56 protein-coding genes and 3 pseudogenes (2 of these 59 only partly in view) are annotated in these 57,671 nt (G+C 33.0%); 52 read left to right on the top strand and 7 right to left on the bottom strand.

Annotated elements, in window-relative coordinates:
- The 6 genes from CLMAG_RS18610 to CLMAG_RS18585 all read left to right on the top strand — a co-directional run.
- Positions 1 to 595, top strand: the final stretch of a protein-coding gene (locus CLMAG_RS18610; protein ID WP_066626125.1) for a methyl-accepting chemotaxis protein. The gene continues 1,586 nt to the left of window position 1, outside the view; 595 of the gene's 2,181 nt are visible here — the last part of the coding sequence; the start codon falls outside the window, past its left edge; its stop codon occupies positions 593 to 595.
- A gap of 266 nt (positions 596 to 861) precedes the next feature.
- Positions 862 to 1,962, top strand: a complete 1,101-nt coding sequence (gene chvE / locus CLMAG_RS18605) for a multiple monosaccharide ABC transporter substrate-binding protein (protein ID WP_066626293.1) — start codon at positions 862 to 864, stop codon at positions 1,960 to 1,962.
- Between the two features lie 85 nt (positions 1,963 to 2,047).
- Positions 2,048 to 3,586 carry a multiple monosaccharide ABC transporter ATP-binding protein gene (mmsA, locus tag CLMAG_RS18600; RefSeq protein ID WP_066626119.1) on the top strand — a complete coding sequence of 513 codons (1,539 nt, stop codon included), beginning with the start codon at positions 2,048 to 2,050 and terminating at the stop codon, positions 3,584 to 3,586.
- On the top strand, positions 3,586 to 4,749 hold the full coding sequence (gene mmsB / locus CLMAG_RS18595) for a multiple monosaccharide ABC transporter permease (protein ID WP_066626117.1): 1,164 nt from the start codon (positions 3,586 to 3,588) through the stop codon (positions 4,747 to 4,749). The genes mmsA and mmsB overlap by 1 nt, the downstream gene beginning before the upstream one ends.
- Positions 4,750 to 4,938: 189 nt before the next feature.
- Positions 4,939 to 5,949, top strand: a complete 1,011-nt coding sequence (locus tag CLMAG_RS18590; RefSeq protein ID WP_066626115.1) for an ABC transporter permease — start codon at positions 4,939 to 4,941, stop codon at positions 5,947 to 5,949.
- Positions 5,950 to 6,009: 60 nt separating this feature from the next.
- The gene (locus CLMAG_RS18585; RefSeq protein WP_201787662.1) at positions 6,010 to 7,035 is read left to right on the top strand and encodes a substrate-binding domain-containing protein; all 1,026 of its coding nucleotides are present in this window, start codon (positions 6,010 to 6,012) and stop codon (positions 7,033 to 7,035) included.
- Positions 7,036 to 7,254: 219 nt separating this feature from the next.
- Here CLMAG_RS18585 and CLMAG_RS18580 read toward each other — a convergent pair whose 3' ends face one another.
- Positions 7,255 to 7,878 (bottom strand): hypothetical protein, encoded by a 624-nt coding sequence (locus tag CLMAG_RS18580; RefSeq protein WP_066626113.1) that lies wholly within the window; start codon positions 7,876 to 7,878, stop codon positions 7,255 to 7,257.
- Positions 7,879 to 8,371: 493 nt separating this feature from the next.
- Here CLMAG_RS18580 and CLMAG_RS18575 point away from each other — a divergent pair, with 493 nt between their 5' ends.
- From CLMAG_RS18575 to queF, 5 genes are all read left to right on the top strand, one after another.
- Complete coding sequence (locus tag CLMAG_RS18575) at positions 8,372 to 9,538, top strand: galactokinase (protein ID WP_066626111.1); 1,167 nt, start codon at positions 8,372 to 8,374, stop codon at positions 9,536 to 9,538.
- A gap of 19 nt (positions 9,539 to 9,557) precedes the next feature.
- Positions 9,558 to 10,547, top strand: coding sequence for a UDP-glucose 4-epimerase GalE (gene galE, locus CLMAG_RS18570; protein WP_066626109.1), 990 nt, complete (start codon positions 9,558 to 9,560; stop codon positions 10,545 to 10,547).
- Between the two features lie 215 nt (positions 10,548 to 10,762).
- Complete coding sequence (gene galT / locus CLMAG_RS18565; RefSeq protein ID WP_066626103.1) at positions 10,763 to 12,280, top strand: UDP-glucose--hexose-1-phosphate uridylyltransferase; 1,518 nt, start codon at positions 10,763 to 10,765, stop codon at positions 12,278 to 12,280.
- A 2-nt stretch (positions 12,281 to 12,282) separates the two neighbouring features.
- Positions 12,283 to 13,284 carry a LacI family DNA-binding transcriptional regulator gene (locus CLMAG_RS18560; protein WP_066626100.1) on the top strand — a complete coding sequence of 334 codons (1,002 nt, stop codon included), beginning with the start codon at positions 12,283 to 12,285 and terminating at the stop codon, positions 13,282 to 13,284.
- 283 nt (positions 13,285 to 13,567) lie between these two features.
- Positions 13,568 to 14,065, top strand: coding sequence for a preQ(1) synthase (queF, locus tag CLMAG_RS18555; RefSeq protein WP_066626090.1), 498 nt, complete (start codon positions 13,568 to 13,570; stop codon positions 14,063 to 14,065).
- Between the two features lie 617 nt (positions 14,066 to 14,682).
- Here queF and CLMAG_RS18550 read toward each other — a convergent pair.
- Complete coding sequence (locus CLMAG_RS18550) at positions 14,683 to 15,957, bottom strand: IS110 family RNA-guided transposase (protein ID WP_066616512.1); 1,275 nt, start codon at positions 15,955 to 15,957, stop codon at positions 14,683 to 14,685.
- 451 nt (positions 15,958 to 16,408) lie between these two features.
- On the opposite strand from CLMAG_RS18550, the gene CLMAG_RS18545 reads away from it, so the two are divergent.
- From CLMAG_RS18545 to CLMAG_RS18500, 10 genes are all read left to right on the top strand, one after another.
- Entirely contained in the window at positions 16,409 to 17,251 is an 843-nt protein-coding gene (locus CLMAG_RS18545) for a transporter substrate-binding domain-containing protein (RefSeq protein WP_066626087.1), read from the top strand.
- Positions 17,252 to 17,369: 118 nt separating this feature from the next.
- Positions 17,370 to 18,032, top strand: a complete 663-nt coding sequence (locus tag CLMAG_RS18540) for an amino acid ABC transporter permease (RefSeq protein ID WP_066626086.1) — start codon at positions 17,370 to 17,372, stop codon at positions 18,030 to 18,032.
- Positions 18,019 to 18,741 (top strand): amino acid ABC transporter ATP-binding protein, encoded by a 723-nt coding sequence (locus CLMAG_RS18535; RefSeq protein ID WP_066626085.1) that lies wholly within the window; start codon positions 18,019 to 18,021, stop codon positions 18,739 to 18,741. Before CLMAG_RS18540 ends, CLMAG_RS18535 begins: the two co-directional genes overlap by 14 nt.
- Positions 18,742 to 18,758: 17 nt before the next feature.
- Positions 18,759 to 19,604, top strand: a complete 846-nt coding sequence (locus CLMAG_RS18530) for a fructoselysine 6-kinase (protein ID WP_082831999.1) — start codon at positions 18,759 to 18,761, stop codon at positions 19,602 to 19,604.
- 18 nt (positions 19,605 to 19,622) lie between these two features.
- Positions 19,623 to 20,453 (top strand): sugar phosphate isomerase/epimerase family protein, encoded by an 831-nt coding sequence (locus tag CLMAG_RS18525; RefSeq protein WP_066626084.1) that lies wholly within the window; start codon positions 19,623 to 19,625, stop codon positions 20,451 to 20,453.
- Between the two features lie 80 nt (positions 20,454 to 20,533).
- The gene (locus CLMAG_RS18520; protein ID WP_066626081.1) at positions 20,534 to 21,259 is read left to right on the top strand and encodes a GntR family transcriptional regulator; all 726 of its coding nucleotides are present in this window, start codon (positions 20,534 to 20,536) and stop codon (positions 21,257 to 21,259) included.
- A gap of 131 nt (positions 21,260 to 21,390) precedes the next feature.
- Positions 21,391 to 22,359 (top strand): SIS domain-containing protein, encoded by a 969-nt coding sequence (locus tag CLMAG_RS18515; protein WP_066626078.1) that lies wholly within the window; start codon positions 21,391 to 21,393, stop codon positions 22,357 to 22,359.
- Positions 22,360 to 22,463: 104 nt separating this feature from the next.
- Positions 22,464 to 23,279: a histidinol-phosphatase HisJ family protein gene (locus tag CLMAG_RS18510; protein WP_066626076.1), complete on the top strand. Its 816-nt coding sequence runs from the start codon at positions 22,464 to 22,466 to the stop codon at positions 23,277 to 23,279.
- A gap of 297 nt (positions 23,280 to 23,576) precedes the next feature.
- Positions 23,577 to 23,774: a cold-shock protein gene (locus CLMAG_RS18505; RefSeq protein WP_066626073.1), complete on the top strand. Its 198-nt coding sequence runs from the start codon at positions 23,577 to 23,579 to the stop codon at positions 23,772 to 23,774.
- Positions 23,775 to 23,960: 186 nt separating this feature from the next.
- Entirely contained in the window at positions 23,961 to 25,217 is a 1,257-nt protein-coding gene (locus CLMAG_RS18500; RefSeq protein ID WP_066626070.1) for a DEAD/DEAH box helicase, read from the top strand.
- A 63-nt stretch (positions 25,218 to 25,280) separates the two neighbouring features.
- Here CLMAG_RS18500 and CLMAG_RS18495 read toward each other — a convergent pair whose 3' ends face one another.
- Positions 25,281 to 25,475, bottom strand: a complete 195-nt coding sequence (locus CLMAG_RS18495) for a YwbE family protein (protein WP_066626068.1) — start codon at positions 25,473 to 25,475, stop codon at positions 25,281 to 25,283.
- 238 nt (positions 25,476 to 25,713) lie between these two features.
- Between CLMAG_RS18495 and CLMAG_RS18490 the strand changes: the two genes are divergently transcribed.
- The 13 genes from CLMAG_RS18490 to CLMAG_RS18440 all read left to right on the top strand — a co-directional run bounded on the left by CLMAG_RS18490 (position 25,714) and on the right by CLMAG_RS18440 (position 39,601).
- The gene (locus CLMAG_RS18490; RefSeq protein WP_201787661.1) at positions 25,714 to 26,700 is read left to right on the top strand and encodes a D-ribose ABC transporter substrate-binding protein; all 987 of its coding nucleotides are present in this window, start codon (positions 25,714 to 25,716) and stop codon (positions 26,698 to 26,700) included.
- Between the two features lie 311 nt (positions 26,701 to 27,011).
- A complete protein-coding gene (locus CLMAG_RS18485; protein WP_066626065.1) occupies positions 27,012 to 27,734 on the top strand; it encodes a DUF2291 family protein in 723 nt (240 codons plus the stop codon).
- On the top strand, positions 27,734 to 28,498 hold the full coding sequence (locus tag CLMAG_RS33845) for an ATP-binding cassette domain-containing protein (RefSeq protein ID WP_242873074.1): 765 nt from the start codon (positions 27,734 to 27,736) through the stop codon (positions 28,496 to 28,498). Before CLMAG_RS18485 ends, CLMAG_RS33845 begins: the two co-directional genes overlap by 1 nt.
- The gene (locus CLMAG_RS33840) at positions 28,485 to 29,327 is read left to right on the top strand and encodes an ATP-binding cassette domain-containing protein (protein WP_242873073.1); all 843 of its coding nucleotides are present in this window, start codon (positions 28,485 to 28,487) and stop codon (positions 29,325 to 29,327) included. The genes CLMAG_RS33845 and CLMAG_RS33840 overlap by 14 nt, the downstream gene beginning before the upstream one ends.
- Before the next feature lie 159 nt (positions 29,328 to 29,486).
- Positions 29,487 to 30,539 carry an ABC transporter permease gene (locus CLMAG_RS18475; RefSeq protein ID WP_066626062.1) on the top strand — a complete coding sequence of 351 codons (1,053 nt, stop codon included), beginning with the start codon at positions 29,487 to 29,489 and terminating at the stop codon, positions 30,537 to 30,539.
- A 50-nt stretch (positions 30,540 to 30,589) separates the two neighbouring features.
- Positions 30,590 to 30,973, top strand: coding sequence for a thiamine pyrophosphate-dependent enzyme (locus CLMAG_RS34775; protein WP_341420449.1), 384 nt, complete (start codon positions 30,590 to 30,592; stop codon positions 30,971 to 30,973).
- Entirely contained in the window at positions 30,970 to 31,173 is a 204-nt protein-coding gene (locus tag CLMAG_RS34770) for a thiamine pyrophosphate-dependent enzyme (RefSeq protein WP_341420448.1), read from the top strand. Before CLMAG_RS34775 ends, CLMAG_RS34770 begins: the two co-directional genes overlap by 4 nt.
- A 338-nt stretch (positions 31,174 to 31,511) precedes the next feature.
- On the top strand, positions 31,512 to 32,372 hold the full coding sequence (locus CLMAG_RS18465; RefSeq protein WP_066626060.1) for a transketolase family protein: 861 nt from the start codon (positions 31,512 to 31,514) through the stop codon (positions 32,370 to 32,372).
- A 46-nt stretch (positions 32,373 to 32,418) separates the two neighbouring features.
- Positions 32,419 to 33,909, top strand: coding sequence for a glycerol kinase GlpK (gene glpK / locus CLMAG_RS18460; RefSeq protein WP_073393382.1), 1,491 nt, complete (start codon positions 32,419 to 32,421; stop codon positions 33,907 to 33,909).
- Between the two features lie 37 nt (positions 33,910 to 33,946).
- Entirely contained in the window at positions 33,947 to 35,365 is a 1,419-nt protein-coding gene (locus tag CLMAG_RS18455; RefSeq protein WP_066626058.1) for an L-fucose/L-arabinose isomerase family protein, read from the top strand.
- 286 nt (positions 35,366 to 35,651) lie between these two features.
- Positions 35,652 to 36,830 (top strand): ROK family transcriptional regulator, encoded by a 1,179-nt coding sequence (locus CLMAG_RS18450; protein ID WP_066626056.1) that lies wholly within the window; start codon positions 35,652 to 35,654, stop codon positions 36,828 to 36,830.
- A gap of 162 nt (positions 36,831 to 36,992) precedes the next feature.
- A complete protein-coding gene (locus CLMAG_RS18445) occupies positions 36,993 to 38,051 on the top strand; it encodes an aldose epimerase family protein (protein WP_066626055.1) in 1,059 nt (352 codons plus the stop codon).
- Positions 38,052 to 38,371: 320 nt separating this feature from the next.
- Positions 38,372 to 39,601: a hypothetical protein gene (locus tag CLMAG_RS18440; protein WP_066626053.1), complete on the top strand. Its 1,230-nt coding sequence runs from the start codon at positions 38,372 to 38,374 to the stop codon at positions 39,599 to 39,601.
- A gap of 251 nt (positions 39,602 to 39,852) precedes the next feature.
- On the opposite strand, the gene CLMAG_RS18435 is transcribed toward CLMAG_RS18440, so the two are convergent.
- A complete protein-coding gene (locus CLMAG_RS18435) occupies positions 39,853 to 40,650 on the bottom strand; it encodes a (Fe-S)-binding protein (RefSeq protein WP_066626051.1) in 798 nt (265 codons plus the stop codon).
- 161 nt (positions 40,651 to 40,811) lie between these two features.
- Positions 40,812 to 41,574: pseudogene (locus CLMAG_RS18430) on the bottom strand (AraC family transcriptional regulator).
- 147 nt (positions 41,575 to 41,721) lie between these two features.
- Between CLMAG_RS18430 and CLMAG_RS18425 the strand changes: the two are divergent.
- The gene (locus CLMAG_RS18425; protein WP_066626049.1) at positions 41,722 to 42,933 is read left to right on the top strand and encodes a DUF5667 domain-containing protein; all 1,212 of its coding nucleotides are present in this window, start codon (positions 41,722 to 41,724) and stop codon (positions 42,931 to 42,933) included.
- 152 nt (positions 42,934 to 43,085) lie between these two features.
- Positions 43,086 to 44,333: a serine/threonine-protein kinase gene (locus CLMAG_RS18420; RefSeq protein ID WP_066626046.1), complete on the top strand. Its 1,248-nt coding sequence runs from the start codon at positions 43,086 to 43,088 to the stop codon at positions 44,331 to 44,333.
- 165 nt (positions 44,334 to 44,498) lie between these two features.
- On the opposite strand, the gene CLMAG_RS18415 is transcribed toward CLMAG_RS18420, so the two are convergent.
- Positions 44,499 to 45,086 carry a glycoside hydrolase family 36 N-terminal domain-containing protein gene (locus CLMAG_RS18415; protein WP_082831997.1) on the bottom strand — a complete coding sequence of 196 codons (588 nt, stop codon included), beginning with the start codon at positions 45,084 to 45,086 and terminating at the stop codon, positions 44,499 to 44,501.
- A gap of 79 nt (positions 45,087 to 45,165) precedes the next feature.
- On the opposite strand from CLMAG_RS18415, the gene CLMAG_RS35060 reads away from it, so the two are divergent.
- From CLMAG_RS35060 to serS, 6 genes are all read left to right on the top strand, one after another.
- On the top strand, positions 45,166 to 45,429 hold the full coding sequence (locus CLMAG_RS35060; protein ID WP_082831996.1) for an AraC family ligand binding domain-containing protein: 264 nt from the start codon (positions 45,166 to 45,168) through the stop codon (positions 45,427 to 45,429).
- The gene (locus tag CLMAG_RS34420) at positions 45,429 to 45,557 is read left to right on the top strand and encodes a hypothetical protein (protein ID WP_278331057.1); all 129 of its coding nucleotides are present in this window, start codon (positions 45,429 to 45,431) and stop codon (positions 45,555 to 45,557) included. The genes CLMAG_RS35060 and CLMAG_RS34420 overlap by 1 nt, the downstream gene beginning before the upstream one ends.
- A complete protein-coding gene (locus tag CLMAG_RS35055; RefSeq protein WP_082831995.1) occupies positions 45,548 to 45,859 on the top strand; it encodes a helix-turn-helix transcriptional regulator in 312 nt (103 codons plus the stop codon). The genes CLMAG_RS34420 and CLMAG_RS35055 overlap by 10 nt, the downstream gene beginning before the upstream one ends.
- The gene (locus CLMAG_RS18410; RefSeq protein ID WP_073393388.1) at positions 45,825 to 46,097 is read left to right on the top strand and encodes a DnaB-like helicase N-terminal domain-containing protein; all 273 of its coding nucleotides are present in this window, start codon (positions 45,825 to 45,827) and stop codon (positions 46,095 to 46,097) included. Before CLMAG_RS35055 ends, CLMAG_RS18410 begins: the two co-directional genes overlap by 35 nt.
- Before the next feature lie 143 nt (positions 46,098 to 46,240).
- On the top strand, positions 46,241 to 46,462 hold the full coding sequence (locus tag CLMAG_RS18405) for a YdbC family protein (RefSeq protein WP_066626038.1): 222 nt from the start codon (positions 46,241 to 46,243) through the stop codon (positions 46,460 to 46,462).
- Positions 46,463 to 46,685: 223 nt separating this feature from the next.
- Positions 46,686 to 47,963, top strand: a complete 1,278-nt coding sequence (serS, locus tag CLMAG_RS18400) for a serine--tRNA ligase (protein WP_066626035.1) — start codon at positions 46,686 to 46,688, stop codon at positions 47,961 to 47,963.
- 42 nt (positions 47,964 to 48,005) lie between these two features.
- Here the strand turns inward: serS and CLMAG_RS18395 are convergent, their stop codons facing one another.
- Positions 48,006 to 48,944, bottom strand: a complete 939-nt coding sequence (locus tag CLMAG_RS18395) for a GH25 family lysozyme (protein ID WP_066626026.1) — start codon at positions 48,942 to 48,944, stop codon at positions 48,006 to 48,008.
- A gap of 267 nt (positions 48,945 to 49,211) precedes the next feature.
- On the opposite strand from CLMAG_RS18395, the gene CLMAG_RS18390 reads away from it, so the two are divergent.
- From CLMAG_RS18390 to CLMAG_RS18360, 10 genes and pseudogenes are all read left to right on the top strand, one after another.
- The gene (locus CLMAG_RS18390) at positions 49,212 to 49,757 is read left to right on the top strand and encodes an NADH peroxidase (RefSeq protein WP_066626023.1); all 546 of its coding nucleotides are present in this window, start codon (positions 49,212 to 49,214) and stop codon (positions 49,755 to 49,757) included.
- A 122-nt stretch (positions 49,758 to 49,879) separates the two neighbouring features.
- Positions 49,880 to 50,226: pseudogene (locus CLMAG_RS35050) on the top strand (PrpR N-terminal domain-containing protein); the annotation flags it as partial.
- 6 nt (positions 50,227 to 50,232) lie between these two features.
- Entirely contained in the window at positions 50,233 to 50,571 is a 339-nt protein-coding gene (locus CLMAG_RS33830) for an aconitase family protein (protein WP_423231086.1), read from the top strand.
- Between the two features lie 77 nt (positions 50,572 to 50,648).
- A complete protein-coding gene (gene leuB, locus CLMAG_RS18380) occupies positions 50,649 to 51,725 on the top strand; it encodes a 3-isopropylmalate dehydrogenase (protein WP_066626019.1) in 1,077 nt (358 codons plus the stop codon).
- A gap of 18 nt (positions 51,726 to 51,743) precedes the next feature.
- A pseudogene (locus CLMAG_RS35045) lies at positions 51,744 to 52,904 on the top strand (aconitase family protein); the annotation flags it as partial.
- A complete protein-coding gene (locus tag CLMAG_RS35040; RefSeq protein WP_423231085.1) occupies positions 52,887 to 53,411 on the top strand; it encodes a hypothetical protein in 525 nt (174 codons plus the stop codon). The pseudogene CLMAG_RS35045 and the gene CLMAG_RS35040, both read left to right, overlap by 18 nt.
- A 325-nt stretch (positions 53,412 to 53,736) precedes the next feature.
- Entirely contained in the window at positions 53,737 to 54,219 is a 483-nt protein-coding gene (locus CLMAG_RS18370; RefSeq protein WP_066626017.1) for a MarR family transcriptional regulator, read from the top strand.
- A 144-nt stretch (positions 54,220 to 54,363) separates the two neighbouring features.
- Complete coding sequence (locus tag CLMAG_RS18365) at positions 54,364 to 55,593, top strand: MFS transporter (protein WP_066626287.1); 1,230 nt, start codon at positions 54,364 to 54,366, stop codon at positions 55,591 to 55,593.
- Positions 55,594 to 55,836: 243 nt separating this feature from the next.
- The gene (locus CLMAG_RS32555; RefSeq protein WP_161486998.1) at positions 55,837 to 56,013 is read left to right on the top strand and encodes a hypothetical protein; all 177 of its coding nucleotides are present in this window, start codon (positions 55,837 to 55,839) and stop codon (positions 56,011 to 56,013) included.
- Between the two features lie 560 nt (positions 56,014 to 56,573).
- A protein-coding gene (locus tag CLMAG_RS18360) for a CaiB/BaiF CoA transferase family protein (protein ID WP_066626014.1) crosses the window boundary here: on the top strand, positions 56,574 to 57,671 show its 5' portion. Its footprint extends 105 nt past the window's final position; the window shows 1,098 of its 1,203 coding nt (coding positions 1–1,098); the start codon lies at positions 56,574 to 56,576; its stop codon lies off the right edge, out of view.

Below are 57,671 nucleotides of genomic sequence, written 5' to 3'. Positions count from 1 at the left end.
AGATGTGAGCAATCTTGAAAAAAGTTCACAGTCTATAGGGAATATTGTAAAGATAATCCATGGTATATCAGATCAAACTAATCTTCTTGCACTTAATGCAGCAATTGAAGCTGCAAGGGCTGGAGGAGCTGGAGTGGGATTTGCTGTTGTTGCTAATGAGATAAAGAAGCTTGCAGAAGAAACAATGAAGGAAACTAGAGAAATAGATAAAATTATTAAAGAGATCCAAGAAAATACATCTATGACCGTTGAAAAAGTAAGAATCACAGATAATATAGTATTGTCTCAAAATCAAGCAGTAGCTTCAACCTTGAGTTTGTTTGAAAATATAGCAAATTCAATGAATACCTTAGTGAATTTTGTTTCAAGTATTATGTCAAATATAAGTGATATAGAGGCTGCAAAGAGTGATACGTCTAATACAATTAAAAATATATACAATATATCTGAGCAGACCGCCGCTTCAGTTCAAGAAGTAACTGTATCAACAGAAGAACAGCTAGCAAGCATCGAAAGGATATCTGCTTTTGCAGAAGAATTGAATTGTAATGTAAAGGTTCTCTTGGAAGCAATAAACAAGTTTAAGGTTAAGTAGAAATAGTATGAAATTCTAGTTATATGTTCTATTAAAAAAACTAAAAAAGTTTTATGAAAACAATTGCAAAGATATTACGGCTGTGATAGAATATGATTGTAAACGAAAGCAGTCAAAAATAATCGAACAAAAACAAAACTGTAAGCTTTCATAAAACGTTTACTGTCTTCACTAGAGTTTTCAATAAAGACGCAATTATAGTAAGTAAAAGTTTAGTGAATACAAATATAAAAAATTAAAATTATTAAGGGGGAACAGATATGAAAATGAAGAAAATCTTATCGCTTTTAATTGCAGGTACTATGGCATTTGGTTTAACAGCATGTGGATCATCAGCAAGTAAGTCAGAAGAAAGCAAAGCAACAAGTGGTGGTTCTGGCAAAACAATAGGTATTTCAATGCCTACAAAATCATCACAAAGATGGATCGATGATGGTAACAATGTTGTTAAAGGCTTTGAGAAATTAGGCTATAAGACTGATTTACAATATGGTGAGGACGTAGTAGAAAATCAGGTAGCTCAGATTGAAAACATGATTACAAAAGGGGTTAACCTACTAGTTATAGCTTCAATCGATGGTGAAGCATTAACAGACGTTTTACAAAAAGCTCATGATGCTAAAATTCCAGTAATATCATATGACCGTTTAATAAAGAAAAGTGCATATGTAGATTATTATATAACATTTGATAATTTCAAAGTAGGGGTTCTAGAAGGACAGTATATTGAAAAAGCACTAGGCTTAAAGGAAGGAAAGGGTCCATTCAATATTGAGTTATTTGGAGGATCACCAGACGATAACAATGCTAACTACTTCTTCGATGGAGCTATGTCAATATTAAAACCTTATATAGATTCTGGTAAATTAGTTGTAAAAAGTGGACAAACTGATTTCAAACAAGTTGCTACTTTAAGATGGGATGGTGCTACTGCACAGGCTAGAATGGATAACCTATTAAGCAAGAACTATTCAGGAGATAGAGTACATGCTGTGTTATCACCTTATGATGGTATCAGTATAGGTGTTATATCTTCATTAAAAGGTGTTGGATATGGAACTGCAAGCTTACCAATGCCAATTGTTACAGGACAAGATGCTGAGTTACCTTCGGTAAAATCAATTATAAAAGGTGAACAAACTCAAACTGTATTCAAAGATACAAGAGAATTAGCTAATAAGGTTGTAGCGGCAGGAGATGCAGTATTAACAGGTAAAAAAGTAGAAGTTAATGATGAAAAGACATATAACAATGGTGCTAAGGTAGTTCCTTCATACCTATGCCAACCGGTTTCAGTTGATAAGACAAATTATGAAAAAGAATTAATAGAAAGTGGATACTATACAAAGGATAAGCTTGGAAACTAGCATTTAAATTAATCATTAAAGTAATTTAGTGATGATAGTTTATCATCACTAAATTACTTAATATGTTAAAGGAGTTGAAGAACAGATGTCTGATATCATTCTAGAAATGAAAGGTATTACAAAAACATTTCCAGGTGTAAAAGCTCTTGATAATGTAAATTTAAAGGTTAAAGAGGGCGAAATTCATGCCTTGTGTGGAGAAAATGGAGCAGGAAAATCAACTCTTATGAAAGTTTTAAGTGGCGTATACCCTCATGGAACTTATACTGGAGACATTTTATTTAAAGGCAATGTGTGTGAATTTAAAAATATAAAACAAAGTGAAGAATTAGGTATAGTAATTGTTCATCAGGAGTTAGCTCTTATACCGTATTTATCTATAGCTGAAAATATTTTCTTGGGAAATGAACAAGCAAAAAAAGGTGTTATAGATTGGAATTTTACAACTATGAGTACTAGAGAGTTACTTAAAACTGTTGGTTTAAGTGAATCTCCGAGTATAGCCGTTAATACTCTAGGTGTTGGAAAACAGCAGCTAGTAGAAATTGCAAAAGCCTTATCAAAAAAAGTTAAACTATTAATTTTAGACGAACCTACTGCAGCATTAAATGAAGATGATAGTGAAAATTTATTAAACTTGATGCTGGAATTCAAACAAAGAGGAATCACTTCGATAATCATATCACACAAACTAAACGAAATTGCAAAGGTTGCAGATTCAATAACAATTCTACGTGATGGAGCTACCATAGAAACTTTAGATATGAAAAAAGATAATGTGACAGAAGATAGAATTATTAAAGGCATGGTAGGAAGAGATTTAGTAAATCGTTATCCTTCAAGAGATGTAAAAATTGGAGAAGTTTTATTTGATGTGAAAAATTGGACTGTTTATCATCCTACAAATGAAGATCGTAAAGTCGTTAATGATGTTAGCTTCAATGTACGTAAGGGTGAAGTTGTTGGTATAGCTGGTCTAATGGGAGCAGGAAGAACAGAACTGGCAATGAGTATTTTTGGAAAGTCCTATGGAAAAAGAATAAGTGGAAAAGTATATAAAAATGGTAAAGAAATCAACGTAAGTAATGTGAATAAAGCGATTGAAAACGGTATAGCTTATGTTACAGAAGATAGAAAAGAATACGGGTTAGTTTTAATCGATGATATAAAAAGAAATACAACTTTAGCTAATTTAAAAGGTATATCTAAAAACTTTGTGGTTGATGATAACAAAGAAATTGCTGAAACAGAAAATTTCCGCAAAAAAATGAATATTAAATGCTCAAGCATACAGCAGAAAACAGGAAATTTAAGTGGAGGAAATCAACAAAAAGTTGTATTAAGTAAATGGATTTTTACAGGGCCAGATCTATTAATATTAGATGAGCCTACTCGTGGAATTGACGTAGGTGCAAAGTATGAAATTTACACTATTATTAATCAATTGGCTGCAGAAGGTAAGGGAGTAGTTGTTATTTCCTCAGAGCTTCCTGAAATATTAGGGATGTGCGATAGAGTTTATGTTATGAACGAAGGCAAAATTATGGGACAGCTAAATGGCGCAGAAGCATCTCAAGAAAAAATTATGAAATTGGTTCTTAACAAAAAGAAGGAGGGACAATAATGGATAACTTCAAAAATTTAGTTAAACACAATGTTAAAGAATATAGTATGGTAATAGCATTAGTAGTTATTGCAGCATTTTTTCAAATTATAACAGATGGTACTTTGCTTAAACCATTGAATATTACAAACTTAATATTACAAAACAGTTATATTCTAATTTTAGCAATAGGTATGTTATTAGTTATAGTTGCATTCCATATTGACTTATCGGTAGGTTCAACAGCAGCACTTATAGGAGCTATATCTGCTATGTTGATGGTAAAGATGCATACTTCTGTATTTGTTGGTGTAGGAGTTTCCTTGCTAGTAGGAGCTTTAATAGGAGCCTTCCAAGGATTTTGGATTGCATATGTTAAAATTCCAGCATTCATTGTTACACTTGCAGGTATGTTGATATTCAGAGGGTTGACAATGGTTGGCTTAGGTGGAACATCACTTGCACCTTATCCAGTAGCTTTCCAAAAAATAAGTTCGGGTTTTATACCAGATTTCTTCCATGGAAAAGACATGCATATCACTACTCTTTTAATAGGAATAATTTTTTCAGTAATATATGTATTATTCGAACTACGTAAGAGAAACAATCAGAAAAAGCTTGGTCTTGAAGTTAGTTCTCAATACACATTTATAGCAAAAACAGCAGCTATTGTAATTGTAGCAAATTTGTTTACTTATAATCTTGCTAGCTATAAGGGTCTTCCAAATGTTTTAGTGTTACTAGCAGTTCTAATTGCTTTCTATACTTTTATAACTACAAAGACAGTTATAGGTAGACATATCTATGCATTAGGTGGAAATGAAAAAGCAGCAAAATTATCAGGGGTAAAAACACAGTCTTTAGTATTCTGGGTATTTGTAAATATGGGTGTAATGGCTGCTCTTTCAGGAATTGTTTTTGCAGCTAGATTAAATGCAGCAACACCAAAAGCTGGTACAGGATTTGAACTTGATGCTATAGCAGCTTGTTTCATAGGTGGAGCGTCAGCAAGTGGTGGAGTAGGTAAAGTTATGGGTGCAATCATCGGTGGTCTAGTAATGGGTATCATGAACAACGGTATGTCATTGATTGGACTAGGAATTGACTGGCAGCAAGCAATTAAAGGTGTGGTATTGTTATTAGCAGTAGCTTTTGATGTATATACAAAATCTAAGAGTTCATAAATCGTATTTACTTATAAGATGATGATTAAATGTAGATACATTATAAATAGGGCTTATCTAATTTGTTAGATGAGTCCTATTTATTTTATTTAATGGTTTACATAGAGAGAAATTAGCTGATATAATATAAGGTAATTTAGAGAAAAAATCGTCTAAATAAGTAACGAATTCAGGGAAGGAATTTTAAAAATGGATTCTAAATTGTCAGTAAATGGAGAAAATTCAAACATTGGTATAACTAGACTATGGAAAGTAATTACTTCATTCAGAGAAGCTACTATCGTTTTTATAATAATTATAATTAGTTTAATGCTGACCATACTCTCAACTCACTTTCTTACAAGGGATAACTTAATGTCTATAGCTTCCGGACTTGCTGGCGATGGTATTATTGCAGTTGGAATGACAATTGCCTTGGTTTCTGGGGGATTTGATTTCTCGGTAGGTTCAGTTGTAGCCCTTAGTGGTGTAATAGTTGGAGGTTTGTATTTTGTTGGAATAAACATATGGATAGCGTGTATAATTGCAATTTTAGTAGGGATGCTATGCGGATTTATAAATGGTTTTTTTATTGGAAAGGTGGGTATTAATCCTTTTGTGGCTACTTTAGCTGTTATGGGAATAGCGCGAGGTGTAGCGTATGTAGTAACTGAAGGAAATTCCATTTCTCTTTTTTCAGTTCCAGATTCTTTTGGTTTTATAGGACACGGAAAGCTATTTGGTATACCCTTTATAGTTATTGTATTTATATTAGTTGCTTTAGTTGGAGATTTTATGATGCGAAAATCTGAATTACTAAGGAAAGTTCTATATACAGGAAGTAACGAGAAGGCAGCTATTATGTCTGGAATAAACACTATAAAAGTTAAAATCTGGGTTTATATCTTGGTAGGTACTCTGGCAAGCATAACAGGCATACTAGTAGCAGCTAGATTTAATGTTGCTACACCTAATTTAGCATTAGGTGTTGATGTTAGTATAATTAGTATTTCAGCAGCCGTTATAGGCGGTGCAAGTCTTAGCGGAGGACAAGGAACAATTTTTGGAACAGTTCTTGGGCTGATTCTTTTAAATTTAATTAACAATGCAATAATTATTTTAAATATACCTGTATATTGGCAAGATTTTGTAAATGGTACTATTTTAATTGCTGCTGTTACTCTGGATTGTTTAAGTCGCAAGAATGTAATTAGGAGTTGAACAATCGGAGCAAGTTGTAAACTGTATATTTCATGAAAAATATGCAAGGAGGAGTTGAAAATGCCTAGAGTGAGAAAAACCTTTTTAATTATTTTTGTAGGCGTATTGATGCTATGTTCTGCTTTAATAGGGTGTTCTAATGCAAATAAAAATTTAGAAGATAAAAGCGTAAAAAGCCCTTTGATTGGTGAGGAAAATGAAGAGTACTATATGATAACTTTTCGTTCTGGTTTAGAGTATTGGAAAGGTTGTTATAAAGGCTTTGAGGATGCAGGAAAGATGTATGGAGTAAAAACAATTTATACAGGTGGACTCCAATATGATATTAATGAAGAAGTTGCTGCATTAGAACAAGTAATAGCTAAAAAGCCTGCTGGAATTGCGATAACTTGTATAAATCCAAATGCACTTGCAATTCCCATTAAAAAGGCAATAGAGTCAGGCATTCCTGTTGTTACTTTTGATGCTGATTCACCAGAAAGCGGCAGATATTCATTTCTTGGTACAGACAATGAATCCGCTGGAATTATTGCGGCGAAAGCGTTAAATGATCAAATAGATACCGAAGGCGGTGAAGTTGCAATAATTACTCTTCCTGGTCAAAAAAATCATGAAGAAAGAGCCGAGGGTTTTAGAAAGGCTTTAGAGGAAAAATACAAAAAATTAAAACTTGTTCAAGTAGCAAATGGGAAAAGTGATCAAGTGGAAAGTGCGAAGGTTATTGCAGAGGTTATACAGTCACATCCTAACATTAAAGGTATATTTTGTACTGATGCTACAGGTGGTGTTGGTGCAGCAGTTGCCGTTAAAGAAGCTGGTAAAGTAGGACAGGTAAAGATAGTAAGCTTTGATACGGATAAAGGCACTCTGGATGCAATTAAAGCAGAAGTTATATCAGCTTCAATATCTCAGGGAACATACAGTATGGGATATCAATCTATGAATTTTCTTTATCAAGTTAAACACGGATTAGTGAAACAAACAGGAGACTGGGAAAATAGGGACAAGAATCCTTTACCCTATTTAGTTAACACTGGTGTTAGCATAGTTACAAAGGAAAATGTTGATTCATTTTATATAAAATGAAGTGAAACTTGAATCAGATGGAGTTTGTCTACGACCACGGGGCTTTGCCCGTTAAATGCCATTTAGGCATTTAACCTCCACCTGATTCTTAGTTGAACGAATCCAGAGACGTACCCGCTCGCAACGTACATTTTGAAGAAGATGGGAGTATTAGAGCGGGTAGTCATCGGGAAGCTTTTTAGGGTTCTAGTATGAAGTGAAACTAGAACCCTATTTAACCTATTGAAAATCTTTCTTTATATTATTGATGATGTTATTGATCAGTTGTTCATTTTCAATTTTTGAAGATATGGCCATGTTTTTTATAGAAGTACAATCAAAAATGCTATGTTTAAATTTTAATTGTAGTTCATCTTCATCATAATAATATGTTTCAACTTCCTCAAGCAGATTATCCTTGTTTAACCCAATAGGATCTATATAGTAATGTACATTATAGCACTTCAGTATAGATTCTAAATTCTCAAGTTCTTTTTCAGAAACAACAAGACCTACTATGTAATCTTTATTCTTTTTATTGTTATTAAGTTTAATCATAGCAGCCAGACCTGATTTATTTTCAGTAGGTTTAATTATCATTTTTCTATATTTAATATCTAGGCTATCAAGCAAGTTAGTTAACTGGGCTACAGAATTTTCCTTATCTATTTGTGTTTGGTTATAGGATAAAGTTGTATCTACTATCATTAAGGACATATCATTACTCAGTTTAAGCATTTCTTTAAGTAACTGGATTTTAAAGTTACTATATTCTTTTAAGTTATAATACTCGATGCAAAACTTAGTGCATTTTTTTGTAGATTCATTTCTTACTTTCAATTTATTTTTACTAAAAAAAATCATGTTTTTCACCTTCTTATAAAATAATTATCATACATAAGCTAAGTTACATATTAAAAGCATATATGTTTATTGTAGTTTACATGTATTCATCTTACAAGTATAAAATATAGTTTTACATATTTTTTGTTTGTAAGATAAATATATGTAAGTACTGTTTATAATGGATGAGGGGATGAAGTGGAAACTTGAATCAGATGGGGTTTCGTCTACGACCCGGGGCTTTGCCCGTTAAATGCCATTTAGGCATTTACCCCCCATCTGATTCTTAGTTGAACGAATCCAGGGACGTAGCCGCTCTTTATTCCCTCTTTGAGAAGAGGGAGTATTAGAGCGGGTAGTCATCGGATAAAAATTTACTAAAAAAATTCTTTATATTTTATTGATTTTTAACTAATATTTTAGTAAAATAAATATAGAAAACGGTTTAGATAAATTCCTTTGCTAAAAGATATAATATAAAGATTTAAATTTTAATATGTAAGGAGTAGATATTGTGATTAATGAGTTAATACTTGATTTTGAAAAAATATTTGGTGATAAAATGGGAGTTGAGGCTTACTTTGCACCAGGTAGAGTAAACTTGATAGGAGAATATACAGATTTTAATGGAGGACACGTATTTCCTTGTGCTTTAACTTTTGGAACTTATGCTGTTGCAAGAAAAAGAGAAGATAAGCTAGTAAGACTATATTCAAAAAATTTTGACCAATTAGGGATAATAGAATTTAATGTAGATGAACTGATGAATAAAAAAGAACATGGTTGGGCTAATTATCCAAAGGGTGTAATTTGGGCATTCAATCAAGAAGGCTTTTCTATAGAGAAGGGTTTTGAAGTTTTATTCTATGGTGATATTCCAAATGGAGCAGGACTTTCTTCTTCAGCATCTATAGAAGTAGCTACATCAGTAGTAATAAAGGATTTATTTAACTTAGACTTAGATATGATTAAGATGGTTCAGATAAGTAAATTAGCAGAGAATAAGTTTATTGGAGTAAACTGCGGTATCATGGATCAATTTGCTATAGGTATGGGAAAAGAAAATTGTGCAGTATTACTAGATACAAATACTTTGAAATATATTTATTCAGAAATAGATTTAGTTGATGCCTCTATTGTTATAGCAAATACTAATAAGCGCCGTGGACTTGCTGATTCAAAATATAATGAAAGAAGGGCTGAATGTGAGTCAGCATTAAAGGATTTACAGAGTGAATTAAATATTAAATCTTTAGGAGAATTAACTGAAGAAGAATTTGAAAAGAATAAACATTTAATCAAAAATAACATAGATGCGAAACGTGCAAAGCATGCAGTATACGAAAATCAAAGAACTATAAAAGCTGTTGAGGCTTTGAAACAGAATGATTTTGAAACTTTTGGTTTATTAATGAATGCTTCCCATGTTTCATTAAGAGATGATTTTGAAGTTACAGGAGAGGAACTTGATACATTAGTAGAACTTTCTTGGAAACAAAAAGGAGTAATAGGATCACGTATGACTGGTGCAGGCTTTGGTGGGTGCACAGTTAGTATAGTTAAAAATGATTGTATAGATGATTTTATAAAAAATGTAGGAGAAGCTTACGCTGAGAAGATAGGATACGGGGCAAGTTTTTATGTTGCTAAAATTGGAGATGGAGCAAGAAAATTAAGTTAAAAAGAAAGGAAGAATAAAGATGAGCGTTTTAGTTTGCGGAGGAGCAGGTTATATAGGATCACATTGTGTATACGAGTTAATCGAAAAAGGGGAGAGTGTTGTTGTAGTTGATAATCTACAAACTGGTTATAAACAGGCAATTCATCCAAATGCAAAGTTTTATCAAGGAGATATTAGAGATTTTCAATTTTTAGATAAGGTTTTTAAGGAAAATCAAATAGACGCGGTAATACATTTTGCAGCTAATTCACTAGTTGGAGAGAGTATGCAGCTTCCACTTAAGTATTATAATAATAATGTTTATGGTACACAGATACTTCTAGAGGCTATGGTAGCCAATAATGTTAAAAGAATAGTATTTTCATCAACTGCAGCTGTGTATGGTGAACCTGAATGTGTTCCAATATTAGAAAACGATAGAACTAAGCCTACTAATGCTTATGGAGAAACAAAGCTAGCTATGGAGAAAATGATGAAATGGGCAGATGTAGCTTATGGTGTTAAATATATAGCTCTTCGCTATTTTAATGTAGCTGGTGCCAATGAAAATGGATTAATTGGAGAGGCCCATAATCCGGAAACACATTTAGTACCATTAATATTACAAGTTCCTTTAGGAAAACGGGAAAAAATAATGATTTATGGTGATGACTATCAAACAAAAGATGGTACATGCGTAAGGGATTATATACACGTTATCGATTTGATCGATGCACATATATTAGCGATGAATAAGCTTAGAGACGGATATGACAGTGATGTATTTAATTTAGGAAATGGTAGTGGTTTTACAGTTAAAGAAATGATTGAAGCAGCTAAAAAAGTAACAGGCTATGAAATTCCTGTAGAAATTGCAGCAAGACGTTCAGGAGACCCAGCAGTTTTAGTAGCATCTAGTAAAAAGGCAAGGAAAGTTCTTGGTTGGTCACCTAAGTTTACAAATGTTGAGGAAGTAATCAGATCAGCTTGGAATTTTCATAGTACTCATAAAAACGGGTTTGAGCAATAGAATCACAATATGAAGTGGAAACTTGAATCAGATGGGGTTTCAAACCCCACCTGATTCTTAGTTGAACGAATCCAGGGACGTAGCCGCTCTTTACTTCCTCTTTGAGAAAAGCAGAGAGCCCAAATCTTCGATTTGGTGTGAATCGCTTTCACACCGTGCGTAGGGAGTATTAGAGCGGGTAGTCATCGGATAAAAACGAGAGAGCGGGGATTATTATGACTATAAATATTTTTTATGAAATAGAAAGATTACTTCAATACAGTTTAAGCAAAAACTTAATTAGTGATGAAGACATTGTCTATACAAGAAACAGAATATTAGAGACATTAAATATAAGTGAAATAGAAGAGACACATATTGAGCAGGAATATTTAGAGTCCCCTGACTCAATACTTGAAAATATATTGAGCTGGTGTTTAAAAAAAGGTATTCTTGAAAATGATGGATTAGTATATAAGGATTTATTAGACACAAAAATTATGGGATGCTTAATGCCAAGGCCATCTGAAGTTATTTTTAAATTTAATGAACTCTATTTAGGGGATAAGAAAAAAGCTACGGATTATTATTATTCTTTAAGCAAGTATTCTAATTATATTAGAACAGATAGAGTAAAGAGAGACTTGAAGTGGAAAACTGCTACAGAATATGGAGATATAGATATAACAATCAATTTATCAAAGCCAGAAAAGGACCCTAAGGCTATTGCAGCGGCAAAAAAATTACCTTCTAGTGCTTATCCAAAGTGCTTATTGTGTAAAGAAAATGAGGGCTACGCAGGAAGAATAAATCACCCTGCAAGGCAAAATCATAGAATAGTTCCTATAACATTAAATGATGAAAAGTGGTTTTTTCAATATTCACCATATGTTTATTATAATGAACATTGCATAGTATTTAAAAGTGAACATGAACCTATGAAGATTTGTAAGGAAACACTTATCAGGTTGTTGGATTTTACAGAAAAGTTCCCACACTATTTTATAGGTTCTAATGCAGATCTGCCTATAGTAGGAGGTTCTATCCTCTCCCATGACCACTTTCAGGGAGGAAATTATGAGTTTGCTATGGCAAAGGCCGAAGTTGAAAAGGAATATAACATAGAAAAATTTAAAAACGTAAAGGTGGGTAAAATTAAGTGGCCTATGTCTGTTATTAGATTAGAAGGATCAGATAAACAATCTGTAATGGAAGCTGCCTATTATATATACACAGAATGGAAAGATTACTCCGATGAAACAGTTGATATTTTATCATATACTAATGGAATGCCACACAATACTGTAACACCTATAGCTAGAATGAAATCAGGAAAATTTCAGCTAGATCTAGTTCTTAGAAATAATAGAACTACAGAGAAGTATCCAGACGGTATATTCCATCCACATAAGGAATTGCATCATATAAAGAAGGAAAATATAGGTCTTATAGAAGTTATGGGATTAGCAGTTTTACCAGCAAGATTAAAAACTGAGCTTAAAGCTTTAGAGAATCACTTAGTTAATAAGGAAGATATAGAGAAAATAAGTGAGGAAGAGTTAGTAAAACATAAAGAATGGTGTAGGGAAATTGTAAGTAAATATGATAAAATAGATAGTAGCAATGTTAAAGAAATATTGCAAAAGGAAGTTGGAGTTAAATTTTCAAAAGTACTTGAGCATGCTGGAGTATTTAAGAGAGACACAATAGGGCAGGAGGCTTTTGATAAGTTCATTAAGAAAGTAGGACAATAATAATGGCAACTATAAAAGATATTGCTGAAAAAGCGGAGGTTTCTATAGCTACTGTATCAAGAATATTAAATTTTGATGAAACCATTAGCGTATCAGAAAATACAAAAAAGAAGATTTTTGAAATAGCAGACGAGTTAAATTATATAACTCCCCGTAAAAGGAAAAATAAAAAACAGGAATATAAGAACATAGGAATTGTTCATTGGTATTCTGATAAGGAAGAATTAGAAGATCCTTATTATTTATCGATTAGAATAGGAGTAGAAAGAAAGTGTGAGGAAGAGCACATTAATTTTACCAGAATCAATAAGGGGGATAACTATGATAAGTTTGAAAAATTTGATGGCATCGTAGCAATAGGAAAATTTGGAGATATAGATATAGCAAAGTTCGATAGACTCACAAGTAATATAGTCTTTGTAGATTCTTCTCCACATGAGAACAAGTATGATTCTGTAGTTATAGACTTTAGAAAAGCTGTGAATAGTGCTCTTGATTATTTAGTTTCTCTCGGACATAAGGATATTATATATATAGGTGGAGAAGAGTATATAAATGACAATAAGGATAAAATAGTAGATTATAGGACAGAAACCTATAGAGACTACATGAAGAGTATTGGAAGCTATGATAGCAATAATATGCTTCTAGGAAGGTTTAGTCATGCAGATGGTTATAGATTAGTGAAAGAATTTTTGCTGAAAAAAAATAGGCAGATAGCTTTTTTAATAGCTAGTGATTCAATGGCTATAGGTGCATATAAAGCAGTTATGGAAGCTGGACTTAATATTCCTAAGGATATAAGTATTGTGGGATTTAATGACATATCAACAGCTAAATATATGACACCTGCTCTAAGTACGGTAAAAGTATATACGGATTTTATGGGCGAAACTGCAGTAGAATTAATACTGGAACGTCTAAAGAATGGCAGATCAATTTGTAAAAAAGTAATAATACCGACAAAACTAATGGTACGGGAAAGCTGTAGCAAATTAATTTAAAGTTTTAGAAAATAAAAATTAAAGATAAAGGGGCTGGCTCAGAAAAAAATAAGAGGCAGCTCTTTCTGTTTTGTTTTGTCATTAGATAATCAACATTTTAAGATTCTTCTGTTAGGACCCATTGGAAATATGTTCATGGTTAACCTTTGAAGTCCACGTGACAATTCTCTTGACAGATAACGAGTGTGTTATTTAAAATAAGATGTAATTGTGTTTTAAAAGTTTATGTAAAGTATTAAGGTGTGATTTCTTTGAAAACTATTTACTATAAGGAGGCTTTATTATGAGCGGAAGAGATGAAAAAGAATTAAAAGGCGTTACTCTATTAGGAAATCAAGATGTTAAATATAACTATGATTATGATCCATCAGTGTTAGAAGCTTTTGTAAATAAACATCAAGAAAATGATTATTTTGTAAAGTTTAATTGTCCTGAATTTACAAGCCTTTGCCCTAAAACAGGTCAACCAGATTTTGCAACTATCTATATATCTTATGTACCAGAAAAAATGATGGTTGAGAGTAAATCATTAAAATTATATCTATTAAGTTTTAGAAATCATGGTGATTTTCATGAAGACTGTGTGAATATTATTATGAAGGACTTAATAAAGTTATTAGATCCTAAATATATAGAAGTATGGGGAAAGTTTACTCCAAGAGGAGGGATATCTATAGATCCATACTGTAATTATGGTAAGGAAGGAACTAGGTGGAAGGAAGTTGCAGATAAAAGAATGTTTTATCATGACATGTATCCAGAAAAAATTGATAATAGGTAAATTGAAATGTTGATAAGGATGTTAATTAGAGTATTAATAAGATGGAAGCATTAGATCAGGTAGTCATTATATATACCTAACAAAGAGATTTAACAGGAGCATTAGTAGATTTATATAAATTAAATCTATTAATGCTCCTGTTAAGTTTTAGTAGAGGTTTATGTTCTTTTAATCTTGTAAATTATAATAAAAATTATTAAGTGTTACTTTGGTGTTTTTTAATAAAAATTTATAAATTAGAAAATTTTAAAGTGAATTATTTCTTAAAATTAAGTATTAATGATTTAAATTAATAAATTGTTAACTAAATAAAATATTTAGATTATATTGACAAGTCAAAAAAAACAAGTATAATAAAATATAAGAATTATGGTATATACCATATACCATCTTGAAATTATAAATTACTGAACGAAACTTTGGATTATGATGTATATAAATGATTTGTTTAATATTCTTATATAAATTATTTTATACATTTTTATTATTATATTTAAAGCAATTTGGTAATATGTCAAGAACAAAATGAAAAGAAAATCAAATGATTTCTTTAAAAATGGGTAACCTTAATAAACATACAGTCCAATGAGAAAGTATGTTCGTATAATTTATATAGATTAATCTACTCTATTTGAAGAGTAGAGCTGATTTTTAGCCAGCAATCCAAAAATCATACGAATAAGTTTACGAGATGTTAGCGCGAGTGCTCGTTTGTGCTGATGTGTAGTTACTTCAGCAAATTTCTTCTGATAGAACTCTTGATATTCAGGAATATGGCAAACAACACTTCCTGCAGCTTCTATGAGATAATAGCGTAAATAACGGTTACCAGCTTTGTTCATAGGTGTATTTTCAGCTTTAAAACCTCCAGATTGATTTTCTTTCCACACGATGCCAGCGTATTTAGCAATAGCATCATTACTAGGAAATGCATGCACACTTCCTAATTCAGCAAGAATGCCACTGGAGTAAACAGGGCCAAAACCAGGAATAGACATTAATATTTTGTATTCCACAGGATTCATTCCCATAACAGCTTTTTCAATGGCTTTGTTAATACCTTTAAGTTCTTTATCAAAAGCCTGAATACAGTTGAAAGAACAAGCAATAGAGGTTGTTAATGGCTCATACAAACATTTATCAAGACGGTATGAATTACGTGCAGCTTGCTGCAAAATTTCAGCAGTCATCTGAGGATTAGAAATCCTTTTCCGACTTTTTCTATTGACGAAGTCAACAAGTTCTTCAATTGATGTATTTGCAATATCTTCGGAAGATAGAAATTCAGTAAGTATTGAAGATGCGGTAGCACCGTATTTATTAGAAAAAGGATGATCTTCTCCCTGTAATAATGCAAATTCGCTGAACTTAAGAAATACATTGGATAACATGTAAGTTTTTTCTCTAGTTAAGCATTCAACAATATGAAGTCTGTGCCTTGTAAGTCTTTGCAGAGCAAGATATTGAGAACCACGCCAAGGTTCAATATGAATTCTGCCAACTCTTGCAAAGTCAGCAATAACAAAAGAGTCAATGCCATCATTTTTATCAAGAGAATTAAAGGATTCTTTGTAGTTAGCAACTTCCTTAGGATTCAAGCAGTAAACATAAGGTTTGTAAGTCATAAGTTTTTCACTAGCAGATAAAAAATTGGCTATATGTACTCCATAAAAGGAAGTAGATTCTAAGCCGATTATAACAGCTTTAAAAGTATTGTTTTCTAAAACCTTAACAAGCATGGATTCAAGTTGCTCTGCACCAAATTGCGTATTAGGAACAGGTTTCATCTTAATCAAGAATTCCTGTTCAAAATTAATAGCAGAGACAACATTTTGTCTCGCACCAATATCGATACCAACAAATAGAGTTGATAAGTAATCTAATTTCTTCATGAAATCACCACCTTTCAAAAATAATGAGGAAATTAGAAAGGATTATCCTAATCCAAAGTACTAACTGCAACCTCGCGTAATTAGCATTCATCCAGACGCAAAACCTTGCTGGTGGCTGCGAAAGGAGATGCAACATTTGTGTAAGCAGAATATGATACTTTGGTCAGGCTGCAAGCTTTACAGGCAATAACACAATGTGTTTTGCAGGAGGAATACAGCAGTAACCTTCGCTAAAGTTCCGTTATGACTATTTTAGCATTAGAAAATCCTTTAATAAATAGTAGGTTAAAACAGTATAGATCGGAAAGTATAAGAATCAGCAATACTGAATTGGGAGAATCCCCACTAGAAAAATTGAGATGCTTTCTTAATCTATACAAAATATAAAAAATAAATAAGTTTATAGGCAGTAAATAACTGCTATAAACTTATTATACGAGGGGGAATAAAAATGAAAAAAGGCTTTTTAAAGAAATTATTAACAATTACAGTGGCTGGTTTAATGACTTTATCCATGGTAGGCTGTGGATCCACTCAAACAAACACTCAAAAGGAAGAAACAAAAAAGACATCTGGAACTACTTTAGAACAATTACAGAAAAAAGGTAAAATTGTAGTGGGTATGATGGCAGCAACACCACCATATGAATTCCATGCAGTACAAAATGGAAAAGATGAAATTATTGGATGTGACATTAAACTTATTGATGCAGTAGCAAAGGATCTAGGAGTTAAGTATGAAATTAAAGATATGGACTTCGATGGATTGTTAGTTGCACTACAAGCTGGAAAAATTGACATGATTGTATCTGCAATGAGTCCAACACCAGAAAGAGCTAAAAATGCAGACTTTTCTAATGTTTACTATAAGGACAAGCATGTAATAGTGGTTAACAAAGAGAATTCGGGAAAAATTAAATCAGCAAATGATTTAGAAGGCAAGACTATTGGCGTTATAAAATCCTCTGTTCAAGAACAAATTGTAACTCAAAAGATTACAAAGGCTAGTACAAAATCCTTAGGAAAATCAACAGATTTGTCACTTGACTTAGGAAACAAAAAAGTTGATGCAATTTTAGTGGACATGCCAACAGCAAAACTTCTTAGCAAAGCAAATAATAAAATTGAACTAACAGAAATTTATTATGATGATGATACAGCAGGTGCAGCTATAGCAATGCCAAAGGGAACAGATCCAAAGGTTATGGAGATTGTTAACAAATCAATTGAAAAATCAAAACCACAATTTACAGATTGGTTAGCAGAAGCAATGGAACAAGTACAACAAAAATAGTTTATGTAATTAATATTTAAATTTATCCTTCCTAGCACTGAAGTAGAAGTACATACTTTCTTCTTTGTAGATGAAGGATTATAAAGAAGAAAATACTTTCACAATGGGGGGGAAGGAATTGAATTATTCATTTGTTAGTCAATATTATGATTTTTTTATCATAGGAACTAAATATACTATTGTACTTGCTTTTCTAGCAGTTGTGTTTGGTACTATATTGGGAGTAGCCCTGACACTTTTACGAAGATCTAAATTAATTGTTATAAGAATTATTGGAGATGCTTACGTTGAATTTATTCGCGGTACTCCCCTTTTAGCACAGATATATATTATTTACATAGGAGTTCCAGTTATATTATCAGGACATGATATTCCAGATTTAGCAGTTGGTGCAATTGCACTATCCTTTAATTCTGCAGCGTATATATCTGAAACTATTCGTTCTGGCATAGATGCGGTTAATAGAGGGCAAATGGAAGCAGCAAGAAGCTTAGGTATGAGTGAAAGAACGGCTATGTTTGATATAATTTTACCACAGGCATTTAAAAATATCTTGCCTGCTCTTGGAAACCAGTTTATCGGAAGCATAAAAGATTCTTCAATAGTATCAGTAATCGGTGTAGCCGAGCTTATGTATAAAACAACAATTGTAAGAGGTAATACAGCTCTAGGGTTAGAGCCAATTTTAGTAGCATCCTTTATTTATTTAATAATTACCTTTACATTATCAAGAATGTTAGGTGTTTTAGAAAGGAAGATGAAAGCCAGTGATAGACATTAAAGAATTGAAAAAAAGTTTTGGAAAAAATGATGTCCTAAGAGGAATTAATGAACATATTTCAAAAGGTGAAGTTGTAGTTGTAATAGGACCCTCTGGTTCTGGTAAAAGTACTTTTTTAAGATGCTTAAATCTTCTTGAAATCCCAACTGGTGGATCTATTTTCTTTGAAGGTCAAGACATTACAGAAAAGGGTGCAAATATTGATAAAATAAGAGAAAAGATGGGTATGGTATTCCAGCAATTTAATCTATTCCCACATAAAACTGTATGTCAAAATATTTGTCATGCACCAATCAAAGTGAAGGGCATGAAAGCTGAAGAGGCAAAAGAACTAGCAGTTGAATTGCTGAAAAAAGTAGGCTTATTAGATAAAATAGATGCTTATCCATCTTCCTTATCAGGAGGACAGCAGCAGAGAATTGCAATTGCAAGAGCGCTAGCTATGCAGCCGGATGTTATGTTATTTGATGAACCAACATCGGCACTGGACCCAGAAATGGTAGGAGAAGTTTTGAATGTAATGAAACAACTTGCAAAAGAAGGAATGACTATGGTTATCGTTACTCATGAGATGGGATTTGCAAGAGAAGTAGGAGACCGCATTTTGTTTATTGATCAGGGTATAGTATTGGAACAAAATAAACCAGAGGAATTTTTCTCTCATCCACAAAAAGCACGTACCATTGATTTCTTATCAAAAGTTTTATAAGGAGAGGATTAAAAAGCATGATTAAAGTACTTGGATTAGGCGATAACGTTGTTGATAAATACGAACATATTAAAACTATGTATCCTGGTGGAAATGCATTAAACTTTGCTGTATTTGCAAAAAAGATAGGTATTGAATCAGCTTTTTTAGGAGCTTTTGGTTCTGATTCTGCCGGAAAACATGTAGTTAATAGTATTAAAGAGTTAGAAGTTGATATAAGTCATTGTAAGTTTTATGAAGGAGAAAATGGTTGTGCTAGGGTTACTTTAAAAGATGGTGATAGAGTGTTTCTTGGAAGTAACCGTTGCGGAGTTCTTAGAACCTGTGGCCTTAATTTAACAGAAGAAGATTACGAATATATGAAAGATTTTGATTTGATTCATTCAGGTTTATATGGATTCTCAGAAATGGAATTAAAAAAAATTAAAGAGCTTGGAGCTTTGGTTTCCTATGACTTTTCTGAAGACTATACTGAAGAAAAGTTAAATGAACTGCTTCCTATTCTAGATTATGCATTCTTTTCCTGCAGCAATCTTAAAATAGATGACATGCTGAATCTAATGTTGAGAGCTGTAAATTCTGGTTGTAAAATGGCTTTATGCACAAGAGGCTCGGAAGGAGCATATCTTTTTGACGGTATCAGATTCTACAGGCAGGAACCTAATCTTGTTAAGGCAGTTGACACAATGGCTGCAGGGGATTCCTTTATAACATGTTTTATAGTTAACTATCTTAATAAAACTAAAGAAGAGAATCCTGATGAAGAAACAGCTATTAATGAGAGTTTAGAAGCGGCTGCAGAATTTTCATCAAAGCAGTGCTTAATTGACGGATCTTTCGGTTTTGGGAAAAAATATGAATAGTAGAAAGAATGGAGATATATGGGGTTAGTAAAAAGAGAACAGATAGCAGGAATGAATATTCACTACATGAGGTACTCATTAGAATATTTCCTAGATGCTCAGGTTAGGGCAGGTATAAAAACAATAGAATTTTGGACTGGAGTACCTCATTACTATTTAGACCCTATGGTTTATGGTGATTGTAAAGAATTAAAGAAGAAAATAAATGATAGGGGCTTAGAGGTTAAGGTATTTACTCCGGAAAACTGCATGTATCAGTTCCAGTTTGCAGCAAACAAGCCTTTGATTTTTGAAAAAAGTTTTCAATACTTTTCAAATGGAATTAAGGCAGCGGCAGAATTAGGATGTAAAATTATGCAGTGCAACTCTGGATGGGGTTATCTTGATGAAACAAGAGAAGAGGCATGGAAACGATCAGTGGAAATGTTATCAAGATTGGCTGAAGTAGCTAAAAAAGAGGGTATTACTTTAGCTCTTGAAAGTCTTCGTCCAGAGGAATCTAATTTGGTAATTCGATTAGAAGATGTAAAGAGAATGATAAGGGAAGTAAATCACCCAAATATGAAAGTATTAATCGATACAACTGCCATGGCAGTTGCAGGTGAAACACTGCAGCAATGGTTTGAGGTATTTGGAAAAGATATTATTCACATGCATTTTGTTGATGGAAATCCTTATGGACATTTAATTTGGGGAGATGGATATCATAATCTAAAAGAATTTTTAACTGTTCTAAAAGATAACCATTATGAAGGATATTTGGGTCAGGAAATAACTGATTCAAAATATTTTAAAGATCCAATGAGCCACGATATAAGAAACATGGAACAATTTTCTAGATACATATAAAGCTTACTTGTTCTTTAATATGCATGGCAAGATATGCTATAATTGTATTACATATAATAAACCAGTAGGGAGAATATGGTATGAATCAAAATGTTTTGCCACCAATGTACTTACAAGTAAAAAGTTTTTTTATTGAAAAAATTGAAAATAATGTATACAAAGAACAAGAGAAGCTTCCATCTGAAAGAGAACTTAGTGAAAAATTCCAAATCAGCCGTATGACAGCTAGAAATGCCATTACAGAGCTAGTAAATGAAGGCTATGCTTATAGAGATGGTGTAAGAGGAACTTTTGTTGCTAACAAAAAAGTAAAAAGAAATTTTATTACATTAGATGGATTTTCAGGCTATTTAAAGCAAAGTGGAGTTGTTGATGTAAAAACTAAAGTACTGGAGTTTTCATATATTGAGGCAGATAGTTGGTTATCATCAAAGTTAAATGTACCAATAGGGTCAGGATGTTATAAGTTAGTACGTGTTAGAATAGGAAATGATCAACCAATGGCAGTAGAGCATACTTTTATCAATGGAGCTTTTACAGAAGGGCTTCTAAAGTATGATTTTAGCAAAGAATCTCTATATAATATTTTAGATACGAAATATTCGTGTATGCCTAAAAAATCTGTAAATACACTAGAAATGTGCTATTTTAACAGCTATAATGCTAATCTATTAGAAGTGAAAAAAGGAACACCAGGATTTATTACAAAAGGAAAAGGCTATGATGAATTTAACAATGTAATTGAATATGTGGAGATTTATAATAGAGGAGATCTATTTAAATTTACATATGAGTTAAGAAGGTAGGTATTGAAAAATATACTGATTCTATTAAAGAAAAAAATAAGTAGGTAGGTATATACCATGTACCATACTCTATTTACAAATAATTAGGTATATACCATATACCACTAATGAAGAATATGGAGGAAAAGAAAATGGAATTAAGACAAATCATTACAGAGATTAAAACAAAACAACCAGAAATTAAGAGTGTGTTTTTCGTAGGATGTGGTGCATCTAAAGCGGAATTATATCCAGCAAAATATTTTTTAGAAGGAAATGCAAAAGAACTTCGCACTAGTTTATATACTGCAAATGAGTTTAATTATGCTACTCCTGTATCAGTAGATAGTTCAGCAATTGTAATTACTTGTTCACTAGGTGGCAATACACCAGAAACTGTAAAAGCAACTTCTTTAGCGAAATCTTTAGGTGCACATGTAATTGCAGTTACTCATACAGAAGGTGCTCCAATTACAAAAGATGCTGACTATGTTGTACTTCATGGATTTGAATTAAACTATGCTGCTAAAATGGAAAAAATGACAAAAGTATTAGCTCTTGCCGTAGAGATTTTAAATCAATACGAAGGTTATGCTTACTATGATAAAATGGTAGATGGTTTTGGGAAAATCTATGATTTGATTGAAAAAGCAGTGTCTTCTGTTGTTCCACAGGCAAAAGAATTTGCCAATGCATATAAAGATGCTCCAGTAATTTATGTTATGAGTAGTGGAGCTACACATGAAGTGGCTTATTCATTTTCAATATGCCTAATGATGGAAATGCAGTGGATTAACTCAGGAAGTTTCCATGATGGTGAATTCTTCCATGGACCATTTGAAATTGTAGAAAAAGATGTACCATTCTTATTACTGATGAATGATGGAAGAACAAGAGCAATGGATTCAAGAGCACTTGATTTCTTACATAGATTCGATGCAAAGACAACAGTAGTAGACGCAAAAGATTTTGGTTTAGGATCAGAGATTGCAAAGGAAGTAGTAGACTACTTTAACCCAATGTTAATTTCAGGTGTATTAAGAGTATATGCTGAACAATTGTCAATTGTTAGAAATCACCCTCTTACTAAAAGAAGATATATGTGGAAATTAGAATACTAAAATTGATTTTTTCTTAATTAACTGGTATCATTTCGGTGATACCAGCTTTTATTTATATATAGCAATATAAAAGTTTGATTTATACTATAGGAAGGATGAAACTAATGAAAAGTATAAAAGCAGATTGTCATATTCATACATGTGTTTCACCAGACTCCAAAACTTCTTTGAAGGAAATATGTGAAAGTGCTTGTAGACATGGTTTAGACTCTATTGTAATTACCAATCACTTTGAATACTACACAGGAAAAGAAAACAAAAAAATAAATATGGGTATATGTTTCATTGAGAATAGTTTAAAAGAAATAAATGAATGCAAAGTTGAATTTGGAGCAAAGTTAGAAATCCTGTTTGGAATGGAAATGGGTCAGGTACATTATTGGCCAGAAGACGTTAAAAACATTATAAAATCTTATGCTTTTGACTATTTGATTGGATCCATTCATAAAATAGAGGATATTGATTTAAAATATGGAGATTATTCGAATGAGAATATAGAAAAACAAAACTTAGACTATTTAAGTTTGCTATATGATATGGCTACTAAGGGTGAATATGATTGTATTGGCCATTTTGATTTAGTAAAAAGATATGCAGCAAGCCGTAATGTAAAAATTAATCTTATGGAACGATACAAGAAAGAAATAGAGGACATTCTTAAGGCAGTTATAGAACGAGGAAAAGGTATTGAAATTAATACTTCGGGTCTTAGACAGTTAAGTGGAGAATTTATGCCATCTATTGAAATTATAAAGCTGTATAAAGAATTAGGTGGTCGTATTATTACAGTAGGTTCAGATGCTCATACAAAGGAAGATGTTGGCGCTGGTATTGATGAAAGTATTGGTTTATTAAGGAAAATAGGATTTAAACAGATTGCTATTTATAGAGGAAGAAAGCCGTATTTTTATGATATATAGAAGTGAAATATTGTAAATAGGATGTGGTAGTAAAGTATTTTATTAATTAAGAACCATTTCATGTGAAAGTTTCAGAAAATTATCATTTAGGAAAGATATGATTCAACAAATTAAAAAAAATTTGCTTTGTATAATAAAGTATGTTATTATTAATGAGAACTTAAATTAATAGTAAATAATTTAACACAAATATATTTCAATTAGTACTTAATAAATATAGTATGGTGATATCGAGATTTTATTAGTGAGTTATTACAATGAGTTTAAGAATAATAAAATTTCGGAGGTACACATTATATGAATGGTACAGTAAAATGGTTTAATGCAGAAAAAGGATTTGGATTTATTACAGGAGATGATGGAAATGATGTTTTTGCACATTTTTCTCAGATAAATTCAGAGGGTTATAAATCACTTCAAGAAGGTCAAAAAGTTTCTTATGACGTAGTTAACGGACCAAAAGGACCTCAAGCAGAAAATATTACTATTATTTAATTAATGAGTATTTTACCCCTTGAATAGTTATTCTATTTAAGGGGTTTTTAGTTTACTTATAATTAGATTTTGAGACAATACAAAAAGTACTGATGAAGATAAAAGTGGATAAAAACAACAAACGGGCAGCCAGTTTGTTTAATAGCAACAAACTGAAAAATTGATAGCCATTTATAAAGGAGAAAGATGTTATTTGAAAATTTAAATATTATTGACCCTATTTTGAAAGCTTTAAAAAACGAAGGTTATACTAAGCCTACTCCTATACAGGAACAATCTATTCCAGCTATACTTGAAGGAAAGGATTTGCTGGGGTGTGCTCAAACCGGTACTGGAAAGACAGCAGCCTTTGCGATACCTATATTGCAGCTTCTTTATAGTAAACAAAAATCTCTAAAGGGACCCAGAAGTATTAAGGCATTAGTATTAGCTCCGACTAGAGAGTTGGCCATCCAAATTGGAGAAAGCTTTAATTCCTATGGAAAATATACAGGGCTAAAGAATACTGTTATTTTTGGTGGAGTATCACAAAAATCTCAGACAGATGCATTAATGGCAGGAGTAGATATTTTAATTGCAACACCGGGAAGATTGATTGATTTGATGCAGCAAAAATATATAAGCCTAAACAATATTAAGTTTTTTGTCCTTGATGAAGCAGACCGAATGCTTGATATGGGGCTTGGACATGATGTAAAAAGAATTATAGCAAAGCTTCCCAAGACTAGGCAGACAATGTTGTTTTCTGCTACTATGCCTCAAGAAATTTCCAAGTTAATAGAATCAATTCTTGTGAAACCTGTAAAGGTAGAAGTTACTCCTGTTTCATCTACTATTGATACTATTAAGCAAGCAGTGTATTTAGTTGAAAAAAGAAACAAGAAATCTTTGCTTATTCATCTTCTAAAGGATAAATCTATTGAATCTGTTCTTGTATTTTCTAGAACGAAACATGGTGCAAATAAAATAACTGGAGATCTTATTAAAGTAGGAATAGAGGCTCAAGCTATTCATGGGAATAAGTCACAAAATGCAAGACAACTTGCTTTAAGTAACTTTAAAGAAAAGAAAATAAGAGTTTTAGTAGCAACGGATATAGCTGCAAGGGGGATTGACGTAGAAGAATTGTCCCACGTAATAAACTTCGACTTACCAGATGTACCAGAAACCTATGTTCATAGAATCGGACGTACTGGAAGGGCAGGCTTAGAGGGGATTGCAGTTTCCTTTTGTGATGAAGAAGATAGAGATTCTCTTAAAAATATTGAAAAAACTATATCAAAATCAATACCTGTGATTGAAGATCATCCTTATCTTATGAGCAATTCAAGTGTATTTGTAAGTAATTCAGGTGTAGTAAAGAATAGGGATGTTAGAAAGAAAGCATCTGGTGAGAAAACCAAAAAGAGCAGTTATTTTAGAAAAAATAAAAAGAAGAGTTAATGTATCAAAAACCATAGTGTTGTTTTGGATAAGGTTTCCAAACAACAACTATGGTTTTTTCTTTCACTTTATTATAACTTGAACCCTACCTATTTTACCATCACTCAATCTTACTTTTATTCCTCTAGAGTGATAGGTAGAATTTGTAAGTATATCTTTTACAGTTCCACGTGTCAATTTTCCGGTGCGTTGATCTTCCTTCAATACAATATCTACAAGCCTTCCTGCATAAACATCTTCTCTTCTTTTGTTATCCATATATTGGTGATCCTTTCTGTTTAATACTATAATCATACCACAAGAAATTACTGTAAACAAATATGGGTTTATCTATAGTGGGTTTTAAATTATTTAGATAATCTAATTGATTATGCTAAATATTTTAAAAATATAAATAAATATTTAGTGAAACCATTCATAATAGTTTATTACTCTTATTGTTTATATTTAGATAATAAGAGAATATATAATATTAAAAATCCAGAGGGGGATAACTATGAAAAGAAGAATGAAAACATTAATGAGCTGCTTAGCAACCTTGTGTATGGTAGGTGCTTTATTTACAGGTTGCCAGACAAAGACACAGGAGGCTGTAAAACCAGCAGAAAGTTCCAGTGCTAAGAAATTGATAGTTATAATTACACCGTCACATAGTAATCCATTTTTTAAATCTGAAGCACAGGGTGCTGAGGCTAAGGCTAAGGAACTTGGTTATGAAACATTGACACTTGTACATGATGATGATGGAAATAAACAAAATGAATTATTTGATACTGCCATTTCTAGAAAGGCAGCTGCAATTATATGTGATAATGCTGGTGCAGATATTACAGTGGCCGCAGTAAAAAAAGCTAAGGCTGCTAAAATACCTACATTTCTTATAGACCGTGAAATAAATGTTACTGGTGAAGCAGTTTCACAAATAGTAGCAAATAACTTCCAAGGTGCAAAACTAGGAGCAGAAGAATTTGTTAAGCAAGTGGGCGAAAAAGGTAATTATGTAGAGTTAGTAGGTAAAGAGTCAGATACAAATGCTGGAATAAGATCAAAAGGCTATCACGATGTTATTGATCAGTATACTGAAATGAAGATGGTTGCTAGACAAAGTGCAAACTGGAGTCAAACTGAAGCTTACTCCAAGATGGAATCAATAATACAAGCTAATAAGGATATAAAAGGTGTAATCTGTGGAAATGATACTATGGCAATGGGAGCAATGGCAGCAATAAAAGCTGCAGGGCTAAAAGATATTGTTGTAGTAGGTTTGGATGGTAGTAATGAAGTTAGAGATTCTATAATAGCTGGTGATATAAAAGCTACAGTACTTCAACCTGCATTTATGATATCTCAATTAGCAGTGGAACAAGCTGATAAATATATTAAAACAGGTTCAACAGGAGAGCAAGAAAAACAACTTAAGGATTGTGTATTAATTACTAAGGAAAATGCAAAACAATTTGATACCTTTAGTATGAAGAAATAATAAAAATTTTTTATGGAATATAGGATTAGAAGCAGAACTTTAAATTATACTCCGAGATATGTTACCAAACTTCAGCACTGTTAAAAACTTTTAATCAGTCTAAAGTTTGTGTTTTATAAAATCCAAGAATATTCGATAAACTCGCTTTGCTGAGACAATCGAATATTCTAAGATTTTATAAAACACTTCACTAAGACTGATAAAAAAGTTTTTAAATGTGCTTCAGTTTTGGCAACACATCCCTACGTATAACTTAAAGTTCAAGTTAGAAAACCTACATTAAAATATTATTTTAAGATGAGGAGAGTATCATGAGAAAGAGATGTGAATCTACTGATAAAGTTAATAGTATGAGGAAAGTAAAGATACTATCATTAATTGCACTGTTGGTACTTTCATCTTTCATGCTTTCTGCTTGTAAGTTGTTTACGGTAGTTAAGGATAGTAAGGATAAGGATTCTAAACAAGGTGTTGCGTTTTATTTTGATGATAAAAGCTTTGATGCCAATAAGTTTATTGATTCTGAATGGGATAGTAAAGTAATGCCAACTATGGATAAGCGTTCGGTAGAGGTTTCAGAGGTAACTAAAGAACTTAAAAGTAATGTAGAGAATGCTGGGAAAAAGTATGGGATAAGAAGTGGACAGGAAGGAAACGCATGGAATTTTATTGTAAAAGGTAAGGGTAAGATACTTGCAGTAAATAAACAATCGAAAAACGGGACTATAGATATAGATCTTGAACCTTATGATGGAAAGGCTGACTTAAAGATTCAAATCGGTACTGTAATAAAAGGTACAGCGATAAGAGACTCTTTGGACTTCATAAAATTCGATGATTATAAAAATCAAATGGTATTCGCTGAAATATCTAATGCTATTCATAAAAGGATTAATGAGCAAATATTAAGTAAAGTAAATTTTGATAATTCTAAGGATAAAAAAGTAGATTTTGTTGGTGCATTTACTTTTGAATCTTTAGATAAAATTGTTGTTACTCCTGTAAAAATAGAGATAGCAGGAGGTGCAAAATAGTGGAAGTAAACAATGATGCTATTGATACTAAAAAAGAAGACGAAGTGTGTCTTGTGGCTAATGAGGTGACGAAAATTTATCCGGGAACTGTAGCTTTAAATAAGGTTAATTTTAATGTATATCGGGGTAAAGTGAACGTACTAATTGGGGAAAATGGAGCTGGAAAATCCACTTTAATGAAAATAGTTGCAGGGATAGAGCAGCCCAGTGAAGGTACAATTACCTTGAATGGAGAGGAACTACATCTAAAAAATACGAGAGAAGCATCAGAAAAGGGAATAGGTATTATACATCAAGAATTAAATCTATTTCCAAACTTAACTGTTGCACAGAATATTTTTATGGGGAGAGAAAAAACAAAACATGGTTTTGTATTAGATCATAAAACTCATATAGAGAAAGCTAAAAAATTGCTTAAAAAGCTTGAGCATCCAATTGATCCTAATACATTAGTTAGTGAGCTTAGGGTAGGACAACAGCAAATTGTAGAAATAGCAAAAACTATGGCACAGCAGGATTTGAAGGTTCTTATAATGGATGAACCTACCTCATCTTTGAGTAATGCTGAAGTAAAGGTGTTATTTCATATTATTAATGAACTAAAGGAACAAGGAATATCTATTGTGTATATTTCTCACAGAATGGAAGAGATAATGGCTATAGGTGACTATGTTACTATACTCCGTGACGGCAAGTTTATTGTTGAAGAGAGAGTAAAAAAATATAGATATCCAATGGATAGTAAGAAAAATGGTTGGAAATAGTGGTACAAAGATTATATCTAAAGAGGAAAAAAATATAGGTGAGGAGCTGCTAAAAGTAGATGCCTTAACACTTCCTAGAAAAGGTGAAGGGTACACTTTAGAAAATATATCATTCTCATTGAAATCTGGAGAAATATTGGGGATATATGGACTTCTTGGTGCAGGTCGTACTGAGCTTCTTGAGTGTTTGATGGGAATGCATCCTGAATCAACAGGTGAAATATATCTTAAGGGTAAGAAAATTATACCTAAATCTATTTGGGGACAAATAAAAAAAGGATTTGCTCTTATACCAGAAGATCGTCAAAGAGAGGGACTTGTACAAGTCTTATCTATTGCTAAGAATATGACATTAGCAAGTCTTTGGAATTATACAAAGGGGTTTCATCTTATAGATAAAAAAGAAAATGAATGTATAACGGATAAGATAAAAGATTTAGAAATAAAGGTAGCAGATAGAAAGCTTCCGATTCTTTCCTTGAGCGGTGGCAATCAGCAAAAAATAGTTATAAGTAAGGGAATTATGACATCACCAAAGATCTTACTCTTAGATGAGCCTAGCAGAGGAATCGATATTGGAGCAAAGGCTGATGTTTTTAGGATAATAAATAAGTATGCTGATCAGGGCTTAGGGATAATTGTGATATCCTCTGAACTAAAAGAAATAATAGGGATTTCTGATCGTGTCATAGTATTGTCTAATGGAAAACTTACAGGTGAATTTAAAGGAGAAGAAATTACTGAAGAAGCTCTTATAAAAGCTTCGGCAGCAGGGCAAGTTAGCAAAAATAGTGAGAAGGTTATTAAGGCATCTTCAAAAAATAGCTAGTCAATCTACTAGTCTATTTTACGTCATACTGCGTCGGCAGAATCCTTAGATAGGGTCGGATATCTGCGGAACCTGTCTCCTTGTCTGACGCAAAATATCCGTCGCATCTTTGTCTTGTTATTTTATTTCAGATGCCTAAATTTAAGGAGGAAATCTAATATGAGTGAATTAGCAACATCGGAAAAGGATAAGAATCTGTCTTTAGGAATGCTACTTCTAAAAGCTAGAACTTTTATAGCTTTAATAATTCTATTTATAGTATTTAGTTTCCTAGCCCCTAACTTTCTATCTACAAATAGTTTGATACTTATAGCTAAACATGTGGCTTTATATGCACTTTTGGGTATAGGTATGACTTTGGTTATTATAAGCGGAGGAATTGATTTGTCCGTTGGTTCTATAGTAGGATTTGCGGGAATGATAGCTGGAGGATTTATAAATCAAGGTTTGAGATTAAGTATGTTTGGTGTAACAATATATTTCAGTGTACCTGTTATTATTGTCATTACTCTTATACTTGGTGTACTTTTAGGTGCAATAAATGGTTTTGTTATTACTCGCTTTAATGTAGCTCCTTTTATAGCTACTCTTGGTAGTATGTATGTTGCTCGTGGTTTTGCCTTAATTAGATCTAATGGAGAAACCTTTGCTAATATAACGGGAAATCCTAAATTGGGGAATATAGGATTCGAGATATTAGGGGCTGGAAGAATACTTGGTTTACCAATTTCCATATGGATAATGATAATTGTGGGATTTGCTACTGCTTATATCTTAAAGAAAACACCATTAGGATGGCATATATTTGCTGTTGGAGGTAATGAAAAGGCTGCAGAATACTCAGGTATCAGAGTTAAAAAGGTAAAAATGATAGTATACATGATTTCAGGTCTGTGTGCTGCCATGGTTGGACTTATTGTCTCATCAGAATTAGTTGCTGCTCACCCTCAAACCGGTAACACATGGGAAATGAATGCTATTGCAGCTGCGGTTTTAGGGGGAACTTCTATGGTTGGTGGTATTGGTACTATAGGAGGTACACTGATAGGAGCTTTTGTTATTGGAGTACTTAATGATGGCATGGTTATGATGGGAGTATCTGAATTTTGGCAAATGGTTATAAAGGGATTTGTAATTGTAATTGCAGTTATTGTTGACCAATTTCAGAGAAATTTACAGAATAAGTTTGCTCTTCAGAGAAAGAATGGTTAGATATTCACTTCATTATATAAAGTCTTATATTAAATTTGGAGGGATGCTCGGTGGTTGATGTAAGTTATCTAAAAACAAAAGCTAATCAGATCAGAAGAGATTTAGTGACTATGATATATGAAGGTAAGGCAGGTCATATAGGAGGTGCTCTTTCTAGCACAGATATAATGACTGTCCTTTACTACAGTATTATGAAAGTTAACCCGCAAAATCCAAGATGGGAAGATAGAGATAGATTTATATTGAGCAAGGGCCATAGTGTAGAGCCGTTATATTGTATTCTTGCAGATAAAGGATTCTTCCCTAAGGATAATCTCAAAACTTATAGTAAGTTTGGGTCTACCCTTATTGTACATCCAAATAATAAAAATGCAGGAGTTGAAATGAATACTGGAGCATTAGGTCATGGGTTACCTGTGGGGGTTGGAATGTGATACCTGTAGATGGGAATGATGTTGCTGAACTTCAAGAAGTGTTGTTAAGCTTGCCGAGGGTAAAAGATAAGCCTACACTTATCATGGCTTATACAACAAAAGGTAAGGGAATATCCTATATGGAAAACCAAGCTAAGTGGCATCACGGTGTACCTAGTGAAGAACAGCTTAAATTGGCATTAAAAGAGCTCAGTGATTAGGGTTTGCAGTCTTTTAACCTGACTAACTTGGCGTAAGTCTCCCACTTCATATGAAACTCCTGTTCCTAGCGTCAGAGGAGTACTCAAAGAGTAAGCGACCATCACCAAATCATAGATTTGGGATGTCTGCTTGACCGATTCACACAAAATCGTAGATTTTGGTTCTCTGCTTAACTGGGAGTTCAACGCCAAGTAAGCCATGCATTCGCAGCTCTAAAATTCAGATGGGGTAAAAGAATCCCCCATCTCAATTAAGATCTTGCTTCAAGAGCTTATAATTAATAAAGTTCTAAAATTCAATTGCAATAATTTTTATGTGCTGTAAAGGGAGGTAGCTTATGAACAAAGTACCAAATAGACAAGTAATTTGTGACACACTGATAGAGCATGGAAAAGAGGATAGAAATATAATTGTTGTGACTAGTGATTCTAGAGGATCTGCTTCAATGGTTAGTTTTGCAAATACACTTCCAGAGCAGTTTGTGGAAGTTGGAATTGCAGAACAGGATCTTGTAGGAATCTCTGCAGGTCTTGCAGCCTGTGGTAAAAAGCCTTTTGCAGCTTCTCCGGCAAGTTTTTTAACAATGAGAAGTATTGAACAGATAAAGGTAGATGTAGCCTATTCAAAAACAAATGTGAAGCTCATCGGTATAAGCGGAGGAGTGAGTTATGGTGCTCTTGGAATGTCACATCATTCACTACAAGATATAGCATCAGTAAGATCAATACCTGGTATTGCAATAATACTACCAGCGGACAGATTTGAAACTAAAAAGATGACTGAAGCCCTTCTAAAGTACAATGGTCCTGTCTATGTGAGAATCGGAAGGAATCCAGTAGAAGACGTATATGAAGATGAAAATTATGAATACCAAATCGGTAAATCAGTTACTATGAGGGAGGGAAAGGATTTAACAATAATAGCAACTGGTGAAACTGTTAAACCACTTGATGAAGAGGCGATAGTGAAAGCGGCAGAGGATACAGGGCGTATTATAACTATTGAGGAACACAGCATATTTGGTGGACTTGGTGCGGCAGTTTCTGAAGTAGTGGTTCAGAAAAAGCCTGTTTCAGTGAGAATATTAGGGATACCGGATGAGGCTGCTATTGCAGGATCTAGTTCTGAAATTTTTCAGTATTATGGACTAACTGCAGCTAATTTATGTAAAGTTTCAAAGGAGATGCTTTCAAAGTAAAAATAATAATATTTATGGCTATATAGGAGATGCTAGGGGGGATATTTTGGGAAAAGGTTATATTCTTGCAGTAGATCAAAGTACCTCAGGAACTAAGACAATGGTTGTAGATAGTAAAGGTGAAATACTTGCAAGGAGCTCAAGGGAGCATAAACAGTACTATCCTCAGCCTGGTTGGGTTGAACATGATCCTTTAGAAATATATGAAAATGTTAAGTTTGTTTTAAGAGATGTAATGGAAAAAAACGGTCTAGCTCCAGATTATATGGATGCCTTAGCTATTACAAATCAGAGGGAGACTGCGGTAGTATGGGATAAAAACACTGGATTACCAATATATAATGCTATAGTGTGGCAGTGTAGAAGAACTTCAAAGTTCTGTGATGAACTAAAGAGTAAAGGACTTGAAAATACTATAAAAGATAAGACTGGTCTTATGTTAGATCCTTATTTTTCAGCAACTAAAGTGAAATGGATACTTGATAATGTAAAAGGTGCAAGAGAGAAAGCTAATAGAGGAGAACTTCTATTTGGAAATATAGATGGATGGCTGATTTGGAAGTTAACAGGTGGTAAAATTCATGCTACAGATTATACAAATGCCAGTAGAACTCTACTGTTTAATATAAAAACTCTTCAGTGGGATAAAGACCTTCTCCACATATTTGACATACCTGAAAGCATGCTTCCTAAGATTAAATTCTCAGATGATATATTTGGAAGTACAAAAATAGGTGAACTATTCAATATAAGCTTACCCATATCGGGCATTATTGGTGATTCACAGGGAGCTCTTTTTGGACAGCAGTGTTTTGAAGTTGGAATGGCAAAGGCTACCTATGGCACAGGATCTTCCGTTTTGATGAATATCGGTAAAAGCTATATAGAGCCTAAAAGCGGATTGGTAACAGCGGTTGCCTGGGGGGTAGGTGGAAAAGTAGAATATGCCTTAGAGGGGATTATTCACTGTACTGGGGATGCTATAAAATGGGTTAAGGAAAATCTAGGATTGTTCCAAGATTTTTCACAAATGAATCAGATGATAAGTTCTGTAAAAGATAACGAGGGGGTATATGTAATACCTGCTTTTACAGGACTAGGAATACCTTACTGGGATACCTATGCAAGAGCAGCTATAAGTGGAATGTCTAGAGGCAGTAATAAAAATCATGTTGTTAGAGCTGCTGTAGAAAGTATAGCCTATCAGATAAGAGATGCTGTAGAAGTAATCCAGGACGAGAGTTCCATACCATTGAGAGAACTTAGAGTAGATGGTGGTCCAACAGGTAATAAATTTTTGATGCAGTTTCAGGCAGATATTTTAAAGGTAAATGTAGCAAAGGCAGCAATAGCAGAACTGTCAAGTATGGGTTCTGTGTATATTGCAGGGCTTGCAGTAGGGGTGTGGAAATCTAAGGAGGAAATAAAAGCATTAAGAAAGGCTTCAGAGGTTTATGTACCTATGATGGAAGAAAAGTTAAGGAAACAGTATTATTCAGGCTGGAAAACAGCTGTTAAAAGAATATTAACTAAATGAATTCTGTTTGACAAATAAATATGGGGGGCTGAAAATTATGGATTTCAAAATTAAATTAGGTGTAGCACCTACAAGAAGGTCAATATTTAGCAAGGAAGACGCACTTAAATTTAAAGGACTAACAGCAAAAAAACTTCAGAAACTTGGTATTGATTATGTTGATATTGAGGGGATAAATGAAGAGGGGCTATTACACTCAGAAAGTGACGTAGATAAGATCGTTGAAAAGTTTAAGGAGGAAAAGGTAAATGCATTATTTTTTCCACACTGCAACTTTGGTTCAGAAGATCTTGTATGTAAAGTGGCTTCTGAACTAAAACTTCCAATATTACTTTGGGGACCTAGAGATGAGGCGCCGCTAGCAGATGGATCGAGGCTTAGAGATTCTCAGTGTGGATTATTTGCAACAGGAAAGATATTAAGAAGATTCAATCTTCCTTTCACATATATACCAAATTGTACTTTAGAGGATGAGACTTTCGAAAGAGGGTTAAAGAATTTTATAGCAGCAACAAATGTTGTTAAAGAGTTTAAAAAGATCAGAATACTTCAAATTTCCACAAGACCTGCAGATTTCTGGACAATGATGTGCAATGAAGGGGAACTTCTTGAGAAATTTGGAATACAAATAAGACCTTTAGCAATGTCTGAATTCGCAAATAGAATTTTAAAGCTTGAGAAGGAAAATGATTCTGAGGTTAGGGATACTATAAGATACCTTAAGAGTAATATGGAAATTTGCGTTCCGGATAATGCTGTCACTCGACTTGCTGCTATGAAGGTTGCTATGAAAAGATACACCGCTGAATTTGGATGTAATGCAGTAGCGATACAGTGTTGGAATGCTATGCAAGAAGTATTAAGTGTAATGCCATGTGTAGCTAATGCACTTATGACTGATGAGGGTATACCAGTAGTGTGTGAAACAGATATACATGGAGCAATAACAGCAGTTATGGCTCAGGCAGCGGCTATGGGCAAGACTGTTCCTTTCTTTGCAGATTGGACTGTTGTACATCCTACAAATAAAAATGGTGAACTTCTTCAGCACTGTGGTCCATGGCCATTATCACTAGTAAAGAAAGGAATAAAAGCTAAGTTTGGAGGGCCTTTTGCATTCCCAGAGCATCTCCCAGGATCTGTTCATGCTGAAATTGAAGGGGGAGAAATGTCTATTTTAAGATTTGACGGAGATCATGGAAAGTACTCAGTTCTCTTAGGAAATGCAAAAGGAATAGATGGACCTTTCACCCAAGGTACTTATGTTTGGATAGAAGTTAAAAACTGGACAAAGCTTGAGGATAAACTTGTTACAGGACCATATGTGCATCACTGTGTAGGCATACATTCTGACATAGTTCCAGTAATATATGAAGCTTGTAAATACATCCCTGAGCTTTCTCCAGATTTATATGATGATAACGGAGAAGAAATTAAAAAATGGCTTAGAGGATAATAGGGTTAATAAACCAAGTTTTCATATGTGATCCAAGATAAGTAATATTTGTATAGAGGCAGTAGTTTTAAGCTGTCTCTATATTAATATGGACAAAGTAAAGTAACTTGTAGAGATAACTGGGGATGCTAGGTTTATATAAGAAAATATTGAAAAGTATAATAACTTTATAAAGTCAGTTGAAAAAGAGTAATAATTAATGATATACTAAAGGATAAGAAAACGTATTACTAATAAAAGCAGCATTTTTAGTGTATGAATAAGTATAGATAGAGGTAATATGAAAATGAATAAATTAAATGCTATAGATCAAGAAACAATAAAGGTGTTGAATCAAAAAAAAATAATTCAGCTGCTTTATAGAAACAAACAGATGACTAAGCAAGATATCTCTAAGGAGCTTAAGATAAGCATTCCAACAGTTATAAGTAATGTTAAGGAGCTTATAGAGCAAGGTTTTTTAGATGAGGCGGGGGTTGGAGAGTCCTCAGGAGGAAGAAAACCAACAATAGTAAGATTTCTTCCAGATTCCAGGTATTCTTTTGGAGTATGTATTACAAAGGATCAAGTCAGGATTATTTTAACAAATCTTAATCTTGAGATTATAGCCGATAAGTCTTTGGATATGCCTGAGGAATTAGACAATTTTAATAGCTTGGTTTTACAAATTAAAAAAGAAATAGATCATATTATAGATATCAATAGTATACCTATAGATAAGATATTGGGAATAGGTTTTTCTTTGCCGGGGACTGTTGATGAAAAAAAGTTGTTGTTAGAAAATGCCCCAAATCTAAAATTAAAAAACATAAGTTTTGAGAATTTTCAACACAATTTTCAATTTCCACTTTTTACGGAGAATGAGGCAAATGCTTCAGCCTATGCAGAATCCTTTATAAATTTTAATGGTATTATAAGTAGTTTAGTTTTTATATCTATTACAGAAGGTATTGGAACTGGTATAATTATTGGTGATAATCTTTACAAGGGGTATAATAAACGAGCTGGGGAATTTGGCCACATGACTATTGTAAAAGATGGAAAACAGTGTAACTGTGGTAAGAGAGGCTGTTGGGAATTATATGCTTCCAAAAAGGCATTAGTCAATGAATATAGAAAAAAATTCGATGATTGTGATAAAAAGTTAAACGATTTCCTAGAGTTATCAAAAAGTAATTTACTGGCTAAGGATATATTGGATAACTATCTAGGTTACCTAGCTGAAGGCATTAAAAATATAATATTAATGCTAGACCCTAGAGATGTGATTATAGGTGGAGAATTATCTAACTATAAAACTTTAATAGAAGCAGATTTAAAGAAAAAAGTATTTCAAGAGAATAGTTTCTATAATCAGGAGGAGTGCAAAATATCCTTCTCAGATTTAGAAGAGAATGCATCTATACTTGGAGCAGCTCTATTACCTATGGAAAAGTTATTTTATTTAAATGAGAAGATAATTTAGACTGACTAACTTGGCGTAAGTCTCCACTTCTTCAAGTGATAGTTCAACGCCAAGTAAGCCATGCATTCGCAGCTCTAAAATTCAGATGGGGTAAAAGAATCCCCATCTGAATTAAGATCTTGCTTCAATTATTATACTAAACTATGGAAGGAGAAATATACAATGGGGATTACAAGAAGCTTTTATGGAAAAACATTAGAGGGAAAAGATGTCGATATTTTTAAGTTGAGCAACAATAATGGTATGGTGGCTGAAATATCAAACTATGGTGGTGTAGTAGTATCACTTATGGCGCCAGATAAAAATGGTAAAATTGATGATGTTGTATTAGGATATGATAAGCTAGAGGGATATATAAAAGGAAAATGCTTTTTTGGTGCAATCATAGGAAGACATGCCAATAGAATTCAGGATGCAAGTTTTGAGATTAATGGTAAAGTGTATAATGTAACAAAGAATGAAGGAGAAAATCAACTTCATGGTGGACTTATAGGTTTTGATAAGGTTGTATGGGATGCAGAGATAGTAAAAAAAGGCGAAGATGAATGTCTTCAACTTTCTTATACAAGTAAGGATGGGGAAGAAGGATATCCAGGAAATCTTGATGTCAAAGTGATATATGCACTAACTAATGACAATGCGCTTAGTATTGAGTATTTTGCAGTTTCAGATAAGGATACTGTGGTAAACCTAACTAATCATTCATATTTTAATTTATCTGGTCATGGATCTGGAGATATTCTAAAGCATCAGCTTATAATTGATGCTGATAAGTTTACAGTAAATGATAAAGAAAGCTTACCTACAGGAAAAGTAAGAGATGTAAAAGGAAGTCCGATGGATTTCACAACATTAAAATCTGTAGAATCAGGAATCTTTAGTGAATGTGAACAAATTACTTTCGGCCATGGCTATGATCATAACTGGGTATTAAAAGTAAGTGGTCAAAAGCCTGAAAAAGCAGCAGAAGTCTTTGATCCATCTAGTGGAAGAGTCATGGAGGTGTACACTACAAAACCAGGAGTACAGTTTTACAGTGGTAATTATGTTGATGAATCTGAGTCCTGTAAAGATGGTGCTACATATGGAAAGAACAGTGGTCTGTGTCTTGAAACTCAATATTTCCCAAATGCATTAAAACATAAACACTTTCCTTCACCAATATTAAAGGCAGGAGAGGAATATAAACATACTACTATATATAAGTTTTTGAATAGATAGCAGATATATTTAACTTAAGACATATAAAATATAAGCTATAAGCCTGTGTTTTGTATGTCTTATATTATAAAGAAATTGGAGATGCAAAGATAAAGTAAAATATTTATGTATAGTACTATCTATAGCATAATATAATTATTAAAGCCTTAAAAATGATGAAAAAGGCTTAGGTAATATCAAGCAAATAAAAGGAAAATGAAGCAAAGTATATTAAAACAAAGAAAGGAATATAAAAACTTATAAAAAGGTATAAAAAACCACATTGCTATATATTACCTAACAAGTTATAATTATCATATAATTCTTGTGGGGGTGTAATAATGAGAAACTTAAAAAAATTAGCAGCTATTGGTATGGCTATGGCAATGACTATGTCTTTCTTTACAGGATGTAGTTATGAGGGAAAGACACTTGCGGATGCACTTAGTAAGAAGGTTACGAGCTCAGAGTTTAAAACAGAAATTGGGTTAAGATTCACTGCAGATAACCTTTCAGCTGAAGAAAAAGAGGGCGTTACGCAAATTATTCCTATGATTAATGGCTCAAAACTAACTATGACTGGAAAAGTTAATGAAAGTTCAGATGGTAAAACAGGAAAGCTTCAATCAGATGTAACAGTGAAATCTGGAAGTATGCCTATGGATATGAATATGAGTATATGGGCAGATACAAATCTAGAAAATGATAAGACTGTAGTCAAAGAAATTATTAAAGTGCCATCTATGCTAGAGCAACAGATGAATGGAAAACAATATTTAGTGCTAGATAGTAAAACGATGCAAGGAGATAGTACAAGCGTAGATTTTGATAAAATATCAACAGTTAGTGAAGACATGCAGAAAAAATTATCTGCAGTAGTTACTAATAGTATAATGAATTTTAATCCAGGATTTAAGTTTGTTACAGACAGAGGATATAAAAATATTAAAGTGCCAGAAGGTACAAAGCAGGTACATGTTTTCCAAGTTAAATTAGATGATAAAGGTTTCAAACAGCTGGTAAAATATGCTTCAAGTAATTTAGTTAATAATAAAGACGCAAGAGACTTCTTAAAAGATTATATAATTACAGTAATGCAATTTTCTAATTTAAATCCAGAAGAATTAAAAACTTCTCTAGCAGAAGTGGAAAAATCTTTTGCAGATTTTGAAAAAGGTTTACCAGAGTTTAATAAACAAATGAACAAGACATTAAGTGCCTTTGATGCAGTTCCATTAGTTGGAGCTAAGGGAATAGTAATTGAATATGCAATAGACCGCGCTGGTTATATCGTTAATGAAAAAGGAAACATAGACTTAGTATTTGATTCAGCAAAATTTATACCTGTAGTTCAAAATTTAAATGGTACAAGCACTACAGCTGAACCAAATAAGATTACAGGTGTATATAACTTAGGAATTGACTTCGATACAACTAATTTTAATATCAATAAAAATGTTGAAATAAAATTACCAGAAGTAAATGAACAAAATTCTATTAAATTTGAAGATTTAATGAAGGAACCTGAAGCTAAAAAGACTGCTATAATTAATACAATAGCTGCACGCTAAGAAAAAGGAGTGGGATCAGAAATCCCATTCCTTTTTCTATATGAAGTAGAAACTTGAATCAGGTTACTTAATGAGAAAATAAACACAAATTGAAATATATAAATTGATTTAATATTTTCCATAATCAAGGCCATACACTAAGCGCAATAGCTGTAGATATAGAAGTTGCTGATTTAATTATTACTGGTGATCATGTCTTTTGTAATGTTGCTTATTTGTGCTATTCTACGCCAGAGATGATAAGAGAAGCATTAAATAAAAAAAGTACATGGTGTATTTACTACGCACTTTCCACATACGTCACTACCTACACTATTTGGATGATCACCAGATTCATCGGTGTAAGAGCTTCCGAATTCTGTATATAATTGTGCATTTTTTCTTAGTACCTCATAACACTTATGTCTATCATATCCATCTAAAGTTAATGCCCCTGATGGACAATGTTTTACACATATACCACAGCTTTTATTCTTTTTATATAAGCAAAATTCATCTTCTAAAGGTGAATCCGGGCTAACATCTAGATTGGTCACAATGGTGCTATATCTTCCACAGCATCCGACCTTATTTATAAGCATATTATTGATACCAAAGGTCCCAAGACCAGCAGTTTTTGCAAAATGTCGATGAGACCAATTGCTTTTTAATATCTTTTGGTCAAAGGTAGAAGCTTCTGGTGAAACACCTGCATGATATCCTATTTTTCGTAGTTTTGATATTATATAGTCATTCAGCTTAACAAACATTGCATTGGTTTCTTCATAAGCCAGTGCCCATTCAGGGGAGGAAATATCTCCAGCAATTCGATTTGTATTAGCTAATTCTTTAGTAAATGGAATAAAATATGCTATTACAATAGAGGCATCGGGAAGTACATCAATGGGTAATTTATGAGTTGCTGTAACAAGTTTTTTCAAATTTAAAATGTAAGGATGATTAGCATCAGCAAATCCTACTAAAGGCTCACCCCATTTGGTTGCAATATCATTCTTTTGCTCGTATTCCTTAACAAAGTTTCGTATCATTTCAGTGATTTTTTCTTTCATTCTAAAGCATGTCCTTTCTTTTTATAAGTTTATTGAATTAAAAAGTTATTATGTTTTTTCAATAGCTATTTTTTAATAATGCATTACTAATTTTAAGAGGTTAACTGTTTAAAGAAAAAAGACTATTTTAAACAGTCTTTTAAAATATTATTTATATATAATTATATCTTTTTAATTATATAAGTCTTTGCTGAAATATAGTTAGTTTTTAGTCTATTTTTTGATTTTTCTTCTAAACTCAACAGGTGATATTTTTTCTAAGTGTTTAAATACTTTAGTAAATGATGAATTGTATTCATAACCTACCATCTGAGAAATTTGTAAAATTGTTAAGTTTGTATTTAAAAGGAGTTCTTTTGCTTTTTTCACTCTTAAATCTTGTATATATTCAACCGGTGTGACTTTCATTTTATTTTTAAACCATTCGGTATAATAACTGATATTGTAATGCTCAATAGTTGCTAATTTTTTTAAATCTATATCTTCAGCAAAATGTTCATTTATGTATTTTATAGAATCAGCAATATTTTCATGTGCGATAAAATCATAACAATATAGGAATAGGTTAGTAATGGAACTAGAACTTTTTTTATTATTAGCTTCATTTAGAAATAAATATCTTATAGCTTTCCACTTATCATCAAATTGGAGTTCCTTTCCACCTATAAGCTTTTCCATATCAGATTTGCTAATTATATTATTAGAAATATCTAAAACTAAAAATTCGTTACTATTATCAGCTCTAAAAGTGTGTTTACAATCTGGAGGAAGAAAGAACAAGTGATCGTCTTTTAATGTTAGCTTTTTATAATTGGTTTCTATATAAAGTTTACCATGCATGGGTAAAATTAATTGTGCATGTGAATGAGCATGTGTATTAAATTTATAATCATATGTTCTGCGTTCACAATTTACACTATTCAATAGTATTCACCTCTTCTTTTTATATACAATAACTCTAAATTTACATATTAATTTTATTATAGCATTAACCTTAATTATATACCCATTCAAAATAATGTTTACCATACGTACTATATAGTATGAAACCACATATAAGGGGGAAACAAAATGAAAAAACATATTATTGGAATTTTTGCGGGAATATTTCTATTTTCATCAACTGGATTGGTATATGCCGCACCAGACTCTAACACAAGTACTGAATCATCAACTACAACTTCTGTAACGGAACAAACCGGTACAACAAGTGTGACTGAGCAGCAGACGACTAATGCAGCTATACAAAACGATACAACTACTAAAACAACAGAAGTATCTGAAGATGAACTTAAAGATATAGCAGGAGTAGTTCCTGGATCTCCTTTTTACAGATTTGAAAGGGCTATTGAAGATCTGAAACTTAAAATGGCAAGCAGCCAGGAAAAACTTTCAGCTCTTAATGCCCAATATGGAGTGGAGAGGGCTGCTGAGGCTGCAGTATTGACTGAAAATGGAGAAAATGAATTAGCAGATAAGGCTGTTGAGGAATATATCGAAAATTTAGCAGCTGCCACTGAACACCTGAATACTGCTATTGAGGCAAAAGATGAGGCGGTAGAGATAATGAAAGAGCTTAATGAGGCATTTTCCAAAAGTCACTCTATTTTACAGGTAGTATTGGAAAAGGCACCTGAGAATGCAAAGGCAGCTGTAGAAGAGGCTATGAAAAATCAAGATGGAGCAATTGCAGCGGTTCAAGGTTTTTATGCAGCAAAAAATGCATTCTTTTCAGCAAAGCAGAAACTTCAAGCAGCAAAGAAGGAACTAGAAATAGCACGTAAAGGCGGAGATCAAGCTGCAATAGCAGCAGCGGAAGCAAAAGTAGCAGCGGCTGAAGCTAATAAGAATGAAATGGAAACACTTAAGGACGCTGCTGAAAAGGCCAAAGAGGAAGTTAAGGCTTTGTCTAAAAGGACTGAAAAACTCATCGAAAAAGGAACTGATCAAGTAGAAAAGGCTAACAAGCAGATGGACAAGATATCAGAGAAGAAGGATAAAGATGAGAGTAGAGCTAAAGAGCAGTTAAAGAAGGCTGAGGAAAAATCTGAGCAAGAAGTTAAGAAGCAAGAGGAAAAATCCAAAGAACAGTTAAAAAATCAGGAGGAAAAGTCCAGAGAAGAACTTAAGAAGCAGGAAGAAAAGCAAAGAGAAGAATTGAAGAAACAGGAAGAAAAGCAAAAAGAGGAACTGAAGAAAGCGGAAGAGAAAAAGAAAGAAGAAGCAAAGAAGGCTGAAGAAAAGGCTAAAGGGGCCGAAAATAATGACAAAGATAAAAACTAAAATTGTATAAATTCTAAAAGAGAGAATCTAGATATAAAGGGTTCTCTCTTTTATGTCATTCTAAGTAAATTACTTATACATGATTCTTCTGTAGGAAAAATAATATTAATAATACGCTTTTGTGGACGAGTTTTTTTATTGGAGGTGAGGATGTGCTAGATCCAGGGCAAATACTAGATAAAAAATACGAAGTAATAAAGGTCTTAGGACGAGGCGGTATGGGGACAGTGTTCCTCTGCAAGAATAACAGGTTAGGAAATCTTTGGGCAGTTAAGGAGGTAAATAGTCAGTGGAAGGATCAAGTGGACTTTCTTACTGAGCCTAATATATTAAAGAATTTAAGCCATACAGGAATTGTGCGAATTACTGATATATTTTATGAGTACGACAATTTATACATTGTTGAGGATTATATTGAAGGGAAGACATTAAAGGAGTATGTAGATACCAATGGTCCGTTATCTTCTGAACTGGTAGAGGATATTTCACTGCAGCTGTGCAGTATACTAGATTACCTTCATAGCTTTAATCCACCTATTATATATAGGGATTTAAAACCCTCAAATATAATGATAACATCTAATAATAAGGCAGTGCTTATAGACTTTGGAATAGCACGGATCTATAAAGAAAGCCAAGAAGGTGACACTATGATCTTAGGTTCTAAGGGATACATAGCACCAGAGCAGCTTGAGAATATTCAATCTAACATCCAAACAGATATTTATTCTCTTGGTGTCACTATGTTTTTTATGCTTACAGGAAAATCTGCAAGCCAGGCTACAGAACTCATGTTTGATAAGAATTACCCTGAGCATGCACCTAAGGATTTAGTTAAGGTTATTCAAAAGGCTTCAGCTATAGAAGCTGAAAACCGCTATAGTAATGTAAAGCTGATAATGTCTGAGCTTAATGAGATTATGTCTGATGAGGAATACAATAAAACAATGCTAATAAATTCCGATGAATCTATTGCTGAGGCTACTAAAACAGTTCTAGTAAAGAATAAAAAGCTTAGCAAGAGAATTAAATTAATTATAATAGCAGTACTTGCTTGTATAATAGCTTTGGTTATTTTTTTAGCATTGCTCATGGAGAATAAAGCATCAGTTAAAAAAACTTCTGAATATCCTGCTGTTCCTAAAGCATCTGAGAAAACTGAAACGAAACAGGAGTTGAAGATGGACGATGAAAAAAACGAGGGTGAGCTTAAAAAGCAGGGTGAAAAGTCCAAGGAAGAACTGAAGAAGCAGGAAGAAAAGGAAAGAGAAGCACTGAAGAAACTAGAAGAAAAGAAAAGAGAGCAATTGAAGAAAGCTGAGGAGAAAAAGAGAGAAGAAGCAAAGAAGGCTCAGGAAAAGGCTAAAGAGGCCGAACATGATGACAAAGATAGAGATTAAATTAATTCAGGTAATACTTTACTATTTGTCCCAATAAAAAATATACTCCTCCTTGAAGTAAACAGTTTTTATTATTTAAACCGTCTACTACAAGGGGAGTATACCAATCAATTGGCGACCCTTTCTTACATGCTTTTCTTAAGTAGAAGCCAATTGTTACACAAATCACATCTGTAGCAATTCTGGCCAACTTAAAGTTGCTTCCCAGTTATTGATTAGTACAGGACGTTCCCTGGCCCATGCACCGGATAGATGCATGAACTCATAATCATAATCAGGCAAATCTAATGATAGACTCATTATACGTGTCAGGTCTAAATTCTGATTTCCCTTATTTTCTATTTTTACACTACGGGCTATTGCATCATAATCATTAAAAATAGTATATAAAAGTGTGATTTCTGAATTAATCAAATTATCTCTTAGAAGGATTTCTAAAGTAGAAGCTTCATTATCCTTTTCTGTATAAGTAGCAGGAAGTCCTGAAAGTTTAGGTTTACCATTGTAAATCTTATGGGATACATACTCAAAATTTGTAATTCTACTGCCGTTTTCTTGAAGTATTTCTATGGCAGGATATTTAAAATCTGTTGCTCCGTATACTGGATATTCCTGCTTTATATGATCCATGGAAAAGTATAGATCACCTTCATACACATAAGATATCATAGGACGATGTTTCATTTCTAGAAGATAATCATAACTTTTTTTATCTGGTATACGTTTTCTGAAATATAAATAGAAGTCCCATATATGCTACTAATGGTTTGTTCTTAAGTAAAATCTTAGTGATTTGATTAAAGCTTATCCGTTCACCACGTGTTTCTGAAACATTCTCTTTTACATTTATTACAGTAATTCCAATGGTAACATAGGAGATACTAAATATCACCTAAAAAAAGGACAAGGCTTTCTCATTGAGCCTGACGTATTGACATTCTATCAATCTCATTCCACAAATCCTTGGGAATATGTATGGGTGGGCTTTAGCGGTTCTGATGCTAAGCAGATTCTAAAAAAATCGGTCTTAACATTAATAACCCTATCTTTACCTTCGAAGATACTGAGGCTGTCTATGAGATTGTTAAAGATATAATGAGGCATTCCGGCTTAGGCACAGCCAATGAGCTTCGAATAGCAGGACTTCTTTATATGTTTCTATCTTTCATTGCAAGAAGTAATATTGAGCTATCAACAGTTGAAGATAAAAAAATATTTATCTAGAAAAAGCTGTAGAATATATTAAAAATAATTACTCCTGGAGCATTAAAGTAACGGATATAGCTAACTACATTGGTGTTAATAGAAGTTATCTTTACACTTTATTTATGAAATCCACTGGCATCAGTCCACAGCAGTATCTAAATACTTTTAGAATCTCTAGAGCAAAAGAACTTTTAACCCTTACTGATTTATCGATTGAAGCTATTTCTCTTTCTTGTGGATATCGGGATCCATTGGGTTTTGCAAAGGCTTTTCGTCAATCTATAGGTGTATCTCCTAGCAATTTTCGAAGATTTTTATAATTCTAGACATAAAGCAATATATGCAAAGCTAAGAGAAATGTACGAAGAGAGTATGCCAATGGATATTGTAACTCTATCTGAGAAGCTTGGTGAAAAGCTTAAGGAAGTTGTTGGGGTCAGCTACTTAGGAGAACTTATAAATTGCAGTCTTAACGCAGTTAATATTAAAAATTACGGCAGTATTGTTAAGGAGAAATCAAACTACAGACATCTAAAAGGTATTCTCACTAATTACTGAAACATTAATTTATGGGAATAATGTCAGTAGTAAATGGCAAGTTGTTTAAAGTACATAGCTTGGGTATAATATTAATAATTATAGATAATAAATTGAAAAAATAGAGAACAAGTAGTAGATTAATAAATTAAGGCGGTGTGCATATGGCAGATATAAAATATGAAATAAAAGAAACTATGGGAATTCTTTCAGAATCACCAAAGGGCTGGAAGAAGGAAGTAAATCTAATAAGCTGGAATGATAATGCTCCTAAATTTGATATTAGAGATTGGGATCCTGAGCATAAAAAGATGGGTAAGGGAGTAACTTTAACAAATGAGGAACTAAAGAAACTTAGGGATGTGCTGAATGAAATGGAGTTATAACAATAAAATATAAAAATTTTGATGAATCACCTACTCAGGTAATTGCTATTTTAGAGTGAAGTTTGTTATAATATGTAAGGTATCTTATATTACTAAGGAATTAGCAAATATAAGAGTATAAGTAGTACTATTATAATATCGTAAGGTTTTTGCCATTTTACATAAACATGGACTAATAGGTAAGCAGATATAAGAAGGTATTTAATTTCTAGGAGGTAAAATAATGTTAGATTTAAGATTCGTAAGGGAAAATCCTGAAGCTGTTAAGGAAAATATTAAGAAAAAGTTTCAAGATAATAAGTTAAAATTAGTAGATGAAGTAATTGAGCTAGATGCTGAACTTAGAAATATAAAACCAGCAGCAGATGCTTTGAGAGCTGATAGGAACAAAATTTCAAAACAGATCGGTGGACTAATGGCTCAGGGAAAAAAAGATGAAGCAGAAGAAATGAAGAAACAGGTTACGGAAGCTTCAGAGCGTTTAGCTGCGCTAGAAAAAAGAGAGGACGAACTGGAAGAAAAAATAAAAGTCATTATGATGGCTATTCCAAATATGATTGACCCAAGTGTTCCAATTGGTAAGGATGATAGTGAGAATGTGGAAATTCAACGTTATGGTGAACCAATTGTGCCTGATTTTGAGGTTCCATATCATACTGAAATCATGGAGAAGTTTAGCGGAATTGATTTAGATAGTGCTAGAAAAGTTGCTGGTAATGGTTTTTACTACTTAATGGGGGATATTGCCAGACTTCATTCTGCAGTAATTTCTTATGCTAGAGACTTTATGATTAACCGTGGTTTTACATATTGCATTCCACCTTTTATGATTCGTAGTGAAGTTGTAACTGGTGTTATGAGTTTTGCTGAAATGGATGCTATGATGTACAAAATTGAAGGTGAAGATTTATACTTAATCGGAACTAGCGAACACTCAATGATTGGTAAATACATTGATACTATATTACCAGAAGCTTCTTTACCACAAACTTTAACTAGTTATTCACCTTGCTTTAGAAAAGAAAAGGGAGCTCACGGTATTGAAGAGAGAGGAGTATACAGAATTCATCAATTTGAAAAGCAAGAGATGATAGTTGTATGTAAGCCAGAAGAGAGTATGATGTGGTACGATAAATTATGGCAAAACACAGTAGATTTCTTCCGTTCTTTAGATATCCCAGTAAGAACTTTAGAGTGCTGTTCTGGTGACTTGGCAGACTTGAAAGTAAAATCTGTTGATGTAGAGGCATGGTCTCCTAGACAGAAAAAATATTTCGAGGTAGGAAGCTGTTCTAACTTAGGTGATGCACAGGCAAGACGTCTTAAAATTCGTGTAAATGGTGAGAAGGGCAAATATTTTGCACATACATTAAATAACACTGTAGTTGCACCACCAAGAATGCTAATTGCTTTCTTAGAGAATAACTTAAATGCAGATGGTTCTGTAAATATTCCAGCTGCATTACAACCATACATGGGTGGAATGGCTGTAATTAAATAATTAACAGCTTTGTCTAAGCCTTGTAGGGCTTAGACAAAGCTGTTAATTATTCAAGAATATATTCCAGGTATCCATACTCAAAACACCACTTGTAGATATATTCCAGTTCTTTTGCATATCAGTTACTGCCTGAAAGGTTGCCTCATCATAAACCATATCAGTATAAGAATCTTTCTTAAGATATCCATATTGTACTAGTTTTTGTTGAATCCATAATACTACATGGGATTTATGACCTTTAACAATTATAGAACTAATGCCTTTAAGAGCGTCTAATAATTCCTGATAGATATTACCATCCTTATGAACTAATTTTGCGTTATAATCTAAATTTAAATTATAAACCAAAGCTTGAATTTGAGTCTTTAATGTGGCATTGGTTACGGTAGTTATTGGTTTTTGGTTAGAAATTAGAGTGTTGTAGAAACTATCCGTCATATAGTTTAAATCTAGGTATCCACTAATTCCAGGTAAAGTACCACTTTCACTGTACTGCCATATTGCATGGCTGCCAAATAAAGGAATAATTGGAGTAGAAACTCCATAGTTTGCTATCCAAAGAGGATACTTAGTTATGCTAGAATTTAAATACTCAGTTATATAGCTAGGATTACAGTAGATGAGAGGTTGTCCAACACTTGATATGGCATTCAAAAAAGCTAGACAGGCATCTGTCATATCTCCGGAGATTCCAGATTGTTCAAAGTCTAATACAACAAAGTCTGGGTTAGCACCTTTGCAGTTAGCTATGAAGAAATTTGCTTCGTTAACAGCGCCTGAAACATCTTTAAATCTAGCAAAATGATATGACCCAGCAAGCATTCCTAAAGCTTTTGAATTTGCTATATTTTCAGCATAATATTTATCAATAAATGAACTTCCCTCTGTACATTTTGCTACAATAAATGAATTGCCTGCATTTTTAATTATACTCATGTCCACGGTTCCATTAAGATTACTAATATCAACACCTTTTAACATATTAACATCTCCTTTTGTTTCTATATTACTTAGGCTTATCTAATTTGTGATTATCAAAGAATTATCTTGTTTTAAATATATATAAAAAGTTTCTATACAAAGTATATATATGCAGTGTTATGTAATATTGATTATTCATATATAAAACTTGCTCAAAATTATGAAAAAAAGACTTGATAATTAATAATAATTATTATATAATAGTAGATGTAAAGAAGATAACATGAAAATGATATAAATAATTAAATTTTATTGGAGGAATGTAAAATGAAAAAATTTGTTTGTTCAGTATGTGGATATATACATGAAGGAGAGACTGCACCAGAGAAATGCCCTACATGTGGAGTTGGAAGCGATAAATTCATAGAAAAAGTAGAGGGTCAATTTGTTTGGGCTGATGAGCATAAAATAGGAATAGCAAAAGGTGTTGATCTTGAAGTAATAGAAGGCTTAAGAGCAAACTTTACAGGTGAATGTACAGAAGTTGGTATGTATTTAGCTATGAGCAGACAGGCTGATAGAGAAGGATATCCAGAAGTAGCAGAAGCTTATAAGAGAATAGCTTTTGAAGAAGCAGAGCATGCTGCAAAGTTTGCTGAATTACTAGGAGAAGTAGTTGTAGCAGATACTAAGAAAAATCTTGAAATGAGAGTAGAAGCAGAACATGGAGCAACTCAAGGAAAGAAGGATTTAGCTACTTTAGCTAAAAAATTAAACTTAGATGCTATACATGACACGGTGCATGAAATGTGTAAAGATGAAGCAAGACATGGTTCTGCATTCTTAGGGTTACTAAACAGATACTTTAAATAATTATTAGACTCACCCTATCCCAATAAATAAAAAGTTCCTTATACTATTGATTACGTAGTATAAGGGACTTTTTATTTGCAAAACTTTTATTATAACGTTGTAATAATATTGCTTTCTAATTTATAATTCAGTATATTATTCAAGCTCAAAATTTAATAAATAAAGGGGTAAGCGCTATAATTGGTAGAGGAGGAACTTACATTGATCTTAAGAATAATCTAAATATCCCTGTAGTTGACCTAGGGATAACTACAAGTGATATACTTTATGCTTTAAGTAAGGCAAAAAAGTTATCTAAAAAAATCTATTTAATTCTGCAGGAAAGTATTTTTTTGAGTGCGAAAAGTGGAAGGAACTATTAGACATAAACATAGAGGTATTTACATTCAGCAGCATAGATCAAGTTGAAGAGATTGAAGAAATTATATTAAAAATAAAAGCCCTAGAAGAGGATGCAGTAGCTGTTGGTGGAGTTATTGTAACTGGTAAAGCTGAGGAATATGGATTAAAGACTATATTTATCACAAATACAATTGTAATTCCTGCAACTAACAGAGTATTTAAAGAAGCTATTAAACTTGGATATATCAAGACTTTTATTGAAGCTGGTGGTGTAGTTTCTCATCCGGGTTGTGCTTTATGCTGTGGAATGCCTTACGGATTGCTTACTGATGACGAGGTTATCTTAAGTACCGCAAATAGAAACTTCATCGGAAGAATGGGAACAAAGAAATCATTAATATATCTTGGATCTCCTGCAGTAGCTGCAGCCACTGCAATCGCTGGAGAGATAACAGACCCAAGATATGTATAGTCGGATGGGAGAAATAGAGTCGATATCAGCGGGATAACAAGTAGTTAGAATAAATAAAATTAGAGGAGATGGATAAAATGGATTTTAAAATCCCAATTATACCTGGAGATGGAATTGGCGTAGACGTAGTAAGAGAAGGCGTTAGAGCCTTAGATCGTATTGGCGAAGTATTTGGACATACTTTTACTTATGAACACATTTTATGTGGAGGGGCTTGTATAGATGCACACGGTGTACCATTACAAGATGAATCCATAGAAAAAATAAAGGAATGTGATGCTATACTTTTCGGAGCAGTAGGCGGACCTAAGTTGGATGCTCTTCCAAAAGAGCAAAGACCAGAAAGAGGTCTTGCTAGATTAAGACGTGAGTTTAATCTTTTTGCAAATTTAAGACCATCAAAAATATATCCAGATCTTAAAGATAAATCACCTTTAAAGGATCGTATAATCGAAAAAGGCGTTGACATAATGCTTATTAGAGACTTAACTGGTGGAATATATTTTGGTAACAAAGGCCGTAGAGAAGGAAAGAATGGTTTAGAAGCATATGACGAAGAATGCTACAGCGTTATGGAAATAACAAGAGTTGCAAAAAAAGCTTTTGAAATTGCAATGCAAAGAAGAAAAAGTGTTACAAGCGTAGATAAAGCAAATGCTTTAGAAGCTTCAAGACTTTGGAGAGATACTGTTACAGAAGTAGCTAAAGACTATCCAGAAGTAGAGCTTAAGCATATGTTAGTTGATAAAGCTGCTATGGAATTAGCATGTAATCCAAGCGTATTCGATGTTCTTTTAACAACTAGTATATTTGGAGATATTCTATCTGATGAAGCAGGAGTAACTACAGGTTCAGTAGGAATGTTAGCTTCTGCAGCTTTAAATGAAAGCGGCTTTGGTCTTTATGAGCCAATTCATGGTACAGCACCTGATATAGCAGGAATGGGAATAGCAAACCCTTTAGCAACTATAGCTTCAGTAGGAATGCTTTTAGAGATAGCTTTAAATCTTCCTGAAGAAGCAAAAGCTATAGATAGAGCTATAAACAAAGTTCTTCATGATGGATACAGAACTGGTGATATATACATGGAAGGAACAACAAAAGTAACAACTGAAGAAATGGGTACTTATACAATTGAGAGAATTACAAAATAGAGATGGGGGAAAGTAACAATGGGATTAAATGTTACGAAGAAAATTCTTAAAAGTTACTTATTAGAGGGAAGCATGCTTCCAAATGAACAAATTACTATTAAAGTAGATCAGACTTTAGGTCATGACTTAACAGGTATTATGGCAGCTCAAATATTAGAAAGTGTCCAAGCTGAAAAAGTTAGCACAGAAACATCAGTATTTTACTGTGACCATAATGTAATAGCGGCTTCGTCTGAAAATACAGATGACCATATGTATCTTAAAACATCTGCACAAAGATATGGAGTATATTTTTCAAAACCAGGAAACGGCATATGTCACTTCTTACATGTTCAGAGATTTGGTAAACCAGGAAAAGTAATGCTTGGAGCAGACAGTCACACACCAACTTCAGGGGCATTGGGTATGATTGCAATCGGCAGCGGCGGACTTAGTGTTGCAAAGTGTATGGTTGGAGAAGGCTTTAAGCTAACAACACCAAAGGTGCTAAATATAAAATTAACTGGTGAGCTTCAACCAGGAGTATCAGCAAAAGATATAACTTTAGAAGCATTAAGAATATTATGAGTAAAAGGTGGTATTGGACATATCATTGAATTTACTGGTGATGGAGTTAAAACGCTATCTATTCCTCAAAGAGCTACAATTGCAAATATGATTATTGAAATGGGAGCTACAACAGGTATTTTCCCAAGTGATGAAGTTACTCGTGAGTTCTTAAAGGCGCAAGGAAGAGAAGAAGATTGGATACAATTATTACCAGATTCAGATGCTGAGTATGAAAAAACAATTGAGATAAACCTTAATACTCTTGAACCATTAGTAGCAAAACCACATATGCCTGATTTAGTTGTAACTGCTAGAGAAGCATCAGACGTAAAAGCTGATTCAGTTTTTATAGGAAGTTGTACAAATGCTTCTTATTCAGACATAGTAAAAGCTGCAAAAATATTAAAAGGTAAGAAGGTTTATAAAAACATTGATTTGACTGTTGGACCAGGTTCAAGATAGGTTTTTGAACAGCTTCTTAAAGATGGTATAATAGCAGATTTAGTAGAAGCTGGTGCAAGAATACTTGAATGTGCTTGTGGACCATGTATAGGTGTAGGACAAGTACCTCATAAGAACGGCGTAGCTGTTAGAACTTCAAACCGTAACTTTATGGGAAGAAGTGGAACAAACGATGCTTTTGTTTATTTAGCAAGTCCAGAAACAGCAGCAGCTACAGCAATAACTGGAAAAATTACAGATCCAAGAGATATTTTTGATGTAAATAACTTAAAGGATTGTGTTGAGCCAGCAACTTATAAAATTGATGATTGCTTAATTATTGGTGGATCAGCAATTCTAAAATATATTGCAAATATCCCTAAGTTTGCTGAATATACTTTCTGTTATACAGATCCAACCTTTGTTGAAAGAGCGAAGGAATTAAAACATACAGTAATTATTGGTGGAGAAAACTATGGACAAGGCTCAAGCAGGGAGCATGCTGCAATACTTCCAATGTACTTAGGAATTGAAGTAGTATTTGCAAAATCCTATGCAAGAATTCACAAAGAAAATCTAATCAACTATGGTATACTTCCGCTTACATTTAAGAATAAAGATGACTATGACAAGATTGATATGAACGGTGTATTTGTAATAGAGGATGTATATGCTCAAGCTGACAATAGGGACTAAATGTTAAAGTTGTAAATAAAAACATTGAGTTCACAGCTATTTTAGATGTTTCTGATTTTGATAAGAGGGTATTAAAAGAAGGCGGAGCATTAAACTATTTAAGAAATAAATTAAAGTAGAATATAGAATTAAAAGGGAAACTTACAATAAAGAGAATTTTACGTAAGTTTCAGACTGTAGACAAAGTAGGTGACATTCTCCGATTTTGGGAGAATGTCACCTACTTTTTTCTTCTTAACAATAAATAATTATTTTAATATTGTTGAAATAGAAACAAAAGTTTAATATAATGTTGTTAATTCACCAACAGGTGGGAGGATAGGCCATGAAGAAAGAAGAACAGGTCATAATGGGTTTCAGGGACTTATTAAACAAGATGGTTTGGCTTAATAAGTTTAAGATGGAAGATAGTCTTAAGGATTATAAGCCTTCTGAAGTACATTGTATCGAATACATTGGAAGAAATGTAGACTCCAACGTGACAAAACTTGCGGAGTCCTTTTATATGACTAGAAGTGCCATAAGTAAAATAACTAAGAAGCTCATGGAAAAAGGCTTTATCGAAAGCTACCAGAAGCCGGATAACAAGAAAGAAATCTATTTTAGGCTTACTGAGCAAGGGAAAGCAATTTATAAAACTCATGAGGAACTGCACAAAGAGTTTCAACAGCGGGATAAAGCCGTATTTGAGCAGGTAACTGAGGAACAATTTGACAGTATGATTAGTTTTGTAGAAAAGTATAGTAGGCATTTGGATGCAGAAATAAAGAAACTGGGTATAGATATTAAGTTGGATAAATTTGAATAATGAAAATGAAACCACAGGCAGTCTAACTCTATTGAGAATGGGCTGCATTTTTTATTGTTATGATTTTGTTGACAAGGAAACAAAATCATGATAGGATAAATATGTTTCCGGGGAAACAAAATATAACTTTTGAGGGGGAATTTAATCTTGAAATTTAGATCACACAATGAACATAGCACAGAACAAACCGTAGATAAACATGCTTTAATATTTGGTCTTATCTCTGTGTTTCTTTGCGGAATAGGCTTCAGTATTATAGCACCTGTCGTCCCATTCTTAGTGCAGCCATATACAAGCAGTCCGAGAGAACAAGCTATAGTTGTTACGCTGCTGACTTCTGTTTATGCAGTCTGCGTGTTTTTTGCGGCCCCCGTACTTGGAGCTTTCAGCGACAAATATGGCCGTCGTCCATTGCTCTTAGTATGCCTTTTGGGTTCTGCAATGGGGTACTTAGTTTTTGGCATAGGAGGGGCTCTATGGGTACTATTTGCTGGGCGGATAATAGAAGGTATAACAGGCGGGAGCATAAGCACTATCTTTGCATATTTTGCAGACATCATTCCTAGGGAACAGAGAACCAAATACTTTGGATGGGTCAGTGCGGTTGTAGGGGTAGGCACCGTTATTGGGCCAACTCTAGGCGGATTACTTGCCAGGTTTGGTTACTCTGTACCCATGTATTTTGGCGCAATAATAACTTTATTGAATGTTGTTTATGGATTATTTTTTATGCCTGAGAGCCTTCACAAGAATAATAGATTGAAAGAGATTACTTTTGTAAGGCTGAATCCATTCACACAGCTCGCAAACGTACTTTCTATGAAAAACTTAAAAAGGCTACTGGTCTCAGCGTTCTTACTTTGGATACCTAACGGATCTTTACAGGCAGTTTTTTCACAATTTACAATGGATACTTTCAGTTGGAAGCCTGCACTTATCGGACTTATGTTTTCAATTATGGGCTTCCAAGACATCATTTCACAAGGTTTCATAATGCCAAAGCTTTTAATAAAACTTAGTGATGCACAGATAGCAATTCTTGGAATGTTTTCGGAGATTATAGGCTACAGTCTTATTGCGCTATCTGCATTGTTCTTATTCTATCCTCTTTTAATCGCTGGAATGTTTATATTTGGTTTTGGTGATTCGATCTTTGGGCCTTCATTCAATGGGATGCTATCCAAGTCTGTGGATTCTAGTGAACAAGGAAGGATTCAAGGAGGTAGCCAATCTATTCAGGCTTTAGCAAGAATGATTGGGCCTATCATTGGAGGTCAAATCTATGTATCACTTGGTCATGCCGCACCTGCTTTTATGGGTATGATCCTTATAGCGGCGGCAATACCAGTTTTGTATAAGGGCGCCAATGGGTAATCTTCTACGTATTAACATTTTTCAAATAGTATCCCAAATGATATGGTTATTAAAGCTAATAAGTGATGGAAATACTGGTGTTACTACGTAGAAGCCATCTTTTCTATTATTTATTTTATTGACAACTCTTTTGCTAATATTCAGAAAATTAATTTTCTTGAAACCCTTTACAAGAATGACAAATCATGAGATAATTAGGTTAATTACTTAATTATTAGCATTTCAAGTAGGGGGAGATAAAACATGAGGATAAAATTTAAGGGGAAGTTTGTAGACATTAAAAATTCAGGAGATGTTAGAGCTATTATAAAGCATTGCACCGGTTGTAGAGCTCATGTACTTTGCGATACTGAACTTATAAATTATGATGTTGAATGCCATAAACTATATTACACATATTCTAAAGGTCAAAAAATATAGGCTGTGAACTTACGAGATATTAATAAAAAATAATTATTAGTTATATAAAAAACAAAAGAAGGTTTTTAATAATATCAACCTTCTTTTTATTTTATTCATAATACTCCTTTATATATAGGTATTCACTAAAAACGTAAACTTATGTTAATCTAAATTTACGTTTTTATTATGAACTAGATGAATAGTACTCTAAATATTTATTGTGAAAAGCAAGTTTTTCAATATGTTTAAATTATAATTTGAAGGTATATAATTTTCATATTGTAGTTTGTTAATAATAATATATATATTTTCTAATAGGAAATATTATAGAAAATAAGTTATTTATAAAATATATATGTGTGTAATACTATTATTGCTTATAGAATATTAATGTAAATGTTTAATATTTTGTACTTTAGTTACTGATCACTTTCAGATCATGTTGTTTGTATAAATAGCATTATGATTTCCAAGGCGAAAAACATTTTGGTCAAAGATTGGCATGATATTTGCTGATTATATAATCAACAAGAGTTTATTTAATAATTAAAATTAAAATATTTAATGAGGTCACCAAAATGAGTAAACAATTATTAGAAGGTATTAGAGTATTAGATTTTACAGATTTCCTTGCAGGTCCATACTGCGGTATATATTTAGCAGATTTAGGGGCAGAAGTAATTAAAATTGAAAATCTTAAAGGCGGCGGTTGTTTTACAAGAGGTGCAAGTCCAAGAGAGGAGAAAACTGGATTTAGCATGTACTTTGGTAATCTAAATCGTAACAAAAAAAGTGTTTGTCTTGATTTAAAAACAGAAGAAGGAAAAGAATTGTTCACAGAATTAGTAAAATCAGCAGATGTTCTTTTGGAAAATATGCGTCCTGGTGTTATGGCTAAATTAGGTTTTAGTTATGATAACTGTAGAGAATTAAATCCTAGATTAGTATTTGCTTCAATTTCTGAATTTGGACAAACTGGTCCATATTCTAAGAGACCGGGTTATGACTTAATTGCTCAAGCTATGGGCGGTTCTATGAGTATCACAGGATGGCCAGGATCAGAACCAACTCGTGCAGGTATGGCAATCGGTGATATTATGGCAGGTATGAATGCTTGTATTGGTATTTTAGGTTCACTTTTCAAAAGAAATGAAACAGGACTTGGACAACAAATTGATGTTGCATTAGTGGATAGTATTGTATCAGGTTTAGAGGCAAAAGCTATGCAATATATTTATGAAGGAAAGGTTCCAGAAAAAACAGGAAACAAGTATATTGCTTCAGCTCCTTATGATTCCTTTACTGCGAAAGATGCCCATTTTGTTATTGCTAGTGGAACAGATGCACACTTTAAAGTATTATCAGAGTCAATTGGAAAGCCAGAATTAGCAGATAATCCATTATATAATAATACACCAAATCGTAGAACTAACGCTGATTCATTAAAAGCTATCATCAATGAATGGGCAAGCGATAAAACAGTTGCTCAGTGTGTAGAGATTATTGATGGAGTTGGAATTCCTGTAGCTCCAATATACGATGTTAAAGACTTATATGAAGACAAAAATATTAGTGAGGTTAGGGAAATGTTCGTTAAGGTTCCTCATCCTGAATTAGGTGAAGTAACTGTTCTAGGTAATCCGATTAAAATGAGTGAATATTCATGCCAATATAAA

Origin of the sequence: Clostridium magnum DSM 2767, from assembly GCF_001623875.1 — a bacterium.
In the GTDB taxonomy this organism is placed as follows: domain Bacteria; phylum Bacillota; class Clostridia; order Clostridiales; family Clostridiaceae; genus Clostridium_AM; species Clostridium_AM magnum.
Note: the sequence above shows the minus strand (reverse complement) of the source record. Positions and strands in the feature narration are given on the sequence as shown.

Excerpts from the sequence above, each read along its gene's own strand:
- chvE (WP_066626293.1), top strand. The coding sequence starts at position 862 with ATGAAGAAAATCTTATCGCTTTTAATTGCAGGTACTATGGCATTTGGT.
- mmsA (WP_066626119.1), top strand. The coding sequence starts at position 2,048 with ATGTCTGATATCATTCTAGAAATGAAAGGTATTACAAAAACATTTCCA.
- mmsB (WP_066626117.1), top strand. The coding sequence starts at position 3,586 with ATGGATAACTTCAAAAATTTAGTTAAACACAATGTTAAAGAATATAGT.
- CLMAG_RS18590 (WP_066626115.1), top strand. The coding sequence starts at position 4,939 with ATGGATTCTAAATTGTCAGTAAATGGAGAAAATTCAAACATTGGTATA.
- CLMAG_RS18585 (WP_201787662.1), top strand. The coding sequence starts at position 6,010 with ATGCCTAGAGTGAGAAAAACCTTTTTAATTATTTTTGTAGGCGTATTG.
- CLMAG_RS18580 (WP_066626113.1), bottom strand. The coding sequence starts at position 7,878 with ATGATTTTTTTTAGTAAAAATAAATTGAAAGTAAGAAATGAATCTACA.
- galE (WP_066626109.1), top strand. The coding sequence starts at position 9,558 with ATGAGCGTTTTAGTTTGCGGAGGAGCAGGTTATATAGGATCACATTGT.
- galT (WP_066626103.1), top strand. The coding sequence starts at position 10,763 with ATGACTATAAATATTTTTTATGAAATAGAAAGATTACTTCAATACAGT.
- CLMAG_RS18560 (WP_066626100.1), top strand. The coding sequence starts at position 12,283 with ATGGCAACTATAAAAGATATTGCTGAAAAAGCGGAGGTTTCTATAGCT.
- queF (WP_066626090.1), top strand. The coding sequence starts at position 13,568 with ATGAGCGGAAGAGATGAAAAAGAATTAAAAGGCGTTACTCTATTAGGA.
- CLMAG_RS18550 (WP_066616512.1), bottom strand. The coding sequence starts at position 15,957 with ATGAAGAAATTAGATTACTTATCAACTCTATTTGTTGGTATCGATATT.
- CLMAG_RS18545 (WP_066626087.1), top strand. The coding sequence starts at position 16,409 with ATGAAAAAAGGCTTTTTAAAGAAATTATTAACAATTACAGTGGCTGGT.
- CLMAG_RS18530 (WP_082831999.1), top strand. The coding sequence starts at position 18,759 with ATGATTAAAGTACTTGGATTAGGCGATAACGTTGTTGATAAATACGAA.
- CLMAG_RS18525 (WP_066626084.1), top strand. The coding sequence starts at position 19,623 with ATGGGGTTAGTAAAAAGAGAACAGATAGCAGGAATGAATATTCACTAC.
- CLMAG_RS18520 (WP_066626081.1), top strand. The coding sequence starts at position 20,534 with ATGAATCAAAATGTTTTGCCACCAATGTACTTACAAGTAAAAAGTTTT.
- CLMAG_RS18515 (WP_066626078.1), top strand. The coding sequence starts at position 21,391 with ATGGAATTAAGACAAATCATTACAGAGATTAAAACAAAACAACCAGAA.
- CLMAG_RS18510 (WP_066626076.1), top strand. The coding sequence starts at position 22,464 with ATGAAAAGTATAAAAGCAGATTGTCATATTCATACATGTGTTTCACCA.
- CLMAG_RS18505 (WP_066626073.1), top strand. The coding sequence starts at position 23,577 with ATGAATGGTACAGTAAAATGGTTTAATGCAGAAAAAGGATTTGGATTT.
- CLMAG_RS18500 (WP_066626070.1), top strand. The coding sequence starts at position 23,961 with ATGTTATTTGAAAATTTAAATATTATTGACCCTATTTTGAAAGCTTTA.
- CLMAG_RS18495 (WP_066626068.1), bottom strand. The coding sequence starts at position 25,475 with ATGGATAACAAAAGAAGAGAAGATGTTTATGCAGGAAGGCTTGTAGAT.
- CLMAG_RS18490 (WP_201787661.1), top strand. The coding sequence starts at position 25,714 with ATGAAAAGAAGAATGAAAACATTAATGAGCTGCTTAGCAACCTTGTGT.
- CLMAG_RS18485 (WP_066626065.1), top strand. The coding sequence starts at position 27,012 with ATGAGAAAGAGATGTGAATCTACTGATAAAGTTAATAGTATGAGGAAA.
- CLMAG_RS33840 (WP_242873073.1), top strand. The coding sequence starts at position 28,485 with ATGGTTGGAAATAGTGGTACAAAGATTATATCTAAAGAGGAAAAAAAT.
- CLMAG_RS18475 (WP_066626062.1), top strand. The coding sequence starts at position 29,487 with ATGAGTGAATTAGCAACATCGGAAAAGGATAAGAATCTGTCTTTAGGA.
- CLMAG_RS18465 (WP_066626060.1), top strand. The coding sequence starts at position 31,512 with ATGAACAAAGTACCAAATAGACAAGTAATTTGTGACACACTGATAGAG.
- CLMAG_RS18455 (WP_066626058.1), top strand. The coding sequence starts at position 33,947 with ATGGATTTCAAAATTAAATTAGGTGTAGCACCTACAAGAAGGTCAATA.
- CLMAG_RS18450 (WP_066626056.1), top strand. The coding sequence starts at position 35,652 with ATGAATAAATTAAATGCTATAGATCAAGAAACAATAAAGGTGTTGAAT.
- CLMAG_RS18445 (WP_066626055.1), top strand. The coding sequence starts at position 36,993 with ATGGGGATTACAAGAAGCTTTTATGGAAAAACATTAGAGGGAAAAGAT.
- CLMAG_RS18440 (WP_066626053.1), top strand. The coding sequence starts at position 38,372 with ATGAGAAACTTAAAAAAATTAGCAGCTATTGGTATGGCTATGGCAATG.
- CLMAG_RS18435 (WP_066626051.1), bottom strand. The coding sequence starts at position 40,650 with ATGAAAGAAAAAATCACTGAAATGATACGAAACTTTGTTAAGGAATAC.
- CLMAG_RS18425 (WP_066626049.1), top strand. The coding sequence starts at position 41,722 with ATGAAAAAACATATTATTGGAATTTTTGCGGGAATATTTCTATTTTCA.
- CLMAG_RS34420 (WP_278331057.1), top strand. The coding sequence starts at position 45,429 with ATGAGGCATTCCGGCTTAGGCACAGCCAATGAGCTTCGAATAGCAGGA.
- CLMAG_RS18405 (WP_066626038.1), top strand. The coding sequence starts at position 46,241 with ATGGCAGATATAAAATATGAAATAAAAGAAACTATGGGAATTCTTTCA.
- serS (WP_066626035.1), top strand. The coding sequence starts at position 46,686 with ATGTTAGATTTAAGATTCGTAAGGGAAAATCCTGAAGCTGTTAAGGAA.
- CLMAG_RS18395 (WP_066626026.1), bottom strand. The coding sequence starts at position 48,944 with ATGTTAAAAGGTGTTGATATTAGTAATCTTAATGGAACCGTGGACATG.
- CLMAG_RS18390 (WP_066626023.1), top strand. The coding sequence starts at position 49,212 with ATGAAAAAATTTGTTTGTTCAGTATGTGGATATATACATGAAGGAGAG.
- leuB (WP_066626019.1), top strand. The coding sequence starts at position 50,649 with ATGGATTTTAAAATCCCAATTATACCTGGAGATGGAATTGGCGTAGAC.
- CLMAG_RS35040 (WP_423231085.1), top strand. The coding sequence starts at position 52,887 with ATGGGAAGAAGTGGAACAAACGATGCTTTTGTTTATTTAGCAAGTCCA.
- CLMAG_RS18370 (WP_066626017.1), top strand. The coding sequence starts at position 53,737 with ATGAAGAAAGAAGAACAGGTCATAATGGGTTTCAGGGACTTATTAAAC.
- CLMAG_RS32555 (WP_161486998.1), top strand. The coding sequence starts at position 55,837 with ATGAGGATAAAATTTAAGGGGAAGTTTGTAGACATTAAAAATTCAGGA.